Below are 54,436 nucleotides of genomic sequence, written 5' to 3'. Positions count from 1 at the left end.
GGAGGCGGCGGTGCTCGGCGCGCAATGGGTGGCCGACAAGGGCGATGCGGTGCTGGCGGGCGCAGCGCGCGACCTGATCGCCAAGATCACCACCGTCGTACCCGAGCGGCTGCGCCCCTTCGTCAGCCAGCCCAGCGTCGGCGCGCCGCTCAGCCGCGCGAGCCTGCCCGACGGGCTGGATATCGCGCGGGCGCGGGCCTCGATCCGCAACGGCCACAAGATCCGGATCCGCTACCGCAACGAACAGGGCGACGAGAGCGAGCGCGTCATCTGGCCGACCATGATCGGCTATGCCGAGACGGTGCGGCTCATCGCCGCCTGGTGCGAGATGCGCCAGGATTTCCGCCATTTCCGCACCGATCGGATATCCTGCGCGACCTTTCTCGACGAGCGCATTGGCTGCAGGCCCGGCGAACTGCGCAACCGCTGGAAGCGGCACATGGAGGCGCAAGGCATTCAACTGCCGCAAGGCTAAATATCGGCGTAGATCTCCAGCACGTTGCCGTCGGGATCGCGAAAGAACAGCGTGCGGTGGCCCCAGGGCCGGTCGGTCGGCCCGCTTTCGATCGCCACGCCCTTCTCACGCAACGTCTCGGCACATTGGTCAACCTGGCCCGGCGTCACACGGAAGGCGAGCTGTACGGAGAGCGCGCCCGCAGGCGTTGGCGCGTCATGGAACATCACGCCACGCTCGGTGAGCGCCAGGAGGCACGAGCCGACCTGGTAGGCGATCCAGCTCTCGCCCAGGCTAGAATGGACGCGAAAGCCCATCACGTCCTCATAGAAACGGCGCATCTCCTTCATGTCGCGGGCGAAGAGAACGGTGTAGTCGATATTCCTGATGTTTTTCATCGCATTCATTTGCGGAATCCTTTGTCCAGCGCCGCGTTCCGGTGCGGCGTGATTGTGCGATGCGCTGCCTCATTATACTGGTAGCAAGGTGGTACAAGATGAGTGGCGCTGCTGGTAGTGCCGCTACCCCTTCGAGGCACAACGATGCTGGAACGGACCGCCGAGATCGACAGGCGTAAGGAACTTGGCCGCTTCCTGCGCGCCATGCGCGAACGGGTCGAGCCGTCACGGCATGGCATCCGCACCGGCACGCGACGTCGCGCGAATGGGCTGTTGCGCGAGGAAGTCGCGTTGCTCGCAGGGATCAGCGCCACCTGGTATACGTGGCTGGAGCAGGGCCGCGAGGCCAATCCGTCCGCGCAGGTGCTCAATGCGCTCGCCGACGTGCTGGGCCTCGTGCCCGTGGAACGCCAGCACCTGTTCAAGCTCGCAAAGCCGGAATGGCGGCCTGAGGCGACGCCGCTCGACGGCCCCTCGCCCGAGCCGCACATTGTCGGATTGCTCGCCGCGCTCTCGCCCAACCCGGCCTATGCGCTCAACCGCGCCTGGGACTTCATTGCCTGGAACGACGAGGCGGGGGATTTGTTCGGCGGCTTCGATCAGGGGGATCCCGCAAGGCGCAACCTGCTGGCGCGGCTCTTCCTCGATCCCGCCTGGCGCGGGCTGTTCGCCGACTGGGAAGTGGTAGCTCGCTCGGCGATCGCGCAATTCCGCGCCGCGACCGTCGAATACGCGTCTGCTGCCGACATCCGCGCCGTGCTCGATCCACTCAAGGCGCTGAGCCCCGACTTCGCGCGCCAATGGGCCGAGATGCGGGTCGAGGAAGCGCCGATCTGGTCGAAGCGGATGGTCGGTCCGGGCGGCGAAATCGTGATCTATGATTATTTCATGCTGACGCCCGTGGGCGTGGGCAAGGAGATAACGCTGAGCCTTTATCGGAAGCGTGGATAAGGAGCGACTCTCTCCCCGACACTATACGGGGAGAGGATGCCGGCAGGTGAGGGGCAGCGCCGACGCTTGGAAAAACGAGTTCGCCGCCAACAACCACTGATGGCGCTGCCCCTCATTGCCCTGCCGGGCATTTCTCCCCGTACGCAAACGGGGAGAAAGACGCTGCCGCAATCGACCAGCGCCCTCTTTTCATGCAATCTCCTCCGGCGGCGATCATGGGGAGATGATCCGCCGCCGAGGGAGGATTGCCATGACCAAGACGCAGGCGCTGCCGCGCTATGAGGATGCCGTTGCGCAATTCCGCATCGAGGACGAGATCGCGCGTCTCCCGGCGATCCGGCGACCGGCATCAACGCCTATGTCGAATGCTGCGGCCGCTATACCGGCGAAAACCGGCTGGCGCTGCGCGCGATCTCGGCTGCTGGTGAATTGCGCGAATACTCCTTCGACGATCTGGCCGACATGGCGGGCTGCGTTGGCACCCTGCTCAAAAGTCTCGGCGTGCGCCCTGGCGACGTCGTCGCCGGCATGCTGCCGCGCATCCCTGAATTGGTGGCGTTGATCCTCGGCACATGGCGCGTCGGCGCGGTCTACCAGCCTCTGTTCACGGCTTTCGGGCCAAAGGCCGTCGAGCATCGCCTTAGCTACAGCAAGGCAAAGCTGGTAGTGACCAACCCCGCCAACCGCGGCAAGCTCGACGAAGTGGACAATCATCCGCGCATCGCCACAATTCTTGGCCCCGGCGATGCCCTTGCAGCAGGCGACATCGATTTCCGCGCGGCGCTCGCGACCGCCTCCCCCGACTGCGAGCCCGTGATGCGCAAGGGCCCGGACCTGTTCATGATGATGTCGACCTCCGGCACCACCGGGCACCCGAAGGGCGTGCCGGTGCCGCTCAACGCGCTGCTCGCCTTCGGCGCCTATATGCGCGACGCGATCGGACTACGGCCCGACGACATCTTCTGGAACATCGCCGATCCCGGGTGGGCCTATGGGCTCTACTACGCCATCACGGGGCCGTTGCAGCTCGGCATCGCCACCACCTTCTACGAAGGCGCCTTCAACGCCAAATCGACCTACGACATTATCGAGCGCCTGGGCGTCACCAGCCTCGCCGGCTCGCCGACGGCCTATCGCCTGCTGATGGCGGAAGGGCCCGAGGCCGCGGCGCGCGTCAAAGGCAGGCTGCGCGTGGTGAGCAGCGCCGGCGAACCGCTCAACCCGGAAGTGATCCGCTGGTTCGACGCCAACCTCGCCGCGCCGATCCACGACCATTACGGCCAGACCGAGAACGGCATGATGGTCAACAACCATCATGGGCTGGCGCATATCGTGCGCACAGGCTCGGCCGGCTTCGCCATGCCGGGATACCGCATGGTGGTGCTGGATGACGAAGGCAACGAGCTCGGCCCCAACCAGCCGGGCGTGCTCGCGGTCGATATCGCCAGATCGCCGCTGCGCTGGTTCGGCGGCTACCACGAGGCCGAGACGCCGGCGATCGTGGGCGGCTATTACCGCACCGGCGACACGGTGGAATATGAGCCGGACGGCTCGGTCTCCTTCATCGGCCGGGCCGATGACGTCATCACCTCGTCCGGCTACCGCATCGGGCCGTTCGATGTCGAAAGCGCTCTGATCGAGCATCCGGCGGTGAACGAGGCGGCGGTGGTCGGCGTGCCCGATCCGCAGCGCACCGAGATCGTCAAGGCCTTTGTGGTGCTGGCGCCCGCCTTCAAGGGCAGCGAGGCGCTGGCCGAGGAACTCGCCCAGCATGTGAAGAAGCGCCTGTCGGCGCATTCCTATCCGCGCGAGGTCGAGTTCGTCAGCGAACTGCCGAAGACGCCAAGCGGCAAGATCCAGCGGTTCCTGCTGCGGAAGGCCGAGTTGGAGAAGCGCAAAGCGGAATAAAGATTTGCCGCTGCCTTGATTTCCGCCACGCAAAAGCCGCCAAGTCGGGCGATGGCTCGCAAGGGTTCTTGATCGCTTACCTTGGGGTGCAGCATGCGGTTGGTTTTAACGCTTCTCTTTGCACTGGCGGGCAGCACGGCGCTCGCCGCCTCGCCGGGAGACGATTACGTCGCGGCGCGCGACAAGGCGATTGCCGACATCACCGCTCAGGAAAGCGCGAACACCGCAATCGAAACCATCGATGCCCAGAACGAGAAGGCGCTGGCCGACCTGCAGCAGCGTCTCGCCGCCATTCTCGGCCCGCTTGCGGTCAAGGGCTTTCCAACGACGGGCACTATGAACATCGAAAGCCTCAACGCTTCCGACATCGGCTATGGCATGCTGGACGGGCTGCGATACGCCCAGAGCGACGACGGTCCGAGCATCGTCGTCTCGACGCGCGGGCTGACCGAGCGCTGGCTCAAATCCAAATCGGCCGAAACGGAAGCGGATTTCAAGCTGCCCGCCGATATCGGCGCGGCGCTGAAGCTCGACAATTTCTACACCCAGGCCATCGGCAGCGACGCGGCATTCTCCGGCACGCTCGATTTTTCGCTGAAGAAACCCGACGGCGCCGATGCGGTGGTCGCCCGGCTCGGTGGCTGGACCCAGGATGTCGGACCGATCTACGACCAGCACGTCGTCGTGGCGGTCGTGAAGGGCGATCGCGTGCTGATTGCCGAAGCGCCCGCCTCGCCCGCCGTGCCGAAGATCGCGGCGTGCGGTTCGCTGTGGGCAGCCGCCGACGCCGCCGCGCAGAAAACCCAGCAGAGCGATGATGGCGCGGACCAGGACGACTCGACCGCCACCGATGCCGCCAACGCCGCCTGGGAAAAGGGCGACGCCGACTACCGCGCCTGCATGGCCCAGCGCCTGCCTGGTGATCCGTCCTTCCCGGCGCTGCTCAAGCAGGCGCAGGATCTTGCCGACGGCATGGCGGGGCAATAGCCGGCAGAGCGATCTCCGGAATTACGCAGCGATTTCTCAGCTTCCGTTCGCCCGCATGTTGCGCCGAGCAACACGCCGGGCGGTGGCGCGCCCCGCTTCCGCGATGATCCCATTGGCCTGAGGCGGGGCATCCTTGCGCGACCTTGCGTCGGTCACCCGATGCAGCCGCTCGTAAGGCAGCAATTCCCGGATGCGGGCATTGAGCGCTTCGACCTCGGCGTGCAGATCCTCGCATTCCTGCTTCTGGATATCGAGCTGGATCTGCTCGGACGCCTGCTGCAGCGAAAGCTGTGAGAGATTGGTGCTGACCGCGGACAGGTTCTTCTTGTCGGTTTCGCTCTCGTCCTTGAGAACGGCGAGCCTTTCCTCCGCAATCTGGCGTTCGGTGACGGCATCGTTCAACTGCGCCCTGAGCCTGGCGATCTCGGCCGTGGCTTCGTCGTTGTCGGCGGAGACGTGATCCAGGCGCGATTGCAGTTCCTGGATCTCAGCACGCAAACCGCGCATTTCCGCCTGACCGCGCGCCAGTTCGGCGGCACTGTCGCTTTCAGCGATCCGCGCCATCTCGGCGGTTTCGGCAAGCTTGGCTTGCGTTGCCTCCAGCGTTTTCTGCAGTCGGGTTTCCTCTTTTTCGTGGTTGCCGAGTTGGGCCATCAGCTCGGCGATGTGGGCGGTTTCGCCGGCGTGGGTTGCCGCGAATTCGTCGAACCTGTGCCGGGCCTCCGCCTCGCGCTTTTGCGCCTGCTCCAGATCGACCGAGAGGCCGACCTGCTTCTCGCGCAGCAGCTTGTTCTCGGCGCCGCGTCGGTCGAGCTCCACTGTTTTGGCCGCCAGAGCCTTGGCGATCTCGCCGAACTCCGTCTCGCGCCTGGTGCTCTCGTTGCCCATCTCCACCAGCTCCAGGCGCACGGCCGCAAGCGCTGAGCGCAGTTGCTCCCGGTCCTGAACGAGACTCGCCTCGCGCTGCTGCCACGCCTCGGCCGCGCCGTCGCGTTCGCGCTGCCTGCGGGCGGCGTCAAGCAGTTGTTCTGAAAGCGTTTTGTGTTCCGTGGTGAGGGCTAGGTTTGCCAGTTCCAGCTCGTTGGAGCGCAACACGTCGCGATGGAACACGTTGAGGACTTCGCGCGTCATATGGTGCGCGGTGGCAATCTCCGCCAGCTTCGCCTCGATCTCCTGCAGATGCCCCTGCCCGTCCCGGAAAAGCCCGGCGACGGCCTCCAGCGCGGCCAGCCGCGTCTGGGTATGCGGTGTCAGCCGCGATGTCGCTGTGCCGGACGGCTCTTCGGCAGGCGGATTCTCGTCGCTTGCCACCAGTTCCTGGCCGGCAACGGCATCGTCCTCCGAGGGCTGCTGTTCATCATCTTTAAGAACGTCCTCGAATGCTTCCGCCAGATCCGATTGGAGTTCCTGAAATTCCTTATCGACGTCCTCGGCCCGCTTGATCAGAGACTTGAAATTCATCACGGCACATTCCTTACGATCGACGACACACCTTTTACGCTCGCCCCAAGCGTACTTAACGAATTGCTAATCTATCCCTTTACCTTCGGTTCGGGAAGCCTGGGCAAAGGAAACCAGAATTAAGGTTATCGCCGGTCCCAACCTTATGCGGTTCCGCCCTAGGTGATCCCTTCTCCGCTCTTAACATATGTTAGTTTTCTCTCAGGGCAGGTGCTGAAAGCATGCTCAGCAAAAGGGAAAGACAGCGAGCTGCTTGTCATCATTCACATGAGCGATGCGAAGACTTTCAAAGCCACAAACGAGCACTAAAAACAGAGTCCCCCTGCCGACCCGATCGCAGAGCGTTCGATGGAGTCGGCTTTCCACATACCTCTCGCCGCCTCTTGTTGCCTTCCCCTCGCATCCCGATATTGTCCTGCCGAAGCCGGTCCCGCCCGGGCCGCGGCACAATTGAACAATCGTGGGATGAATCCCTGAAACGCTTCTGGCGCGTCAGGCAGAGTGGAGATTTGGGAAAGGCGAGATGACGGATCAGAATACGGAAACCAGGACATTCGAGGCGGACGTCTCGCGGCTGCTGCACATGATGGTGCATTCGGTCTATTCGGACCGCGATGTGTTCCTGCGCGAGCTGATCTCCAACGCGGCCGATGCCTGCGAGAAGCTGCGCTTCGAGGCGGTAAGCCGGCCCGAGCTGCTGGGTGACGATGCCAAGCCGCGCATCACGATCGCTGCCGATCCGGACAACAGAGAGCTTGTCGTCGAGGACAATGGCATCGGCATGAGCCGCGACGAGATGGCCGAGGCGCTGGGCACCATCGCGCGCTCCGGCACGCGCGCCTTCCTGGAGCGCGTAGAGGCCGGCAAGGCGGCGGAAGACACGCAGCTCATCGGCCAGTTCGGCGTCGGCTTCTATTCCGCCTTCATGGTCGCCGACCGGGTCGACGTCATCAGCCGCCAGGCCGGCAGCGAGGAGGCCTTCCGCTGGTCGTCCGACGGCAAGGGCACCTACGAGATAGCGCCGGCGCCGCTCGAGGCAGCACCCAAGCGCGGCACGCGCGTGGTGCTGCATCTGATGGAGGACGCCTCCTCCTACACCACGCCCTACCGGCTCGAGGGCCTGGCGAAGTCGCAGTCGGGCCATGTGCCCGTGCCGATCACGCTTGTCGAGAAACCCGGCGCCGAGCCGCGCGACATCGCCGACGGCACGGCGCTTTGGGTGCGCACGAAGAGCGAGATCAAGCCGGAGGAATACACCGATTTCTACCGCAGCATCGCCGGCCAGTACGACGAACCGGCCTCGACCATCCATTTCCGCGCCGAGGGCCGGCAGGAATACAGCGTTCTCGCCTTCGTGCCGGGATCGCGGCCGTTCGACCTGTTCGACCAGGACCGCAAGGGCCGCATGAAGCTTTATGTGCGGCGCGTCTTCATCACCGACGACGCCGACGTGCTGCCGCGCTACCTGCGCTTCGTGCGCGGCCTGGTCGATTCCGCCGACCTGCCGCTCAACGTGTCGCGCGAGATGATCCAGGAAAGCCCCCTGCTCGCCGCGATCCGCAAGGGCGTGACCAACCGCGTTCTCGGCGATCTCCTAAAGCTCGCCGACAACGATGCCGAAGCCTACGCCAAAATCTGGGAAAATTTCGGCGTCGTGCTGAAGGAAGGGCTTTACGAGGACTACGAGCGGCGCGAGCAGCTGCTGAAGCTTGCCCGCTTCCGTTCGACGACTTCAGGCGAAGGCTGGCGCAGCCTTGCCGACTATGTTGGAGCGATGAAGGAAGGCCAGAAGGCGATCTTCTTCATGGCCGGCGACGACCGCGCCCGGCTGGAGGCCTCGCCGCAGTTGGAAGGCTTTCGCGCACGCGGTATCGAGGTGCTGTTGCTCACCGACCCGGTCGACAGTTTCTGGGTAACGATGGCGCCGGAGTTCGACGGCAAGCCGTTCAAGTCGGTGACGCAGGGCGCGGCCGAGCTTGCCGATGTTGCGCTGCCCGAGGATGCAGCAAAGCCGGACACCGAGACGCCATCCGACATCGCGACGTTCCTTGCCTTCGTGAAGACCACGCTCGGCGACGAGGTCTCGGACGTGAAGGCCTCCGACCGGCTGACCGAAAGCGCCGTCTGCCTGGTCGCGCCGGAGCATGGCCCGGACCGCCAGTTCGAACGTCTGCTCAACGCCGCCGGCCGGCTCGACAAGGCCGCCAAGCCGATCCTCGAGATCAACCCGCGCCATGAGCGCGTGGCGGCGCTGGCAAAGCTCGGCGACGAAGAAAAAGCGTTCAAGGAAGACGCAGCGCACCTGCTCTACGACGAGGCGCGCGTGCTCGACGGCGACAAGCCGGCCGACGCCAAGGCCTTCTCGGCGCGCCTGGCGCGGCTGATCGATCGCGGGTTGGCGAGAGGGTGAGCCCCGGCGCCGCGCTTGCGCGGCCTGCCGGCGTCCAGTCGGAACTGGGCGCTGGCACATTTTCGGCAGCCCGCTTAGCTTTATCGTATTTCTACGGCATGAGCGGCAGGTGTTCCTATGAAGCGCATTGTTCTGGTCAGGCATTCGGAAGAGCCGGGCGACGATCATGTCCAGACGACGCTTGAGGCGAACGGCCATGCGATCACGACCGCGATGCCGTTCAAAGGCGATCCGATCGACCTCGGGTCCGTCGATGGAGCGGTGATCTATGGCGGTCCGTTCAATGTCTTCGACACCGACATACATCCGTTCCTAAACGACGAAGCCGCGCTGATCGAGCATTGCCTGGACAACGACCTGCCGCTGCTCGGCATCTGCCAGGGCGCGCAGCAGATCGCCTGGCATCTCGGCGCCGATGTCGGGCCGGTGGAAAGCGGCATCCGGGAGTTCGGCTATTTCGAGATCACGCCGACGGCCGAAGCCGGCGATTTCCTCGACCGGCCGCTCTTCCTGCCGCAGAACCATTTTCATACTTTCGCCGTGCCGTCCGGCGCCGTGCATCTCGCCTCGAGCGACACGTTCCCCAACCAGGCGTTCCGGATCGGCGACAAGACCTATGCGCTGCAATTCCATGCCGAGCAGGGTCCGGCCGGCTTTCAGCGCTGGCAGGAACGGCAAGGCGCGCCCTACGGAACGCTCGGCGCGCAGAACCGGGACGAACAGGACAGGTTGATGGCGGCCCACCACACAGCGCAGCTTGCCTGGTTCAGCGGCTTTGTGACCAAGCTGTTCGGTTGAGGCGCTTTTGGTGGGAATCCACGCATGGCCATAGACGGCGTCTGCGATCCGCGTTTTGCCGGAGTGCGCGATGCGTTCGCCTGGGGTTTCGCTCAAGGCCTCGAGCATGGCGGCGGCGTCTCGGTCGTGGTCCACGGCAGGACTGTCGTCGATCTCTGGGGCGGTCATGCGGATGCCGCGCGCACCCGCTCGTGGCGGCGTGACACTCTGGTCAACGTCTGGTCCTCGACCAAGGGCGTCGTGGCGCTGGCGATCGCGATGCTGGTGGAGCGCGGCAAGCTGGATTATGCCGCACCGGTGGCGCGCTATTGGCCGGAATTCGCGGCGGGCGGCAAGGAGTACATCACGCTCGACCAGGTGATGTCGCACCAGTCCGGGCTGAACGGTCTCGCCGTGCCGATGGATGAGGCTGGCCTGCTCGCCTGGGCGCCCTATGCCGACGCGCTTGCCGCCATGTCGCCGCTATGGGAGCCCGGCAGCCGCTGTGCCTACCATGCCCTGACCTACGGCCATCTTGCCGGCGAGGTGCTGCGGCGCGTCGACAGGCGCAGCATCGGCCGCTTCATCGCGGAAGAGATCGCAGTCCCGCTTGGGGCCGATTTCCATGTCGGCCTGCCGCAAGCCCAGGATTCCCGTGCCGCCGAGATGATCGAGGGCCCGAAGACGTCCGATTGGGTCGACTTCGTGCGCGCCTCTCCCTTTCCCCACGCATGCGACAACCCAACGCCCCGCGCATTGGCGCCCAACGACCGCGCCTGGCGCGCCGCCGAGGTGCCGGGCGGCAACGGCCAGTCAACGGCTCATGCGCTGGCGCGTATCTACGGCATGATGGCGGCGGGCGGGAGCTTCGAGGGCAAGCCCCTGATCGGCCGAGCGGCGATCGAAGAAGCCGCACGGCCGCGCTTTCGCGGCATGGACGACAGCTTCGCGCTGCCGGCTGCCTTCGCCGCCGGCTATCAGATTGAGGATCCAGTCTATGCCCGCCGCGCATCGCCGCAGACATTCGGCCATACCGGCTGGGGCGGTGCCATCGGCTTTGCCGACCCCGGCGCCGGCGTTGGGTTCGGCTATGTCACCAACCGCATGGTGGGTTTCGACGATGTGGACCCGCGCCGCAAGGCCCTGATCGACGCCGTCTACGACGCGCTCTGACGCCAGATGAAGCGCTGTCGGCCGAGGGCCGGCCCTGCCTACCCTCTCAGCCCCGGTGCTTCCTGGCCGGTGCGCGCGACATATTCGGTATAGCCGCCGCCATAGGTGTGGATGCCGTCTGGCGTCAGTTCCAGCACACGGTTGGAGAGTGCCGCCAGGAAATGGCGGTCGTGCGAGACGAAGAGCATGGTGCCTTCATATTGCGACAGCGCCTCGATCAGCATCTGCTTGGTGGTGATGTCGAGATGGTTGGTCGGCTCGTCGAGCACCAGCAGGTTGGGCGGGTCGAACAGCATCAGCGCCATCACCAGCCGCGCCTTCTCGCCGCCCGACAGCACCCGGCACTTCTTCTCGATCTCGTCGCCCGAGAAGCCGAAGCAGCCGGCAAGCGCGCGCAGCGGCGCCTGACCGGCCTGCGGAAACGAGTCCTCCAGCGTCTGGAAGACGGTGCGCTCGCCATCGAGCAGTTCCATGGCATGCTGGGCGAAATAGCCCATCTTGACGCTCGGGCCGCGCGCGACGGAGCCCTCGTCCGGCTCGGAGGCGCCGGCGACCAGCTTCAGAAGCGTCGACTTGCCGGCGCCGTTGACGCCCATCACGCACCAGCGCTCGCGGCGGCGGATCTGGAAGTCGAGGCCCGAATAGATATTGCGGCTGCCATAGGCCTTGTGGATGCCCTTCAGCGTCGCCACGTCCTCGCCGCAGCGCGGCGCCGGCTGGAACTCGAAGGCCACCGTCTGGCGCCGCTTCGGCGGTTCGACGCGGTCGATCTTGTCGAGCTTCTTCACCCGGCTCTGCACCTGGGCGGCATGGGAAGCGCGCGCCTTGAAACGCTCGATGAAGGCGATTTCCTTGGCCAGCATCGCCTGCTGGCGCTCGAACTGCGCTTGCAACTGCTTGTCGGCCAGCGCGCGCTGCTCCTGATAGAATTCGTAATTGCCTGAATAGGAGGTCAGCGCGCCGGCGTCGATCTCGATGATCTTGTTGACGATGCGGTTCATGAACTCGCGGTCGTGCGAGGTCATCAGCAGCGCGCCGTCGTAATCCTTCAGGAATTTCTCCAGCCAGATCAGGCTTTCGAGGTCGAGATGGTTCGACGGCTCGTCGAGCAGCATCACGTCGGGTCGCATCAACAGGATGCGAGCCAGCGCGACGCGCATCTTCCAGCCGCCGGAGAGTTTCGAAACGTCGCCGTCCATCATCTCCTGGCTGAAGCCGAGGCCGTCGAGCACCTCGCGGGCGCGGCCGTCCAGCGCATAGCCGTCGAGTTCCTCGAAGCGGTGCTGCAGTTCGCCGTAGCGCTCGATGATCTCATCCATCTCGTCGGCGCGGTCGGGATCGCCCATGGCATGCTCGAGCTCGCGCATCTCGGCGGCCACCGCGCTGACCGGCCCTGCGCCCTCCATGACCTCTGCCACGGCGCTCAAACCGCCCATGTCGCCGACATCCTGGCTGAAATAACCGATGGTGACGCCGCGATCGACCGAGACCTGGCCCTCGTCCGGCTGCTCCTGGCCGATGATCATGCGGAACAAAGTCGTCTTGCCAGCGCCATTCGGGCCGACCAGTCCGACCTTCTCGCCCTTCTGCAAGGCGGCCGAGGCTTCGATGAAGACGATCTGTCGGCCGTTCTGCTTGCCGATATTTTCAAGACGGATCATGGGCTCGTAGGGAGTAGGGAGTAGGGAGTAGGGAGTAGGGAGTAGGGAGTAGGGAGTAGGGAGTAGGGAGTAGGGCCAATAGTCGAATGCGCGGGATAAAGGAACCCCTCATCGCTTCTCGGCCTCGACGTAATCTATTGCCTACTGCCTACTGCCTACTGCCTACTGCCTACTGCCTACTGCCTACTGCCTACTGCCTACTCACCTCGCGTCGTGGAAGATGATCCCGACCGTATGCCGCCGCCCTGACCGCAAGCGGCTCACGCCATGGCGCAGGTTGACGCGATAGTACCCCTTCGTGCCTTGCACCGGCCGGTTGTGAACCGCAAAGATCACCGCATCGCCGCGCTTCAGCGGCACCACCTCGGCGCGGCTTTGCGTGCGCGGGCGCTGCTCGATGAGCACGAATTCGCCGCCGGTGAAATCCTCACCCGGCTCGGACAACAGGACCGCCACCTGCAGCGGAAAGGCGAGCGCGCCGTAGAGGTCCTGATGCAGGCAGTTGAAGTCGCCGGGGCCGTATTGCAGCAGAAGCGGCGTCGGCCTCACCTGGCCTTCGTCGTGGCAGCGCTTCAGGAAGGCAGCGTGTTCGGCCGGATAACGCAGCGCCAGGCCCATCTTCTCGTTCCAGTCATTGGCGACCGTGGCAAGTCGCGGATAAAGGGCCGAGCGCAGTCCCTCGATCAGGTCAGGCAGCGGATAGCGGAAATAGCGATATTCGCCCTTGCCGAAGCCGTGGCGGGCCATCACCACATGGCTGCGGAAATGCTCCTCATGCGGATAGAGCGCAGCGATATCGGCGCATTCCTCGGGCGAGAGCAGGTCCGGCATGACGGCGCAGCCATTGACGTTGAGCTCGGTGACCAGGACGCGCCAATCCTGCGCGGCGACGCGGGCTTCGGTTGAGCGGCCGGCGCGTTTGGTGTTCAGGGAATGGATGGTCATGGGTTGGCTCCATCGCTTGCTTGCCCGAAGATGGGGCGAGCGACGGGGCCAAACCACCCGATTCATGGCAAAGTGGCGAGGCGATCGAGCTGCCAATCTCCGTCCTTGCGGGGGAGATCAGCAGCTTCACTGCTGGCGATACGTCTCCAGCTCCGGATCGAGATCCACCTTGACCGCATTGGTGAACACGCAGGTCGCCACCGTGATGCCGGCGAAGGCGGTGAGGTTGATGAGCAGCGTCTCGTCGTAGCGCGCCTTGAGCGCGGCGCCCAGGTCTCGTCCGGGACGGCATTGGCGTCGGCGGCAACCGCCTTGCCGAAACCGATCAGCAGCGCCTCGTCGGCGGTTGCCTCAATCGCCTCGGGATCGAGGCCGTTCTCGATCAGCGCGCGGCGGAAGAAGGTCACCGGGATCTCGGCGCGCATCGTTTCGGCGATCGCCTTCGAAAACAGCCAGATGGCGCGGTCGTCGAGCGTGGGGCGCAGAAGATCGCGCAGCGTGAACCATTCGGCGTAGATGCGATGCGCGGCCGGCGAATGAAGCAGGATGCGCTTCATGTTTGTCATGCGGCCGCGCAGCGCGAGCTCGCGGTCGTGCTCGGCGCGGATCTCGGCGGAAGCGGTGGCGTAGTCGATCGGCGAAAGATGCGCCATCGGCCTCACCCGAGCTTCGCGTGAAGTGCCGGCGCGCCGCGCAGCGTGTTTGAGACGGTGCAGATATCCTCGGCATCCGCCAGGATCCGTTCTTTCGTCGCGGCGTCGAGGTCGCCGGCGATCGTCAGGCGAATATTGAAGGTTTCCAGCCGCGACGGCTCGTCCTTCGCCTTGTCGCCGGTCACATCCGCCCTCACCTCGCCCAGCCGGTCGGCGACCCCTAGGCGGGTGGCGGCGATGCGGGCGCTGAGCACCATGCAGGCGGCTAAAGAGGCATAGAGCAGATCGAGCGGGCTGAAGCCCTGGGCGCTCACCTGCGTGACCACATCGACGGTGCCGCCGGTCGGTGTCGTGACCAGCGGCAGGCCGACCGGTGGCAGGACGGCGAGCGCGCCGGCGTTTCGGGTTCTGACTTTCAGGTCTGCCATCGCGTGGTCTCCAATTCGGAGACATTGATAGCGGACGGGAATTCACTGAGGCAATCGCCGAGGCAGGCCGTGGGCGATTGGCGTTTCCTCGCCCTCATGAAATGGGGGAGAGGTGGCTCGGCGAAGCCGAGACGGAAAGGGGGAGCGCCCTACGAAGGCTCCCTCTCCGTCCGCTTCGCGGACACCAGTTCTGAAACGCTACTTCGTCAGGTCGAGCGCCGCCGTCAGATCCCCCATCGGCGGCTGGTCGTTGTTGCGCAGCGCCTTGTCGCGGGCGACGAGGCCCGGCAGCACCGGCAGGTCGTAGCGGGCGGTGATGAAACGCAGGATCGAGGTGGTGTCGTATTGGGTGTGGTCGACCGTGCCCATCTTCGCATAGGGCGAGATGATGAAGGCCGGGATGCGGTTGCCCGGGCCCCAGCGGTCGGCCTTGGGCGGCGCGACGTGATCCCAGAAGCCGCCATTCTCGTCATAGGTGATGACGACCAGCATATGGGCCCATTGCGGGCTCTTCTCCAGATGCGAAACGAGGTCGGCCAAGTGCTGGTCGCCCGAGGTCACATCGGCATAGCCGGCATGTTCGTTGAGGTTGCCCTGCGGCTTGTAGAAGGTGACGGACGGCAGCTTGCCGTCGTCGATCGCCTTGATGAACTCCACGCCGTCAAGGCCGCCATCCTTGATGTGCTCGGCCCGCGCGGCCGTGCCCGGGGCATAGGCCGCGAAATAGTTGAAGGGCTGGTGGTGGAACTGGAAGTTCGGCACGGGCGTGGCGTTCTTGCCGTCGAGCGCCGCCTGCCAGGCGCCCGCATACCAGGCCCAGGAAATGCCCTTGAGCGAGAGCAGATCGCCGATGGTGATCTCGTGCTGCGGCGGCAGCGTGGTGGGCGCAGCCGGATCGGCAAGTGCTGCGTCGCCGCCCTCGGCCGGCTTGTTGGCGCTCGGCTGGTAAGGCGGCTGCATGGTGTTGACGGCGTAGAAGTCGGGCGTGATGGCGCCGTCATTGGCGAATTTCGGCACGCCGCCCAGCGCCGAGGCGGGCGAGTTGTCGGCCGGCTTCAGCGTCACGCCATCCGGCTCGACAACGGCGATCTGGCCCTTCACCGGGCTGGTGTCGGCATTGGGATAGTGGGGCGCGCAGGCGCAGGCGAGCATGAAGTGGTTGAGGAAGGAGCCGCCGAAGGCGCCCTGGAAGAAATTGTCCGCCAGCACGTATTTTTTGGCGATCGCCCACATTGGCAGGTTGGAGCCGTCATAGTGGCCCATGACCAGCGAGCCGGAATCGGCCCAGGCGACGAACTTGTCGTTCCGACCGCCGTCGATCTGCATCTGCTCCTGGTAGAAGCGGTGCCAGAGGTCGTGCGTGACGACGTTGGTGCCCTCGTTGAAGCCCTTGGGATCGTCGATGGCGAAGGTGGCGTTGGCCAGATGCGCGCTCTGCGCCTCCGTCACCGCCGGCGTGACGCCCTTGCCGGTCAAGCCGCCCCAGGCCGGCGGCAGTTCGGAAAGCGGCTTGCCGTCGCGGTCGAGCTGACGCGCCTGGTCGGGCGAAACGTTGGCCAGGCCGTTGGCGCCGGGGAAGCCGCCGTAGAGGTTATCGAAGCTGCGGTTCTCGGCGTAGATGACGACGACGGTGTCGATCTTGTCGTAGCCGGGAGGAGCCGCGTGGGCAGCAGCGGAGAACGATGCCAGCGCCGTGGAGGCAAGGCAAAGCGAGAGGAAGGACCGGGGGGAGAGAAAGAATCGGGTCATCGGGAAATGCCTCGTGGCTTGGGAATGGCTGGAGGACGGCAATGCAGGAACGCAACTGCATCAATGCCGAGCTACTTCGGAGCCTTGTCACCCATGTGACATTTCCGCAGTGTCCGAACACGGTTTCGTGAGCGAGAAAGCCAGTCATCAATCCGTTGCACTCGATCCTTACGTCGCGAACGAAATCGGGCGAAGGAAATCAGGGATGTCGCCACAGACGATGGGACGGAAAAATCACGCGATCACCCTTCTGGCGGCCTCGATCGTCGGCTTGACCGCGCCTGCGAGCACCGCGGAGCGGTCCGGTGTCCACCCCGGCCCGATGTCGCGCCAGGAAGCCTTCGCCCGCGCCGACGCGCTGACGGCGCTTGGGCGGCAGATGTTCCTTGACCCTTCGCTCTCCGCCTCGGGCAAGCAGGCCTGCTCGTCCTGCCACGATCCCAACCACGCCTTCGGGCCTGCCTCGGCGGCACCCATCGAGATGGGCGGAGCCAAGCTCGACCAGCCCGGCGTTCGCGCCGTGCCGTCGCTGCGCTACCTGCAGGCGGCGCCTGCCTTCACCGAGCATTTCTACGACTCCGAGGACGAAGGCGACGAGAGCGTCGACAATGGCCCGACCGGCGGCCTGACCTGGGACGGCCGCGCCGACCACGGCAAGGACCAGGCGAGGATCCCGCTGCTGTCGCCCTTCGAGATGGGCAACAAGGACGAGGCCGAGGTGGTCGCGGCGCTGCGCAAGGCGCCCTATGCCGGCGCCTTCGAGGCGGCGTTCGGCGCCGATGTGTTCGAGCACCCGCAGGATGCCTTCGACGCCGCGGTCGAAGCGCTCGGCACATTCGAGCAGAGCAGCGCCGATTTCTATCCCTATTCCAGCCGCTACGATGCTTTCCTCGCCGGCAAGGCGCAGCTCTCGGCGCAGGAATTGCGCGGCCGCATGCTGTTCGAGGACGAAGCGAAGGGCAATTGCGCGAGCTGCCACCTCAGCGAGCCCGCCAATGACGGCGAGCCGCCGCAGTTCACCGACTACGGCCTGATCGCGATCGCCGTGCCGCGCAATCCGGCGATCCCCGCCAACGCCGATTCCAATTATGTCGACCTCGGCCTGTGCGGACCGCTGCGCACCGATTTCAAAGGCCGCGCCGAATATTGCGGCCTGTTCAAGACGCCGACCCTGCGCAACGTGGCCTTGCGAAAGAGCTTCTTCCACAACGGCTATTTCCACTCGCTGCGCGAGGCGGTCGCCTTCTACGCCAGCCGCGATACGGATCCCGGGCGCTGGTATCCGAAGAGGGCGGACGGCACGGTCGACAAATTCGACGACCTGCCAAAGGCTTACTGGCCGAACCTCAACACCGACCCACCCTTCAATGGCAAAAAGCCGGGCGACAAGCCGGCGCTGAGCGACGCCGAGATCGACGACATCGTCGCCTTCCTCGGCACGCTGACCGACGCCGACCAGGCTGGGCAATAGGGCGACCGGCAGCCAAGGAGACTGGTGGATCACGGCGTGCTTGCAGCCGGAGCCGTGCTATCCACCGCAAAAGTGTGCCAATGTGAGCCACGTCATAGGAACGCCAAGTCGCGCCTGCTATATTGCCTACCTCTTCACAGATGGAGTCTGCGATGAGGTTCGTCGCGGTGCAGGAGCCGCCCGGCGGCAGTTGGGCAGTGTTCGATGCGGGCAATGGCGCGCCGGCCGAATATGCCGGCCGCGTGCTTATCGGCCTGACATCGCGCGAGGCCCGCTGGTTCGTCGCCGCGGGCAACGACCAGGCGGCTTGGCCACGACCCGGCCGGCCAGGCGCGCACCTGCGGTTGGTCAGCGGAGGCGGCTCGCCGCCGATGCGCGAAAGGCACGGCCAAACAGGCGGTTGAGAAGACGCACTGACGGATTGATTCAAGCCGGCGCGACCTCGGTGTCGCTCCTCATTGTGCCGGCGCGTAGCGGCTCACCACCATGCCGCTGGCATAGGGCTTCGAGCCGAGGAGCTTCAGCTTGGCAAAACCGCCCTTCTCGAAGATGCGGCGGCCGCTGCCCAGAACCGCCGGATTGATGAAGAGCTGGAACTCGTCGACCAAGCCGGCGGCGATCAGCGCGGCCGCAAAGCCCGCGCCGCCGAACACGGCGATGTTGCCGCCCGCGCCTTGCTTCAGCGCGTCGACCTCGCGCGGCAGGTCGCCACTGACGACGCGGGTGCGTTCCCAGCGCGAAGCCTCGAGCTTGTCGCTCGCCACAACCTTCTCAGCCTCGACGATGCATCGCGCGAAGGCATAGAAGCGATCCTTCGGGTATTTTCTCGCCGCGTTGCCCCAATGGGTCAGATACCCCTCCTCAGCCATCTTGCGGCTCAACAGGATGGTGTCGATTGTTTGGAAGACAGCGTTGAAATCCTGCTTGAGTTCTTCGTCCCAGGCATTGTCATCGCCCCATTCCCAGAGCTGCCAGCGACGATCCTCATCGGAGCCGACAAAGCCGTCGACCGACATCTGCATCTGAAGGATGAGCTTTTTCATTTTGGGTCTCCTCGCTAGGAATTTCTGCCGTGAAGGTTCAGGCGGCTCAGCGCGAACGGGCGAAAGCCTGCGCCCAGGCTTCGAAGCTGGTCGGCGTGGCGTTTTCGGCTGAGGGTGCCTCCAGCGCCCAGCGCTCGCCTCTGTTGAAGCTTGCCGCCGTTTCGCCCAGCGCATCGGCAAAACTCGCTGATATGCCGTTGGCGACCATGCCGGCCCGCGCTTCGGCGAACGGCGCTTCATGATAGGCGACATCCTTGCCGATCGCCCGGCCCAGGATCGTGGTGGCCTGTTCGAGCGTGTAGGAACCGCCGCCGTGCAATTCGACGACGCGCCGGGCCAGAAAATGTTCGGCGCTCAACAGGGCGGCGGCGCGCCCGCCAACGTCCTTGGCGGCAATCAACGGCATCGGCAGGTCGCCGCGGAAGGGCGAGGCGAAGACGCCGGACGCCGCCTGCTCGACGAAGCCCATGCCCTTGACGAAATTCTCCATGAAGAAGGAGGCGCGCAGATAGACGAGCTCCTCCAGGCCTAGTGCGGCAAGCCGCTCTTCCATCAGAGCGGCGCCAAGCGAGGTACCCATTCTGAGATGGGCATTGAGGCCGCTGAGCAGCACGACGCGGCGCAGGCCGGCCTTGGCGATGGATGATGCCAGCCGTGCACCGACTTGGTCCTCGAACCTGTGCAGATCGGGCGTGGTGACATCGAAGGGGATCATCACATAGGCTCCGTCGGCGCCCGAGAAGGCGGCGTCGAGCGCCGCCTGGTCATCAAGCGCAACGCCGAGGCTGCGGGCGACGCCGCGTACCGCATGCCCTGCCCTGGTCAGCTTTGCCGAGACCTCGGCGCCGACCTCGCTGGTTGCACCGACGACCACCACCGTGCGGTTCGCTTGCTGGTTCATGACGCTCCTCTGTGCTCAAATGATTTACTTTCGGAACCATTTGACGCAACGCGAGAACGATGTCAATAGTAAAGTGATTTAAAAATGGAACCATACCGATGTCGACCAAGGGAAGATCCGGCTGCCCGATCAACCTGTCGCTCGAACTGCTCGGCGACCGCTGGACGCTGCTCATCATCCGCGACCTGATCTTCGCCGGGAAGAAGCACTTTCGCGAATTCCTGCAGTCCGACGAAGGCATCTCGTCGCGCACGCTGGCCGAGCGGCTGCAGACGCTGCAGGACGAAGGCATCCTCACCCGCAGCGACGACCCGAGCCACGGCCTGAAGGCGATCTATCGGCTGACCGATGCCGGCATCGACCTTTTGCCGGTGCTCGCCACGCTCGGCGCATGGGGCGGCAAATATCGACAGGCAGACGACAAGCTCGCGCAGATAGCGGATGAGCTGGCGGCCGGCGGCCAGCCGGCGCTTGAGCGGATGAAGCAGAAGCTGAGAGCCGAGCATCTGGGGTAGGCGGCTCGACCTGCCTCTGCGCGCTGGCCTTCTCAATGCCGCAGCTGGGCCAACCGCCGGCGTCTGCTATCCGCGAGCCGTTCGATCCTCATTGGACAACAATCCCCCGCGGTCCGTCAGCGAGCCCGCCCACTTCCCAGCGGCCTGACCGGCTCCTCCGCCGGAGGCTCCCCGGGCAGCCCCAATCGCAGCCGCTCCTCCTCGGCGAAGACCTCGGCCTGCGCGTGGACATCGAACACTTGCTGCGTCAGCCTGCCGCCGTCGACGACGCGCACGATCCATTGGTTATTGACGGCTTTTACGCGGACACTGTCTGGCTCGCTTGTTACCATATACAGCTCCTGCTCTTCGCTCGAAGAATTGCCTGTCTCCGACCCAATACGATCTAGCGCGCCTGGAGTTGCCGAAAAGCATGGCTTATTGGTTTTTAATGCAAAGCGGCTCGCCGTTATTCGACCTGTTTGCGAAGCCTCACGAATGAAAACGAGTATGGCGCAGCAATTGCACGTCGCGCAGCGGAATTCGACTTCGCCATGGCGTTCGGTCGGCAGCGGATTTGGAAGGCGTCCGAATGGAACTGCGGATCGCGCAGCCCGTCACTTGGCCGTGCGAGAGTGCGGATCAACTCGCCGCGCGCCGGCGGCCCGGCAGCCTTGGGGGGTGATACTGGGTTCGGCGGCCGGGCCTGACCGGAGTTTGCGAGGCCGCCGGCTGTCGTGAGGATGCGCTTGGGGCCGGCCAAGGACAAGAACGACCTAGGCCCTAGGACCAAAGGGCATAGTCAAGACGGCCGAATTGTCATTGGCCAATTGCGATCGGATTGACCGGAAATAAGGCGCGTCGCAAGCCGGCCGCGTCAAAAGCCGAAGAAATGCCGGCCGACGAGATAGCCGAGGGCCGCGACGACCAGCGGAAACACCGCCGGCGCGGCCTTGCCGAACAGCGAGGTGTTTATCTCCTTGGCAGGAGCACTGGGTTTGGCATTGCCGAGGTTTTTGGTCATGGGATCTAATTACCGGTTGGGGCTAGCTGCCGGCCGAACCATTAAATTAGCAGTTGCTTATTAAGTTTCCGGCAAGCCCGACGCTACAATTCGCAGCAATTTATTCCGATTGCTGCGTACGCTCGGCAAGCGCGAAGGCCTGAAGGTTACGCGACTTGCCGGGGTCCTGGTCGGCGTTGGCGATAATGGCGTGGAAGGCCGCGCGGGCAATATCCCTCTTCTTGGCGTCCGGGTGCAGTTTTCGCACCGCCTTGAGCAGGTCTTTCGGTTTCATATCGGGGGTGACAACGCGCATCAGCGTATCGCCTATGGCCTGCAATTCGCTGGCATCCATAATGATGAACCCTGCTTTAGCGCATCCAGCTTGGCATATAGCGGTGAGAGCGCGTCATTTTTGTGATGCCCCTCGCGGACTCGGAGCCGCCTCTGCAAGAATTTCGTGGCGAAGCGTCAGCCTTGACGCCGGCGAAGGCGCGGGAACCCTGGCGTTGTCGCCGAGTTTAGATCCCGAGACGAATTGCCATGGAAGACAAACCGCCAGCCGAAAACCCGGGAAGGACCCTCGTCACGGTGCTGGCAATCTGCGTTCTCATCTTCGCCCTGTTTTTTATCGGCTTCAAATATTCGGGGCCTGACCAGGGAGCGCTGATCGTGCCGGGCGCAGTACAGCAAGGCAGCAAGTGAATGACTGGCGAGCACCAAGGCCTGACCAGGCTGGTGGAGCGCCTGGCAATCCCCAAGGATTTCGCGCGGCTGCGAAGCCAGTGAGATCGGGCTGACTGTTCCGTGCCGCACCGAGGTCGCCCCGCCCGCCCGGCAGGGTGACTTTTTTTTGGGCGATCGTCGCGAATATGCGGCAAGCCGACTCCCCCCGAACTCCTCGCCGCCTGGCCCAGAAGTTTTTGCAACTGGCTTTTTCAGTATTCTTCAGGCTGTCGCATTTTAACCCTAATCGGCCTCTAGCCGGCCGGAGATGCTGCGGTTCCAGCCTTCACGTTTTCTTGACAGAGGCCGGAAAAACGGGCAGCAAAGCGGGTGAGGAAGAGCATTTTTACCGTGGCGCAGACCATGGAGGCTCTTTTTTCGTATGGACCGTCGCCAAATCGGCGATTGGTGGAGGGATTGGTTAACCATCTTTGTCCATCTTTTGAATCAATCGGCAACAGACGCGTGAAGGTGCAGGGGGCACCAGCGAACTGTGATCGTGACGGGTGCCAGGTCCGCAAACCGGCATGCCGATTGAGAGTGGTCGTATGGCGTTTTTGCGTTTGAAAAGCCGGGGTGACGCTCCTCATCGGGGGGTAACTTCGAAAAAGTCTGGTCATCGTTGGGTCGTGGTGCCTGCTGTCGGCGCCGCTCTCGCCCTATGGTCTGTCGCCACCTTGGCGGGGCTCTATTCGGTGAGCACCTCGCTGACCGCAGCTTCCAATGGATTGCCGCAAGGCCTGCTTTCGCCGCGCAACATCGCGCTTGGCGACCAGCGCCGGCTGATCGCCAACGCCTGGGCGCCGCGCCTTTCCGCCAATGGCGGCTACCAGGCGGGCTCGCTCATTGGCGGCTGCGACGCCGGCTGTTTCAGCCTCGCGACAAGCTTCAGACATAACGGCCAAGCTGCTGAAAAACCGAAGAATGAAGGCCACGACGGCAAGATGGCGCGCCTCAGGCTGCCGGCGCCCGACAGCGTCGCGCAGGAGAAGGTGGTGGTGGTGGCTTCGGCCGCCGGAGCCGCCGACCGTTTCGACGGCGTGGTGAAAAAGGCCGCGCTTTCGCCGCAGAAGCTTGCCGAAGCCTTTGCCCGCGCCGAGAACGCGCCGTTCCTGCTTGCCAGCCTGCCCTCGGCCAGCCGCTTCGGCGGCGCTGAGCCGGATGCCCCGGCGGAAGCCCGCTTCGGTTCGCAGCCGGCCCAAATCGCCGGCGCTTCCGAACTGGCGCTGGCGCTTGCCAACGTGGCGCAGGAGGATACGGCGGACATTCCGACCGCCGTCGCGCTCGAAAACAGCGACGCGCCAAATGTCGCCGACACCCCGGACAACGGCCAGGACGGCGAGTACCAGGTCGCCTCGCTGCCGCCGCAGGACGATTTGCCCGACACCATCGCCGTGCCCGGCCTTCGACCGCGCACCACGCTCGAGCGCGCTACCGAGGCGCCCGAACAGAACGCGGCCAAGCCGCAGAAACCAGAGATCGCGAAGCCGCAGGCGGCCAGGGCCAAGCCGCAGCCGGCCGACACCGCGCAAAGCGCGCCGACAGCGGTCTCGCCCAGGAACGGCGACCAGGCCCTGCCGGGCGTGCCGGGCTCAAAGCCGCTCGTGGCCGATTCCAAGCCCGGCAAGCGCAAGGCGCAGGCGTCAGAGATGCTTGCCTACGCCAAGCCTGACACGCCGGAAAGAGGCGGCCTCGGCAGCGCGTTCCGCAATCTTTTCAACGGTCCCTCCACGGGCAATGGCGTCGCCGTCTACGATATTTCGGCGAGGACCGTCTACATGCCCGACGGCTCGAAGCTGGAGGCGCATTCGGGACTTGGTTCGATGGTCGACCAGCCACGCTTCGTGGACCGCAAGAATGTCGGTCCGACACCGCCCGACACATACAACCTGTCCATCCGTGAATCGCGCTTCCATGGCGTCGAGGCGATCCGGCTGACGCCGGCCAGCGGCAGGAACAAATACGGCCGCAACGGCCTGCTCGCGCATACCTACATGCTGCGCGGCGGCCGCGCCGAGTCCAATGGCTGCGTCGTCTTCAGGGACTACCACCGCTTCCTCGCCGCTTACAAAAAGGGCAAGATCAAGCGTCTTGTCGTCGTCCCGCGGCTCACAAGGTTCCCCACCCAAGTCGCCCAGGAAGGCCGCCAGGGTTAAGCCGAACCTGGCCGGCGCGCTGGTCGCCGGCTGTTATCGATCCCCACTTGTTGATCCGAAGGGCTTGGCGCCAAGACGCGCCCAAGTATTTGCCGTCGCTTAAACCATGGCGAGGATCGCAACCTCATCGGAGGAGCGATAACGACCCTTCCCAGATGGTAGATATGGCGCAGCCCGGGCTTGCGGCAAGCCCCCGGCCATGGCGTATCAACGCTGCTCCGAAAAACCATAACGGAGCACGGAATGCGTATCCTGTTATCGACTTACGGCTCGCGCGGCGACGTCGAACCGCTGGCGGCGCTAGGCGCGGCGTTGCAGGCGCACGGCGTCGAGGCCAAAGTGAGCGCGCCGGGCGACGCGGAGTTTGCGGCCCTCCTGGCCCGCGCCGGCATGCCGATGGCCCCGGCCTTCGCGCCGGTGCGCGAATGGGCGAAGGAAATGATCAACCGGTCGCGATTGGCGTCGCCCGAAGACCGGGCCAGGCTCATTGCCGGCCAGGCGGCCGAGATCGTCGCCAGGCAATATGAGGCGATTAGCGCAGCCGCCGAAGGCTGCGACGCCGTGGTGGCGTTCGGTCTCTTCCCGTCCTGCGCCGCCGCGCGGCTGGTCGCGGAACAACGCGGCATGCGCTACATGCTCGGCACGTTCTGCCCAATCTGGCTGCCGTCGCCGCACAACCGGCCGCATGAATATCCAAGCCATCCGCTGCCGCCCGGCGTGACCGACAACCGGCTGCTGTGGGAGATGGACATCGGGACCAAGAACGCGCTCTTCGGCGAAGCGGTCAACGGCCAGCGCGCATCGCTCGGGCTGCTCCCGGTGGAAAATGTCCGGGACTATGTCTACGGCAATCCCGTCCTGCTCGCCTGCGACCCGACGCTCGGGCCATGGCCGGGCTCGGACCTGATCGACGCCGTCCAGACCGGCGCCTTCATCCTGCCGGACGAGCGGCCCTTCCCTGATGGCCTGGAGGCCTTTCTCGATGCAGGCCCGCCACCTGTCTATGTCGGCTTCGGCTCGATATCGGTCGCCAGGGAAGCCGGCTTCGCTGCCATCGAAGCGATCCGCGCCAGGGGCCTTCGCGCGGTCATCGCGCGTGGCTGGGCCGAGCTCGGCCCCGTCGACGACCGCGACGACTGCTTCGCCGTCAGCGAGGTCAACCAGCAGGCGCTGTTCGGCCGCATCGCCGCCGTCATCCACCATGGCGGCGCCGGCACGACCGTTGCCGCCGCGCGGGCGGGAGCGCCGCAGGCGATCGTGCCGCAGATCGGCGACCAGCCTTACTGGGCGCGGCGGGTGGCCGAACTGGGCATAGGGGCGGCGAATGACGGTCCGGTGCCGAGCGCGGAGTCGTTGGCGGCGGCGTTGGATGTGGCGCTGGCGCCCGAAACTAGCACGCGTGCCGCGGCAGTGGCCGGCAAGATCCGCGCCGACGGCGCCGAGGTGGCGGCAAGGCTGCTGATTGAATTGGCGGGGCAACCTAGCCGGTGAACTCATTGCGTCGTTAGTTCCGCCAGCGCCCTTTGCAGGGGCGTCGGCGAGACCTGGATCGGGCCTGAGAAGGGACTGTCCATGTCGATGATCAAATAGACCGCCGCCGCCGCCAGCGCTCCGGAAACGAGGCATGTGAAGACGACGGTGCCATTGTGCGGTGCCCGGAAGCCGAAGCTGGCGAAAATAAGCGTCAGCCATGCCACGAGCAGCACGATCAGCGGCGCAGGGATGGCGCCCTCGGATTGCTCGGCCAGTATCCAGCGCTGCTCGATCAGCTTCTGGAGTTGCTGCGTCGCAGCCTGTTGCGCGGCGGTCTGCTTGGCATCCGCGGGCGTCAATCCCGCCAGTATGTCTCCGACCTGATAGAGCAGCAGTTCCGACAGCCTGTTCGGGACGACGGTTGTGTCGCTGTCGGCGGTGGAGGTGTCGACGACGCGCTGGACATAGGCAGCGAGCGACTGCCGGGCGCTGTCCGCCTCCGGCCCGTAATGCCGGAGTGTTCGGTCGAGCAGAATAATCTCGGTGGCGAAGGTGTGTACGTTGCCGTTGATGGACTCAAACGTGTTCTTGGCCGAGTTGATCATCAGACCGAGCATAAGCGAGGACATCACCACGAAAAGGTTCGCGGCAAGCCGCACCACCGCGCTGGTGTCGTCCCTAAGGTGGTGAGCGGGGAAGCGCTCGTGCACCATCAAGCTGACCAGCGAGGCCCCGGCCAGGCAAGCAAAGATCGCTGTCCCTACAAGCACTTCGCCCATGGCTGACATTGTAACCGAGGCGCGGCGCTTGCCAATTGGCTGTGCGAGGGTTGAATTAACGTCGAAGCATAAGGACGTATATCGCTGGCCGGTAAGGCGACTTTCATGCCGGGCTCCATGCACAGCGAGGCGAAGGTCGAAAACCGCTTTCAATACCGGGCGAAGGCGCTATCTATGGCGCGGGGCGGCTCCCAATCACACACGAGGCTATCCATGACAATTCGCGCTGTCGTCTGGGGCGAGAACATCCATGAGCGGACCAATGAGGTGGTCGCCGGCATCTATCCGGAAGGCATGCACGCGACCATCGCCAAGGCGCTGAATGCGGACAAGGCGATCTCCGCCTCGACGGCCACGCTGGAGCAGCCCGAGCACGGCCTGCCGGAATCCCGCCTCGCCGAAACGGACGTGCTCGTCTGGTGGGGCCACAAGGACCATGGCGCGGTGACCGACGAGGTGGTCGAGCGCGTCGCAAAACGCGTCTGGGAAGGCATGGGACTGATCGTGCTCCATTCCGGCCATTTCTCGAAGATCTTCAAGCGGCTGATGGGCACGCCCTGCACGCTGAAATGGCGCGAGGCCGGCGAACGCGAGCGGCTTTGGGTGACGAGCCCCAGCCATCCGATCGCCGACGGCGTCGGCGAATTCTTCGAGCTCGAAAACGAGGAAATGTATGGCGAGCAGTTCGCCGTGCCGGAGCCGCTGGAAACCGTCTTCATCTCCTGGTTCCAGGGCGGCGAGGTGTTCCGCTCGGGCCTGACCTACCGGCGCGGCGCCGGCAATGTCTTCTACTTCCGCCCCGGACACGAAACCTATCCGACCTATCACGACGCCACCGTGCAGAAGGTGCTGCGCAATGCGGTGAGATGGGCGCACAACCCGCAAGGGTCGAAGCCCGCAATCCTCGATGCGCCGAATGTGGCGGTGGAGAAGGCGCTGGAGCCGATCGAGGAGCGCGGGCCCAAGCTGCATGCACATGGCGAGGTCGGTTTCCGCTAAAAAGCGCCTTTCCGCTTCGTTTGGGATTGCGCGAAAACAGCGCCCGGGTCACATTCGCACCGTTATTGAATCGAACCAAATCGCTCAAGGGGAAAAAAAATGCGGCTTTTGATACTCGGTACCGGCTGGATGGCGCAGGAACATGCCCGCCGCTTCGGCGCCATCGAGGGCGTGGAATTGGCGGCGGCCGTCGATGTCGACGAAAAGCGCGTCGGCGAGTACGCAGACGGCTTCAAGATTCCGAAGCGCTTCACCTCGCTGGAGGCGGCGCTCGACTGGGGCGATTTCGACGCGGTCGCCAATGTCACGCCGGACCGCATCCACCACCCGACCACCCTGGCGCTGGTCGCCGCCGGCAAGCCGGTGCTGTGCGAGAAGCCGCTGGCCGAGAATTTCGGCAGGGCGAGCGAAATGGCCGACGCCGCGGAAGCCGCCGGCATCGTCAATATGGTCAATCTCACCTATCGCAACGTGGCCGCGCTGCAGAAGGCGCGCCGGATGGTGCAGGCCGGCGAGATCGGCACGGTGCGCCATGTCGAGGCCTCCTATCTGCAGAGCTGGCTGGTCTCGAAATTCTGGGGCGACTGGCGCATCGATCCGAAATGGCTGTGGCGACTGTCGCGCGGCCACGGCTCCAACGGCGTGCTCGGCGATGTCGGCATCCACATCCTCGATTTCGCCAGCTATGGCGCGGCGCTCGACATCGACCATGTGTTCTGCCGGCTGCGCGCCTTCGACAAGGCGCCGGACAACCGCATCGGCGAGTACCAGCTCGACGCCAACGACAGTTTCGCCATGACGCTCGATTTCTCCAATGGCGCCTTCGGCGTGGTGCATGCCAGCCGCTGGGCCACCGGCCATATCAACGAACTGCGCCTGCGCATCCATGGCGACAAAGGCGCCATCGAGGTGGTGCACAATCTCGAGGGCTCGGCTCTGAAGGCGTGTGTCGGCAGCAATGTCGAGAACGCCAAATGGGAGGAGCTCGATGCCGGCACGGTGCCGACCAACTACCAGCGCTTCGTCGAGGCGGTGAGGAGCAGCGTGCAGGCCGAGCCGACCTTCCGCCACGCGGCGGGCCTGCAGAAGGTGCTCGACCTTGCCGTGGTGTCGGATGAGAAACGGGCGGAGTTGAGGGCGAACGCTGATACGCAGTGAGCCCGAAACTGCTGATCTCCCCCCTTGCGGGGGAGATGCCCGGCAGGGCAGAGGGGGGTGCTGTCCCGCCGACCTTTCAGCTGTTTGTAGTTGCTGCGTCTGCGGGTTATTGATGGAAAGTCGCCAGCGTTGGCGTTCCTTCACACCCCCCTCTGTCCTGCCGGACATCTCCCCCGCAAGGGGGGAGATTGGCTGTTGCTACGCTCTGCGATAAATCGCGACCGCCGCCGCCACAAGCGTCGCATTGCCGTCCGCGACACTCCCGTCCGGCAATTCCTTGCCGTCCTCCAGCCCGACCCGGGTCGACAACTTCCGCGCGGCCGCCCTTTCCACGAACGGCCACACCGTCGCGTTCTCGCCATGCAGCAGGATGGAGCGGCAGATGCCGGCGCGTTGCAGCACCTTCTCGATGCCGTCGGCCACCGCAAAGGCCTCGTCCAGTGTCTGCTCGGAAATCTCGATCAGTACGCGCAGCACCCGGCCGCCATGGTCGAGGCCGGCCAGTCGTTCGGCGTCGGCGATCGACGCCAGCCCCGCCTCGATGCCGATGCCGCGCTGGCGCAGGCTTTCCATGACCACGGGTGCGGCCGTTTCGCTGAGATTGACCGAGGCATAGTCGGGCAGTTCGCGCCAGCCGGAGATGGCGACAAGCGTGCGCAGGTCGTCCTGCTCGATCCAGGCGCCGGTGGAGACGCCGATCAGCGTGCCCGGGCAGGCGCGGCGGAGTGCCGCGACCGTCCTGTCCATCGCTTCCGGCGCCAGGCTCTCTCGCCCGTCGGCGCCACGTGCATGGACGTGCAGCTCGGCCGCGCCCGCAGCGATCGACGCGGCGGCGTCGCGCGCCATCGCTTCGGGGTCGAGCGGCAAGGCGGGGTGGAAGTCGGCGGGTCGGGCGCCGTTGATGCAGGCCTGGACGATCATCCTTGCGGCATTCCTGTTTCGGTTGGCTGAAGCCTAGCCCAGGATCGGAGTGGCCGGAACCGGAACGATGCAATCTCCTGACAGGCCGCGCGACCAATATCTCCCTGGCCTGCGACCAGAGGGATAGACATTCATCGCGGGCGATCGCCGAACTTCGACAACCCTTACGCCGGCACGCGCTTCAGCGCCTGCGCCATGCAATGGATGCCGCCGCCGGTCTTGGAGATTTCGCTCATGTCGACGGCCGCGACCTCGAAGCCTTGAGCTTTCAGCTTCTCGATCAACGTCTTGCTGGAGGTCGGCGCGATCACCCTATCCTTGCCGAGCGACATGAAGTTGCAGCCGAGCGCCATCGTGTCCTGGAAGGGCACGTCGATGATCTCGTGGCCCTTGCCCTTCAGCCAGTCGACGATGCCGGGCTCGGTGCAGGCAAGGCAGACGGCGGTGAGCTTTTCGGCGATCGGCACCACCATCAGGTCGATATGGACGTAATATTCGTCGATGAAGGCAAGACGCGTCTCCCAGCCTTCCTTCTCGAACCAGTTCTGCACCTGGCGCGCGCCCTCTTCCTGGGTGCGGGCGCCGCCGCAGCCGATCAGCACCACGCCCTCCTCGATGACGTTGAAGTCGCCGCCCTCGAAGGTGCCGGCCGTCACCATGTCGTAGATCGGGATGCCGAGTTTTTCATAGGTGCGGATGGCGGCGTAGTTCTCGCCGCGCCGCCACCAGTTGGCCATGGCGGTGATGAAGGCGCCGTAAGGCGTCATGACGCTGGAGTCGCGCGAATAGACCTGCATCGGCAGTTCCGGCGTCGGCTCGTGCCAGTGGATGTTGACGCCGAAATGCTCATAGGCCGCGACGAGGTCCTTGTGCTGCGCCTGCGCGATCTGGACGTTGCAGGGGGCCTCGCGCAGATATTTTCTCGACAGCGAACTGGTCGACAGGTGGCGCAGGAAATTGGGCGAGCCGAGCAGGACGTCGGTCAGCACGTCGGTCTCATTGGCGAAGCCCCACGCGGTCAGCGGCTTGGTGCCGCCATTGGGGTTGCGGCGCTGCAGCGAGAACGGCTCGGCGACGATGCGGTCATGGACAGTCATGGAGTTCTCCTCGAGCTGGTGTCGTTGTTGGTCAGTTATGCGGTGGAAGCGGCCGGGATCCACCAGTCGCGCCCGCGCGGCGTGGTGACATATTCCGGCCAGCGGAAGTTGATCGGCGGTTCGTAGTCGCATAGCGGCGCGATCCAGTTCGAGCCGCCGACGCCTCCGCCAGTTCGCTTGACGAATTCGTCCATGGCGGCGTCGCGCGCGGCCTTGTCTTCCAGCAGGCGCAACGCCGTCAGCGCGACCGTCTTGGCGGCGCAGGTCACCATCGGATCGATGGTGGCGGAAATACCGCCCAGCGCGTTCATCACCCACGCTGGATAGGCGTGGCCGTTTGCCGAGCGCAGCGCCGGACGGGCGACATAGAAGCGCGAGGTCGGCGCATGCCAGCTCATGTCGGTATAGTCGTCAGAGGTGGAGTTCGGCTGCGACGGCGGCAGGTCGCGGCGCAGGATCGCTTCCGCGTCCCGCGGCGAAATCAGCCGCTCCAGCTCGTCGATGAACGGGTTCTCGGTCGCCTCGCCGCCGGCGTTGACCTGGACCTCGCGGGCGATGGCCTTCGCCGCCTCGTCCCAGCGCGGCGCGCCGACGGTCGAGAGTGACTGATAGGTGATGTCGGCCATGGCGTGGTTGGCCAGTCCTGGGCGCGACTTCGATACCCAGTGGCGCTCGTAGCGGCAGCCGCTCATCTTGGCCGCCGCTTCCGCGTTGCGGTCGAGCATGGCGGTCACCTGCTCGGCCATGGCAATGGTCGGCACGCGGATCATGTACTGGATCTCGGCTAGGCCTGCCGGCAGATTGTCGGCCGTGGCCTGCCCTGCCGTCAGGATCGCCTCGCTGATCGACCAGCCGCCCTGATGCGTCAGCATGGAATCGCGCAGCGCCTTGGAGGCCATGTACATCATCATCAGCGCATCGTTGGCGCCGGGCGCCCGGACCGCCGAATGCGCCTGCGGGATCGGTGCGCCGTCGCTGGCGCGAACCCAATTTTCCGGTTGGTCGCAGACGAAGCGATAGATCATCGAATAGGCGGCGCCGCAATGCGTGTCCCAGCGCGCGGTGTTGCAGAGCGGCAGTATGTAGAAGGGATGGAAGGAGATCATGCCGGCGAGGCCGTCATAATAGCCTTTTGCCGCATGGATCGGCTTCGAGCCCCTCACCTTCTCGGCCGGCTCGCCGGTGAAACGCAGCGTGCCCTTGATGCCATGCTCCAGCATCGCCGCCTTGGTAGCCAGAAGCCCGCCGAGGCTGCCGATGCCGAGGCCCGAATGTGGATCGGTGTGGCCGCCGGCCTCGACGCCGAGGCCCGGCCTCGCGCGTTTGACCGTCGCGGCATCCTGGCAGTTGCCGGGCACGGCATCATACTCGCCATACATGCCGATCACCGGACCGTCGCCATTCGTCCAATGGGCGCAGAAGGCCGTCGGCATGCCGCCCGAGCCTTCCTCGACCGAAAAGCCTTCGCGCTTCAGCCGATCGACATACCAGGCGGCCGATTGATACTCGCGCCAGGCGGTCTCGCCGAAATCGAAGATGGTGCGCGTCCATGCCGACAGCAGCGGCTGGATGCTGTCGATGCAGGCGAGCGCGGTTTCTTGCGCCGAAGTCGTCACCGGTTTGTCCATGGCTCAAAGAAAGCAGTGAAGCGGCTCATCAAAAAGTGATATGTTTTCCCGGCTCGTGCAAATTCGGTTCACCTGAGGCCTCTTGCGAATACCTTCCACGCAGGCGCTGCGCGCCCTCGACAGCTTCGCCCGTCACGGCAGCGTTTGGCGCGCCGCCGACGAGCTTCACCTCACCCGAAGTGCTGTCTCGCATCAGTTGCGACTGCTCGAGCGCGATCTCGGCTTCGATCTCTTGCAGCGCATCGGCAAGGGCGTGGCGCTGACGCCGCGCGGTCAGCGCTATGCTGCCGATGTCCGGAAGGCGCTGACCGTGCTCGGCGACGCGGGAACGCAAAACAGCGGCGCCGGCGTCGGCGGCTCCTTCGGCATCTCGTGTCCGCCGGGCTTCGCCTCGATGTTCCTGTGCACGCATATCGGCGAATTCCAGCAGATGTATCCGGACGTGGCGCTCTCCGTGCTGACGCCGCGGCGGCTCGACGAAGTCTCCAACCCGGAGGCCGACGCCTTCATCGCCTTCGGCGTCGGCAACTGGCCGAACCGGGCGGTGGAACTGCTTTGCGAAGTCCACTTCACGCCGCTGTGCAGCCCAACCCTGCTCAACAAGATCGGCGGCTTTTCCAAACCCGCCGACGTGCTGCGCGCCAATCTCCTGCATCTTTCCGACACTGAGGACTGGGCACGCTGGCTGGCGCTGTCCAAGGTGGAAAATCCCGATACCGAAGGCGGCATCTTCTTTTCCGACATGAACCTCGTCTTCTCGGCGGCGGTCGCCGGCCAGGGGATCGCCATGGGCGACGAACTGACTGGACGCCGGGCGTTGAGCGAGGGCCGGCTGGTCAAGCCGTTCGAGGCGTCGGTCCCCTCGCCCCGTTCGTATTACCTGGTGTTCGAGCATGCGAAGGCCGGGCATCCGGTGCTGAATGCGTTCAGCGACTGGCTAAGGGCGAAGTTGTTGGAGAACAGGCTTTAGATTGAGCGGGGCGATGGAGAGCCAATCTCCCCGTGGGGGAGATTGGCAGTTCCAGCGCCACTCCCCCTCAGACGTGAATCGAATTTGCCGATCAGGCGAAAACTATTCGGTTGCGGTGAGCCGCAGCCATGCCTACGATTTCATTGGGAACTGAGGAAAGAGCCAGGATGCAGCAACCCGGCCGGGCCGCGGAGATCAAGGCGAACGGGATCGGCAAGAGCTTCGGCTCGTTCCGAGCGCTGGACAATCTGTCGCTGGATATCGGCCGCGGCGAGTTCCTGACGCTGCTTGGACCTTCAGGTTCCGGCAAGACCACCTTCCTGATGATCCTCGCCGGCTTCGTGCAGCCGAGCGAAGGCAAGCTTTTCAGCGACGGCGTGGACATAACCAACCGGCCGGCCGAACAGCGCGCCGCCGGCATGGTCTTCCAGGGCTACGCTTTGTTCCCGCATATGAGCGTGGAGCAGAACATCGCCTTCCCGCTCAAGGTGCGCAAGAAATCCGCCTCGGAAATCAAGCAACGTGTCGGCGAGATGGTCGAGCGTGTCGGCCTCAAGGGCCATGAGAAGAAACTGCCGGCCCAGCTTTCCGGCGGCCAGCAGCAGCGCGTGGCGCTGGCCCGCGCGCTGGTGTTCGAGCCGGGCGTGCTGCTCCTCGACGAGCCGTTCTCGGCGCTCGACAAGAGCCTGCGCGGCCAGATGCAGGCCGAGATGAAGCGGCTGCACCAGGAAACCGGCACCACCTTCGTCTTCGTCACCCACGACCAGAGCGAGGCACTGGCGCTGTCGTCGCGCGTCGCCATCTTCAACCACGGCAAGCTCTTGCAGGTCGGCAGGCCGGACGAGGTCTACGACCGGCCGGCCAACCGCTTCGTCGCCGAGTTCCTGGGCGAGATCAACATGCTGCCGGTGAAGGGCGTGCGCCCCGCCGGCAGTGGCGCGACCGGGCTCTGCGAGGACCGCGCCGTCAACATGCGCTGCAAGGCCGAGACGATAAAGGGCGACGCCATCCTCGCCATCCGACCCGAGGACATGTCGATCGCGCCGGAAGCATCGGTCAACGAGAACGGCATCGCGGCGACCGCTGTCGCCTCGACTTATCTCGGTGCCGCGACCAAGCTAGACCTCACCACGCGCCAAGGCGCCAAGGTCACCGTCTCGGTGCCGAACGAGGTCGCGGCCGCGGCCTTGAGCAAAGGCAATTCCGTCTGGCTGACCTGGCCGGCGGAAAAAGGTTTCCTCCTTCCGGATGGAGGACAATAGAGCGCGCCGCCGCGGCCTGAAATCGCCGCATCGGCTTCCGGTTCAAATCAACGACAACAAGGGGAACTGACATGAACGACGATATGAACAACAAGACTCGGAAACAGGCAATCGAATCCCTCGCCGAGCGGACCAAGCGCGGCGAGATCTCGCGCCGGCAATTCGCGCAGCTCGCGGGCCTCGCGCTCGCCGGTACGCCGATGCTTTTGCGCTCGACCGGTGCTTTCGCCGACACCAAAGGGCTGGTGCTGGTGAACTGGGGCGGCGACGCCATCACGGCTTACGACGCAGCCTATGGCCAGGCCTTCACCAAGGACACCGGCATCCCGGTCAAGATGGACGGCTCCGGCCCGACCGAGGGCGCGATCGCCGCGCAGTACAAGAGCGGCGCGCCGACCTGGGACCTGGTCGACGTCGATCCGTTCTCGGCCATCACGCTCGGCGGCCAGGGCATGCTCGAGCCGATCGACTACAAGGTCGTCGACAAGAACAAGATGCGGCCGGGCTTCGGCTGGGAATATGCGGCGTCGACCTACTTCTTCTCCTATGTGATCGCCTATGACTCGCAGAAGTTCGGCTCCAACGCGCCGACCGGCATGGCCGACTTCTTCGACGTAAAGAAGTTCCCCGGCAAGCGCTCGCTCTACAAATGGGGCGTGTCGAGCTGGGAAGCGGCCCTTCTGGCCGACGGCATCGCGCCGGCCTCGCTCTATCCGCTCGACCTGAAGCGCGCGCATGACAAGATCGCCGCCTTCAAGGAAAACGTCGTCTCCTACTGGGGTGGCGGCGCCGAAAGCCAGAGCGTTCTGCTCAACGGCGAGGCCTCGATGGCGATCGTGTGGTCGACCCGCGCCTCGCTGATCGAGCAGGATTCGGGCGGCCAGATCAAGTTCATCTGGGACCAGGGCCTGATTTCGCCCGGCGCGCTCGCGGTGCTGAAGAACAACCCCGGCGGCAAGGACGCGGCGATGAAGTTCATCGCCAGCGCGCAGGATCCGCAAAAGCAGCTCGTCATGTTCGACAAGCTCGGCCAAGGCCCGGCGAACCCGGCGGCCGACGCGCTGATTCCGGCCGACAAGAAGCGCATTAACCCCGTCGATCCGGAAAACATGAAGAAGCAGATTCCGCTCGACATGGAGTGGTACGCCAAGAATTACGGCGCCGCACTCGACGAATACACCAAGATCATCTCGGCCTGATCGGGCCGAGATTTTCCAACCGATGAGAGGCACCCTCTCCGACAGGATGGGCGCGGCGCTGCTGATGGCGCCGCTGCTCCTGTTCCTTATCCTTGCCTATGCCTGGCCGTTCCTCGGCGTGGTGAAGTGGAGTTTTACGCTTCCAACGCCAGGGCTGGAGCAATACCACGCCCTGCTTACCGATGACCTCGTGCAGTCGGTGTTCATCCGCACGCTGCGCATCGCGGCGATCGTCACCGTCGTCTCGGTCGCCGCCGCCTATGCGATCACCGTTGTCTGGGTGCGCGGCAGCCCGACGCAGCGCGTGCTTGCCGAATTCTGCATCCTGGTGCCGTTCTGGATCTCGGTGCTGACGCGCGCCTTCGGCTGGGTGGCGCTGCTCTCCAACCGCGGCCTGATCAACACCTGGCTGCAATCGATCGGCTTCATCTCGGAGCCGCTGACCCTGGTGCGCAACGAGTTCGGCGTCATCGTCGGCATGTCGCATTTCCTGATCCCCTTCGCGGTGTTCCCGCTGGCGTCCGCCATGCGCAGCCTGGACGAACGCGTGCTGCTCGCGGCGCGCGGCCTGGGCTCCAGCCGCATGCGCACTTTCTGGACGGTGTTCGTGCCGATGACGCGCTCCGGCATCATCGGCTCGGCGCTGATCACCTTCGTCTTTTCGCTGGGCTTCTTCGTCACGCCGGCAATCCTCGGCGGCGGCCGCAGCGTGATGATCGCGGAGCTGATCTATCTGCGCATCTTCCAGAGCCCGGACTGGGGGCTTGGCGCGGCGATCAGCGTCGTTCTGGTGGTGTTCGTCGGCGCGCTGATGGCGCTTCTGTTCCGCTACGTCAAACCGAAGCAACTGGTGTAGCGCGATGCCGACTTATCGCCCCGGCCCCGTCTCGCTCATCCTCGCCGTGCTGGTGGCGCTGTTCCTGCTTATGCCGCTGCTTGCCGTCATCCCGGTGTCGCTGACGCCGAGCCGCATGCTGACCATGCCGACCGGTGAATTGTCGCTGCGCCATTACCGCTCGCTGATCGAGGATCCGCGCTGGCTGGAATCGATCCTGCTCTCGCTCAGGATCGGCGTCGTCAGCAGCATCCTTTCCACCGCGCTTGCCCTCACCTTCAGCCTCGGCGTGTGGATGTTCCAGCCGCGCTTCACCGCCGCCCTTGTCGGCTTCGTGCTGTTGCCGATGGTGGTGCCGCCGGTGGTCTCGGCCGTGACGCTCTATTTCCTGCTCACCTCGGTCTCCGGCCTCACCTCCTTCTTCGGCTACGATACCTGGCTGGGTGTGGCCATGGCGCATTCGGTGATGACGGTGCCTTTCGCCACGGTGCTAATCCTGGTGTCGCTCAGCCAGCTCGACCGCCGTATCGACCTTGCCGCACGCGGCCTTGGCGCCAGCGTTTGGGAACGCGCGACGCGCGTCATCATGCCCAACATCAAGTTCGGCATCGTCACCGCGGCGCTGCTCTCCTTCGTGCTCTCCTGGGAGGAGATCGGCGTGACGCTGTTCATCACCTCGGTGAACGCCATCACCCTGCCGCGGCTGATGTGGATGGGCCTGCGCGACAACATCGATCCGGCGATCGCGGCGCTTTCGGTGATCCTGATCATCATCACCGTACTGGTGCTCGCCGTGCGCAGCGTCGTCACAAGGCAGCGAACCGCACGCTAAACGGCCCGATCAGACAAACCTGACCGAGACACGGCCGAACCTGCCCAAATCGCCGGTGACTTCATCGCCGGGCTCGACTTCTATCGGCTTGACGCAGGTGCCGGTTATCACCACCTGCCCCGGCTCGAGCGCTATGCCCAGGCCCGACAATTCGTTGACGATCCATTGAAGGGCAATCCGGGGGTCACCCAGCACGGCCGCCCCCGATCCGTCATGGCGCGACTTCCCGGCGACGAACCCGACCACCGGGTGCTTTGCCAGATCCACATCGCGCCAATCGTCCTCCACGGCCTCGCCGATGACGAACAGATTGGCGCAGGCATTGTCCGCGATGAGCTGCGCCGCGCCGACCGCGCAGAAATCGTCGTATCGCGAGTCCGGTATTTCGATCGCCGGGTGCAGGGTCGCCACGGCATCCATCACCTCGGCGATCTCATAGGGCTCGGCGCGCGGCTGCATCTCGCGGCCGAAGCGAAAGGCGAATTCGATCTCGGCCACGCGCATCCTGCTCGTCGCCAGCGAAACGGCTCCGCCGACATCGACCGCCTTCTCGGCCAGCAGGCGCCCCGCCATCGGACCGTCGACGTTGATATGCCTTTGCCCGGCCAAGCTGGTGGCGGCTATTTTCCAGCCGAAAAGCGGAGCCGCCGAGCGGTCCATCACATGGGATTGGACGGCATAGCCTTCCGAGCGCGTTTGCGGCCGCACCGTCTCGGGTATCGCATCGAGACGGGTGCCATTGTCCCAGTGGGCCACCAACAGGCGCGAAGCGGCCTTGGCTTTTTGCGTATCGAACATCGACAGCACCGAAGATCAAAAAATGCCACGCCGCCCGGCGCTTCGCGGATCAGGAGCCCGGCTGGGACCATTGCGCAATGTGAACCAGGCGAGACGATAGGCGACGGGGTATCGAGAGTCCACATTGCCAGTCGGGAGCTTCCCGACGACACCAAGCCGGTGATCGCCCTTGGTGAGCGCGGCAAGGCACGGGACCGCAAAACGAAAGAGGCCCGCCGGGAGCGGCGGGCCTCTTACGGAGCCGAAGTGGAAGCTCGGCGCCGTCATGATCCGGGGGTGTGGATCGACTCGAAATATAGCCAACAGCGCCCGGCCCGGCGACTTACAAATCTGTAATCTTCGGCCCGGCAGGATCAGGCGACACCAACAAAAAGAGGCACGTTATCATAGTCTTGCGAGCGTCCGCGATCGCGCCGTCACGGCGCCTTCAATCAAAAGTGATGGAGCGGAAACCGGCTGACTACCGATTCCGCGGCAACATTCTGGTCAGCACCGTGTCCCGGCGAATGAAGTGGTGATAAAGCGCAGCCATGGCGTGCAAGCCGGCCATGATCAATATGCCGTTCGCGCAGAGCGAATGAAGCTCGCGAATAGTGCGTGCGGTCGCCCTGTCCGGGGCGAAGGGTGCGGGAATCGTAAACAGGCCGAAGAAGCTCAACGCGTCGCCCCGGAACCAGGTCAACAGAATCCCGAGGACGGGGATGGCGATGAGCAGGGCATAGAGAATGAAATGCCCGATCTTCGCCGCTGCCTGCTCGGCAGCGGGCATTTCCGACGGAAGGCCAGGCGCGCCCCTAAGGCCGCGCAGCACCACCCGCCAGAACACGAGCGCGGCCAGGAGAAGGCCAAACGAAATGTGCAACCGCCAGAAGAATGCGACCGCAGGATCCCCGCGGGAATAAAAAGCGTCACCATAGGTCAGGGCGTAGAGCAGGACGACGAGCGCGAATAGTGTCCAGTGAAGGAACTTCTGGGTGGACGTGTAGGTCATGGCGAGGGCCATTCCGAAGGGCTCCTTTTGACAGGTCTTCCCGTTTCGGACGCTTTCCCGGCAGACTTGTGGCCGCTAAATTAAGAATTCGTAAGACTACAACAAACCGGCAAAACGCAAACCAGCGCTTTGCCTGTCGCATTGCCGTCTATTCTCGTCCACGCCATCGAGGCGCCGCACCGGACGAAGGCCCCCCGGCCTCGTCCGTGCGTGCAGGCAGTTCAGGCGGCCTGCGGCCGCCGCATCCTCTCGACAAAGGCCTGCCTTGCCGGTCCGGCAAGCGGCTTGTCCATGGCCAGCAGGCCATCGAGCAGCGCCAGGAGTTCGCGCGCTGCCGAAGACTTGCAGGAGTAATAGACCATCTGACGATCGCGGCGGGTTTCGACCAGGCCAAACCTGCGCAGTTTGGCCAGGTGTTGCGACAGCGCCGATTGGCTGAGTTCGACCTTGTCAGCGAGCACGCCGACAGAGAGTTCGCCCTCGGCCAGGTAGTTCATGATGAGCAGACGCTTCTCGTTGCCCATCACCGCGAGAAAGGCTGCCGCGCTTTCTGCGTTGGCGGTAAGTTTCTTGGTGACCATCGATTTCCCCGTGGTTCATGCTCTTCCGAAGGCCATGGGGGCGATGGCTTCAGAGTTCCAGAGCGTTGGTGAGCATGCCCCGATTTGGACACGGGGCCTGCCCTGCTTCTTTTCAACCAGAACCCCTTCGTAACCCGGTTGCCACCACGTCGGGGTTGTTGGTATCGGACAGAACGCGAGGTGCTTTTCTGGGCGCAAGTCAATGCAGACTCGGAAAAATTCCACGCTGCTAATGCGTATCAGCGAAGCGCTCATTCGGCAAGAATATAACGAGGCCGGCAAAGCAATGGCCAACCGCGGGCATGCAAGCACCGCAGCCGGCGTAACCGGTCGAAGAGACCTCGGCCACGATGTTGCCGCGACTCACTCCCAATCTCGAAGCGTGCTAATATTAGCCGGGCAAAGGGGACCGGGCTGTAGGAGGAAGCCATGTCCGTCGTACGCAACACATTCACCCCCGACGAGACGGCCATGCTCGGCCGTGTCTACGAAAACGGCAATGTCGAGGGCGAGACCGCCGAGCAGAAGGAAGCACGCGCCTCGCGCATCCTCGCCAATTACATGGCGGGCATCACCGACGAAGCGGAACTGATGGAGCTTTCGCGAAGGCCGCTTGGACGGTGAGCAGCGCGTGCCGCACCGGTGAGACGGCTTCACGTTAAGTTGACGTTTCGCGGGGCAACTCTACGGTAAAATATATCGTTCTCCGACATTTTTCGGGAGGTTGGCGATGATCCAAGGATGGTTTTCGAGGCCGGTCGAAGTCGCCGTCGGCGTCTCCGGCTCGATCCGCCACATATCCAACGCCGAGCAGGCTGTCGAACTGCTGACCGGCCAATGGCGCGATGCCGGCAGCGCGCCGCACGGCGCGGCGCTGCGCGCATGCCGCCGGGCGATCCGCGGCGACGTCGCGGCGGACAATGCCAGGGAGGCCTTTGTTGTCGCCGCGCGCGAGGCGCATGTGCTGGTGGAATAGAGCGACCGGCGTTCCACAAGCCCGCCTATCGATAGTAAAGCCACAAGAGCACCAGCACCGCGAACACCGCCGGAGAAAGCAGGATTCCGGCCCGAAAGATGCACATGGCCAGCTGAAGCGGAGTGAACATGCCTGGCGGCGTCGGGCCTATCGATCGCGCGACTTGACGGAAAACCGACGCGCCGTTCCAAACGCGCGCAAACGATCAGTTTCAGCGCGGGCACGGCTCAGCCGCATTTCCTCGTAGAGTCCGAAAGCGGTCGCCATCAAGGTGGCGACGGTCATGGTGGATGCGAGCACGGCGATAAGCATGAGAGGTCTTCCCGCGTTTTCATCAGCCTGCCGGATTCATTAGCGCCGTCCGCGAGGGCACGTCAGTGACTTTGGTCACGCGATTTTTCAGCCGGCCGGATCGCGAATCCGCCGGCCCATGGCCCGTCCGGACGCTGCCAATCGTCGGTTTGAAATTCTTCGGAACCTAATGCGCGGTGGTTGGTTAACGCGCGGGTCGGCAATCGCCCTCGGCCTGCATCGACGCCATCCGGCGTCGCTTGCTTGCCCAAAATACGATCATAAGAACGGAGGAAGTGATGAACGATGTCTGGTTTTCCGAACCGGTCGTGATCGATTTCCAGCCAAACGGCCAGCGCAAGGTATCAAGCTGTTTCGAAGCGATGGAATGCCTCGACCAACGCTGGCCGGGACAGGCGCGCGACGGCGCCTGGCGCTCGGCAAGCCGCGTCTGCCGCGATGCGCTCGACGGTCTGCGCAGCCCGGTGGAAGCCCGCAAGACACTGCGCAAGGCGGCCAAGGTCGCCGGCCTGCTGGCGTAGCCTCGATTTCCCATGGCGTCCCACCGGGGACGCCGCCAAGCCCGTCGTGGTTTCCCATTGCCGCGGCGGGCTTTTGTTTTCCATGAGGGCGAAGCGACGGCCGACGCATACCCCGGAACACGTTCAAGCACGCATCCCGTTGGGCACATGAAAACGCCGGCCGCTGGGCTTCGGGGGCCTGACGGGTTCAGGCCCTTCCATTTCGGCGAGTCGGATGCCGGGCCGCAACGCAAGCGCCGGCGCGTGGCAACCGGGTGGTTACTATCCACAGCGGCGGAGGGCGAAACCAGGCTTGCACGGCCCGATCAAGCGAATCCGCCAAGCACTTCCGGAAACTGGACCGCCATCGCTCCTTCATCCGCCTGCCGGGCGTAGATCCGATGCATCTTCGTGCCGTCATACCTGGCCCGGCGGCGTTGCACGTCCTTGCCGAAAAGGCCAGCAACAGCATCGAAGCGCCGGAAGAAGCGCTTCATCACCCCGCGCTCGAATGGTATGCGCTGCTCGAACGGCTTTTGCCAGGGCGTGTCCTTTGCCAGGTCGCGCCAGATGCCCAGGGCTTCGAGTTCGACGCCGACCTGATTGCCCCACGGCTTGCCGCCCGCGAAATGCCTGGCCCAGGCCTGCGAGAAGCGGAATTCTCTCGTTCCGAGCGATTGCAGATTCCAGTTTGGGTGCATCGTCTGCCATTTGCCCTCGAAGGCGACGTTCAGAGCATTTTGGTCATTCATCTTGCCATCAATGGCGGTCTTTCGCGTCCGCTCCAGCAGGGCATTCTCCCGGACAGCGTTCATGTCGAAGACGACGACACCGGAATTGAAATACGGCGCGCCGGGCGCCAGCTTGAGCTTTTGCCGGTATGAAGGCCTGAAATACATGTAGTCGTCATGCGCGGCGAGCAGCGGGGCGCGCAGCCGCTGCCCGGTCAGGTCATTGATGCCTCTGTTGAAGAGGACATCGCAATCCGTGTATGCGATGCGATCGTATGGCTCGAAAACCGGAAACTGGTCGGCGAAAAGCCGAACGTAAGCGGCAATGCTGTATGTTCCAAAGCGAAAGCCGAAATTCGTCATGAAATCCGTGACATCGACCAGCTCGACCTTGCCTTTCAGCAGATGGCGGGCGACTTCAAGGTCCGGTTCGCTCGCGCCGGTGTAGAGCAGAAAGCCGTCGACCGGTGTCGAGACATCAATTATCCGGCGCGCCGCCAGGCAGGCATATGGAAAGTAGTTGGCGTCCGTGGCCAGGAAGAAACACGATTTGGTCATTCGCCACCGCAACCCTTATTTCGCCGCGGTGCCTGCCACAAAATGCTTCTCGACGAAAGCCTCGATCGGGCCGGTGAGCGAGGCCGCCTCGCTCTCGATCTTGTCATCGTCCCAGCGCCACCATTGGATCGCCAGAAGCTTCGATATGGTCTCCTCCGCGAATCGATACCTGATCAGGGTGGCCGGAGACCCGCCGACGATCGCGTAGGGCGGCACTTTTTTGGTGACGACGGCTCCGGCGCCGACAATCGCGCCATCGCCGATCTCCACTCCCGGCAGTATCATCGCACCGTTGCCGATCCAGACATCGTTGCCGACGGTGATGCCGGCCGGCTTGCCGCCATTCACGATCGGCTCGGGCTGCTTCAGCAATCGGCTGTAGATCGGGAATGACGTTGCGCTGTCGGTCGGATGCTGGCCAGAGCAAATGAAAAGCACTCGACCGGCAACTGAGCAGAAGGCGCCAACTTGCAGCGGAGCATCCTTCAAGGGGAACAGAACCTTTCGCCACGTCACGCCGTAAGTATGGCGGCCAACCGTTACATGCTCCGGCAACTTGGAGCGTGCGTCCTTGAACCATCTGGAAATCGACGACATTCGCAGACCTCAGCCACAGCAATCGAGCGACATAGCCGCAGATGAGCCGAACCAACAAGCCGGTGGCTCCCGGGGCAGCGTAATTTGGGCCGGAATTGCAAGATCGGCCAGTTCTCCTGGCGACATCATTGCACTGTTGTAGTTCCGTCCACCCGGGAGAAGGGAACCAGCATCGATCACGCCTGCGCCGGTCAGCAATTACAGTCCCCTTGATTTTCATGCCGCTTCGAAGCAAAGGGATGCGGTGGCAGGCCGACTTCTACCATTTCTGTAGCTCGGCCGCCTGTTGAGAGGCAGCGTGGCGTTCAAGACAATAGTTGACGGAATAAGCAGAAATCCCGCCGTCATCTGGGTGAAAATCGTCAGGAACCAGTTTGTCTACAAGGCCTTCGAATATCGGGGGCGTGCGTCCGGGCGCCGTCTGGCGAAAGAATTGCAGGGTGCCGGAGTGTCGCGCGTCTGCATCACGATCGCATTCAACACGCCCTGGGTGATCGACGCTTTGACCAAAGCGTGGGAGATGCACCCGCCTGGGATGACACTGGTCGTCGTCGACAACTCGACCAAGATCGCGGCGAGAGAAGCGATCGCGCGCATCTGCGAAATGCGCGGGGTGCCTTACCTTGCCCTGCCTATGCGGGTCGAAAAGCACCTGTCGCGATCGCACGGAACCGCCATCACATGTGCCTTCCACAACATCGTGCGCCATCTGAAGCCGGAGCTTTTCGGCTTCATCGATCACGACTGCTTCCCGGTCGCGCCATTTGACATACCGTCCAAGCTGGCTGGCAAAACGGTGTATGGACGCAGGGCATACGGCAACGAAAACCATGTCTACAAGGCCAAGCCGGAGGATCGGCACTGGAATCTGTGGGCCGGCTACTGCTTCTACCGGTTCTCCGCCGTGGCCGCCTACAAGCTGAATTTCGAACCCCGCATAAACCTCGGCCTCGACACCGGCGCCGCCAACTGGGCAATCCTCTATTCGAAACTCGCCGAGGCAGATGTCGCCGTGGCAACCGTGGAACAGCGGCCGATGACCATGGCCGGCGCGGTCGGGCATCACGAGTTCATCGACGGCGCCTTCTTTCACCTCGCCGGCGTGTCATACCCCGAAAGACCGGGTTACCATCACCGGACGGTGGAGCATCGGGAAATGCTTCGGGATTATGTGTGGAACACTTATCTCGGCGGCCCGGCCGGGCAGACGGTGAGTGATTTCTGACGAGGTTTTCGCGACCGAGCCGTTGGCGAAGGTTGGATCCAGAATCAGCCAAGTCCCGTAAGCCGTTGAATAAACTGGCGATCCCGGCAGGATTCGAACCTGCGACCATCGGCTTAGAAGGCCGGTGCTCTATCCAGCTGAGCTACGGGACCGTCGGCCGGCCGGGCCGGCTGATGCGCGCTACGCCAAGACGAGGCAAGACTCGGGAAGTCAGTGCGTCCAGGGCGTCCTGCGGTCATAGCGGAAATTGTCCGAATAAGAAATCTGCCGGCGCTTGGCTTCCTTCGGCTCTTCGACGCGATAGGCGATCTTTTCCTTCTCGGCATAAGCCATGGCCTCTTCCTTCGTGTCGAAGGTGAGCTTCACCTGGCTCAGCATGTCACCCGAGGTGGTGTAGCCCATCAGCGGATCGATCTTCTTGCGCTGGGCGGGATCGAATTCCAGCACCCAATGTCCGGTCTTGGCCTTGCCGGACTGCATCGCGGTTTTGGCTGGACTGAAAATGCGCGCGGACATGACCACCTCTTTGCCGCCCGAAGACCGGGCACCTCGTTCAGCGCCTCCGGGGATCCTACGGAAGCCCCGATTTCACGCCAATCCGTCATTACTGTGCAATCGGCGCGGCGGCAAGGCCGCAAGCGCCCCTGCGTTCCCACGGCGCTGGGAACCTCGCCGCGCCGGCGACATTATCGAAAGGTCGGGCGGCGGGCCGGAGCCAGCCTTCCCGTGAACCATCCATCAGAAGCGGACGTTCGCCATGACCAATGCAACCGAACACCCCGTCCTGCAGCTCGCCGTGCTTGTCGGCAGCCTGCGCGCCCAATCCTTCAGCCGCAAGATCGCCAAGGCGCTCGCCGCCCGCGCGCCGGATTCGGTGCGCTGCCGGTTCATCGAGATCGGCAACCTGCCGCTCTACAACGAGGATTTGGACGGCGACAGCCCGCCGGCGGCGTGGTCGGCCTTCCGCGCGGCGATACGCGAATGCGACGCGGTGCTGTTCGTCACCCCGGAATACAACCGCTCGATCCCGGGCTGTCTGAAGAATGCGCTCGATGTCGGCTCGCGGCCGCCGGGCAAGAGCGTGTTCAAGGGCCTGCCCGCGGGGGTCGTCAGCGTCAGCCCGAGCAAGATCGGCGCCTTCGGCTCCAACCATGCGCTGAGACAAACCTTCGTCTTCCTCGACATGCCGGTGATGCAGCAGCCGGAGGCCTATATAGGCAATGTCTCGGAGCTGTTGGACGACAAAGGCGCGGTGACCAACGCCGACACCGCCACCTTCCTCGAGAATTTCATGGCCAGCCTGGAGACCTGGATCAGGACGGTGCATCCTGGCGGCTCGTCCTTCGATGCCTTCATGAAACAGCGCGAGAAGATTGCCGGGGACTATGTCAATGGCGACGCCTCCTCGCTGAAAGCGATCGTCACCCGTGTCGGGCCGGCGACGTTCTTCTCGCCGCGCGGCGACCATCTCGAAGGGGCCGAAGCGGTTGCCGGCCGTTACGAGCGCGATGCTGCGAGCTTCCACAAAGGCGGCAACACCGACCTCGAGGTGCTGCAGGCGTCGGCAAGCGGCGATCTGGCCTTCTGGAGTGGCTTGCAGCATGCCAAGGCGCGCATGGGCAGAAACGGCGAGGCGACCGAGATGACCTTGCGGGTCACGGAAGTGTTCCGGCTGGAGGACGGCGCGTTCAAGCTGGTGCATCGCCACGCCGACCCGGTTCATTAGCCGGCGCTTGCAAAAATCCGCGACACAATGCCGGAGGTTTTTGCAACATAGGCCTATTCCTTTTGGCCCGTGGGCGGCATATGTCAGATACATGGTCGTGCCAGTTGAAGGCATGATGACGGCGATAAAGACACGTATGGGCGCGGAAGCGAAAGTCTTGCCGTCGGGGGCCGGCGAGCCAGCGATACTGGAAGGCGCGATTGTCATCGGCGCGGGCGCCGCGGGGCTTGCTGCCGCGCATGCGCTGGCCAAGGCCGGCGTGACGATGCAGATCCTGGAACGCGAGCAACGGCTGGCCGAGCCCTGGCATCGCCGCCACGACAACCTGCACCTCAACACGCATCGCGATCTTTCTTCGCTGCCGGGCGTTTCCTATCCCGCGGGAACGCCGGCCTTCCCGCACCGCAGCGCCGTCATCCGCCATCTCAACGATTTCGCCGAGACGCACAGGCTGCCGATCGCCTTCGGCGTCAAGGTCGACGGGATCGAATTTCGCGGCGACCACTGGCTGCTGCGGACAAGCGCGGGCTTGAAGGCGGCGCGATATGTGGTGGTCGCCACCGGGCGCGACCGGCAACCCTTCATCCCGGCCTGGAAGGGCATGGCGGATTTTTCAGGATCGATCATCCACTCGGCCGATTTCGGCAAGGCGAGCGACTATGCCGGCAAGAAGGTGCTGGTGGTCGGCGCCGGCAATTCCGGCTTCGACGCGCTCAACCATCTTTCCCGCGTCGAGACGGGCCAGATGTGGCTTTCGGCGCGCAACGGACCTTCGCTGCTGCCCAAGCGCATCGGCAAGATCGCGGTGCATCGCATCTCGCCGGTGATGGCAAGCCTGCCGACACGGCTCGCGGACGCGGCCATGGCGGCAACGCAGCGCCTGGTGTTCGGGGATCTGACAAAATACGGCCTGCCCCCTGCCCCGTCGGGCGGCGCCAGCCGGCTCGGCTCCGACTATACGGCGATCGCCGCCGACGACGGCGCGGTCGATGCCATCAAGGCCGGGCGCATCATCGTCGTGCCGCAGCTGCGCGAATTCAGGCGCGACGGCGCCGTGCTGGACGATGGACAGACGATCGCGCCCGACATCGTCATTGCCGCCACCGGCTACCGCACCGGGCTGGAGACGATGCTGGGCCGGCTCGGCGTGCTCGACGCCAAGGGCGGGCCGCTGTTCAACGGCGCCGCGAACGACCCAAAGCTGCCCGGACTCTGGTTCACCGGGATGCGGCCGAGCATTCGCGGCTGCTTTGCCAATGCAAGGATCCAGGGCGCTGCGATCGCCAGGAAGATCGCCAGCCAGAAACGCTGAGCCGCATCGTCAGTTCCGACCTCGGTTTTTGTGTTGCCTTCCGGGCGTACGCCCCCTATACGCCGCGGGACGTCGGAGTGTAGCGCAGCCTGGTAGCGCACCTGATTTGGGATCAGGGGGTCGCAGGTTCAAATCCTGCCACTCCGACCATTGCTTCCTTCCTAGACCAAATCGGTCTCGCCGTCCCTGCATTACAGCCGGAAGGACAGAGACAATTGGGACGCCAACACCAACATCATCGTCGTTGCGGATGTTTCCAGGGCAGCTGACATGGGTGCTCCGCGACCTATGATCCTCCCCTCTTCAACGACGCGCGTCAGTGCGGCCTCGCCATGGGTGGCGGCAGCTTGCTGCTCGGCGCGGGACAGGCTCACGGGCAAGCGGCCATTCAACGGCGCGGGCGAATCGGCGGTAAACCCGCCGGGCGAGAACCCCAACACCTCGAGCCCGGCGGGCCTACAACCCGATCTGGAACGCGACCGGGACCGGGATCAGCCGGCACTGTCCGCGTTGCAAGAGCGATGCCGGAAAGACTGTTCCGGAATGGGACGGCTACGCCGCGTGCTCCCACGGGTTGATCACGGAAACGCCTGCCGTGGCTCGAATAATCCCTCGCCTCCAACTTTGTCGCCGGTCTAGACTTCGAACCAGGGGATTTTCGATGCCCGTTCTCGAGGCTCTGCTGTCGCTGATCGGCCCGGCCTATCTGGCCTATTACGGCTTTACGGTTGCGGTGATGGTGGTCTGGGCAATTCTGTGCGCTGCCCTGTGGGTTTGGAACAACCGGCCCAGCAAGAGGAATGGCGGCGTAGCCCGGTCGCGGTCCGCCGGCCTGATGTTCTTCATCCTAGTCGCCGCCTGTTATGTGGCGGCGCACACGGGAGTCTATCTTTTGGCCCGGCATCTGGCCAGACTATGGGCGTGACAGGCCTCAGATATCGAACTCGCCCTGCCCCTCGTCCATGGCGCTGACGGTCTCGGCGGCCAAGACGCGGGTGATCGGCGTCTTGCGTTCGAGGGCGGCGCGATCGAGGCGCTCGACAACGCGCATCGCGGTGCCGAGCGAACGCTCGATGCGGCGCACCAGGTATTGCACCACATGCGGCTCGACTTCGACCTGGCGGTCGGCGAACAGCTTTGTGATGACGCCGGCAAGCAAAAGGTCGTCGGGCTCGTGGATCTCGACCGTCGCCGCCGCCTTCAGCCGCGAGATGAGATCGGGCAGCGCGACGCGCCAGGCCGAGGGGAACCGCCGCGCCGTCAAAAGCAGCGTCGAACCCGCGCCGCGCACGGCGTTGATCAGGTGGAACAGGCCCTGCTCGTCGATCGGCCACTTGTCGATATCGTCGGTTAGCGCCGGCCTGGTGCCGAGACCGGCAATGTGCTCGTCGATCCGGCCGGGATCGATGGCGACGGCGTGCGTCCGATCCTGCCAGATCCGGGCGAGATGCGTCTTGCCGGAACCGGGCGGCCCTGCCAGCACGACCACCGGCGACGGCCAGTCCGGCCAGCGGTCGATCAGCGATGCCGCCTGCGCATTGGTGCCCGAGACGACGAGTTCGTCGCGCGAATAGCCGGTGCCGTGGCCGAGATCGAGCGGCAGCTGGCGCGGCATATCGGCTGGCTGAGCAGCCATTTCAGCCCCGCTTCGAGCGATGGCCACCGCCGCGGTCGGCTGGCAATGGCGGCACGGGCCGGGCGGCATGACCCTTGTAAAGCGGCGATTCGAGATAGCGGCCGATGGCGAAGCGCACCAGCACGGCAATCGCCGCCGAGGCCGGGACGGCGATCAAAAGGCCGACGAAGCCGAACAGCGCGCCGAAGGCAAACAGCGCGAACATCAGCCAGACCGGATGCAGACCGACGCTTTTGCCGACCAGCCTCGGCTGTAGGATGTTGCCCTCGATGAACTGGCCGACGAAGAACACGCAGGCCACCGCCACGATCATTGTCCAGTCCGGCCAGAACTGGACGAAGGCGACGCCGACGGCGAGCACCAGCCCGGTCAAGGAGCCGACATAGGGGATGAAGGAGATCAGCCCGGCGAAAAAGCCGATCAGGATGGCGAAGTTCAGCCCGGTCAGCGTCAGACCCGTGGCATACATCGCGCCGAGCACCAGGCAGAGCGTGCCTTGACCGCGCACGAAGCCGGCGGTGGCGGTGTTGATGTCGCGGGCGAGCGCGCGCACCGTCTCGACATAGTCGCGCGGCACCCAGCTGTCGACCACCGCCACCATGCGGTCCCAGTCGAGCAGCATGTAGAAGGCGACGACCGGAGTGACGACGAACAGGCTGACGACGGATACCAGCGCCACGCCCGAACTCCAGATCGAGGTGAAGACGGTGGTGAGCAGCCCGAAGCCGGTGGTGAGCAGCGAGTTCAGCCCGTCGCGCAGGCCGGCGGCGTTGACGCCAAAGCGCTGCTCCAGCCATTTCGGGTCGAAGCTGGTGATCAGCGACTGCAGGCGGGTGAGATATTCCGGCAGCTTGCGGGCGAAATCGGCCATCTGGGTGGCCAGCACCGGCACCAGGATAACGAAGGCCAGCACCACGACGACGATGAAGGCAATCAGGATCACCACCGTCGCCATCAGGCGCGAGAGGCCGAGCCGCTGCAGCCAGTCGGCGACCGGGTCGAGGAAATAGGCGAGCACCATGCCGGCGACGAAAGGCAGGAGGATGCCCGAGAAGACATAGAGGAACAGCGCCAGCAGGACAGCCGTGGCCAGCCAGAAGAAGGCCTGGCGGCGAAGCCCGCCCGAGCCGTCGTCGGCCGCGATCACCGCGGCGTCATTGTCAGGCGCCCGTGTTGGAGCCGCCCGACTTGCCGATGCCCGACTTGATGTCGCCGGTCTGGGAGTTGCTCGTCCGGGAGCCTTCGCCATAGCCGCTCATATGCCTTAGCCAAGCCACGAGATAGGCTGCGGCCGAAGCCACGGTCAAGACCCCGGTCAGCAATATGAGCGCGGTCCGCAGCGGGCCGAGATGCACCGAGAAGGCCAACTCGCCCAGCACAAGCGCCGCCAGCACGATCTGCGCCGCGGTGTTGGCCTTCGACACGAAGAGCGGCTTCATCTCGACCGGATGGCTCATGACGCTGGACAAGAGCACGGCGCAGACGATCAACCCGTCGCGCGAGACCATGGTCATCACCAGCCAGAGCGGCAGTTCGCCGGCAAAACCCATGACGACGAAGACCGAAACCAGCAGAAGCTTGTCGGCGATCGGATCGAGATAGGCGCCGAGGCTGGACGACTGGTTCCAGCGGCGCGCGATGAAGCCATCGACGCCATCGGAGATGCCGGCGACGAGGAACCCGGCGAAGGCCCAACCCCAAAGCGACTGCAGCATGGCCAGCACCACCGCGGGCACGAGCAGCAGCCGCATGATCGTGATCATGTTGGGAAGGGTCACGTGATGTTCCGTCGTGGTCCTTTGTTGGGGAATAGATGAGGGAGATGGCGGGTGGGCGCAAGTAGCGGGCGGCGAAGCTGCCAATCCCCGTTTGCGCGGGAGATTGGCAGCCTCCGCTTTCCACGCTTTTATCGGCAGGAACGACCGTCATCCTTGCTCCCCGAAACCATTCATGCGAAGAGCCCGCAATGACAAACAGGGACGAGCCGACCATGAGCAAGGGCGACCAGGCCAAGCGCAAGAACGGGCTCACCTATGCCGAGGCTGGCGTCGATATCGATGCCGGGAACCTGATGGTCGAGAAGATCAAGCCGCTGGTGCGCACGACGCGCCGGCCGGGCGCCGACGGTGAGATCGGCGGCTTCGGCGGGCTGTTCGACCTGAAGGCCGCCGGCTTCACCGACCCGGTGCTGGTCGCGGCCAATGACGGCGTCGGCACCAAGCTCAAGATCGCCATCGACGCCGGCAAGCACGATACGATCGGCATCGACCTCGTCGCCATGTGCGTCAACGACATCGTCGTGCAGGGCGCCGAGCCGCTGTTCTTCCTCGACTATTTCGCCACAGGCAAGCTCGACCCGGACCAGGGCGCTTCGATCGTCGGCGGCATCGCGCAAGGCTGCCGGCAGGCCGGCTGCGCGCTGATCGGCGGCGAGACGGCGGAAATGCCCGGCATGTATCACGACAAGGACTATGACCTCGCCGGCTTTGCCGTGGGTGCTGCCGAACGCGGCCAGTTGCTGCCGACCGACGACATCGTCGAGGGCGACATGCTGCTCGGCCTTGCCTCGTCCGGACTGCACTCCAACGGCTTTTCGCTGGTGCGCCGCATCGTTGCCACGAGCGGCCTTGGCTGGAGCGATCCGGCGCCGTTCAACGAGGAACTGAGCCTCGCGGAAGCGCTGCTCGAGCCGACGCGCATCTATGTGAAGTCAATCCTGAAGGCGATCCGCAACACGCATGGCATCAAGGCGCTGGCCCACATCACCGGCGGCGGTTTCCCGGAAAACATTCCGCGCGTGCTGCCCAAGGATTTCTCCGCCGAGCTCGATCTCGAGGCAATCGACGTGCCGCCGGTGTTCTCGTGGCTGGCCAAGACCGGCGGCGTGGCGCCGGAAGAAATGATGCGCACCTTCAACTGCGGCATCGGCATGGTCCTCGCCGTCGCTTCCGGCCAGGCGGCGCAAGTGGCGGCAGTGCTGCAGGAAGCCGGCGAAACGGTGACGCCGATCGGCCGCATCGTGCCGCGCCGAGACGCTGGCGTCATCTATCGGGGCTCGATCGGCCTATGAGCAGGAAACGCACGGTCGTCCTGATCTCGGGACGCGGCTCCAACATGACGGCGCTGATCGCCGCGGCCGCCGATCCAAGCTATCCGGCGGAAATCGTCGGCGTCATTTCCGACCGCGCCAACGCGGCCGGCCTCGGCATCGCCCGGTCGCGCGGCATCGCCACCAAGGTCATCCAGCGCGCCGACCATCCGAGCAAGGATGCCTATGACGCCGCGATCGATGCCGCGCTCACCGGCTTCGGCGCCGACATCGTCGCCCTGGCCGGCTATATGCGCATCCTCGGCCGCGGCCTCGTCGAGAAATGGCAGGGACGCATGGTCAACATCCACCCTGCCCTGCTGCCGGCCTTCAAGGGTTTGGACACGCATGCGCGCGCGATCCGCGCCGGCGTTCGCATCCATGGCTGCTCGGTGCATTTCGTCACCCCCGAGATGGACGACGGCCCGATCATCGCCCAGGCCGCCGTGCCGGTGATGGTCGGCGACAATGAGGACACGCTGGCCGCGCGGGTGCTGAAGGTCGAGCACCGGCTCTACCCGCTGGCGCTGGGGCTCGTTGCGGAAGGCAAAGCGCGCATGGAAAAGGGCCACACCGTGCTTGCCCATTTCGCCGACGATGCCGAAAATGCCACCTCGGTGGTGATGGCGCCGGATCCGCTGCGCGAGGAGAGAGACCTTGAACAGCTGGCGCGGATCACGCCGTAGAGGCGTCAATGCCCGTGAGACAGCTGCTTATCCTGCGCCATGCCAAGTCGAGCTGGGACGATCCCTCCCTCGCCGATTTCGATCGGCCGCTCGGGCCACGCGGGCTGAAGACGGCGCCGCTGATGGGGCGGGAGCTTGCCCGGCGCGGCTGGCTGCCGGACCTGGCGCTGGTCTCGCCGGCGCTGCGCACCCGCGACACCTGGCGGCTGGTCGCGGCCGAACTGCCCAAGCATGTGCCGGCACAATTTGCCGAGGAACTCTACGAGGCAGCAGTCGGCGCCATCCTGGCGCGTGTGCGGCAGGCCAAGGCGGAGAGCCTGCTGGTGATCGGCCACAATCCCGGCCTGCAGCATTTTGCGCTGCGGCTGGCCGGCGCCGGATCGGATGAGGCTGTCTTCAAGAAGATCGAAGCGAAGTTCCCGACGGCGGCGCTCGCGCGGTTCACGCTGGACGAGGATTGGGTGGACGTCGACTTTCGCGGCGCGCGGCTAACGCATTGTGTTCGGCCGAAGGATTTGGCCTAGAGCGAACCGCCGATCCCCTCGCACTGCGATTGGCGCTGCTCGCCGCGTAAAACAAAAGGCGGCGGAGCAAGTCCGCCGCCTTTGACAGTTCAAAGCGTCAAAAATCAGTTGCCCCAGATGCCCTGGCCCGGGTCGGACCAAGCCTTGGAGCCAGCCGAATCTGTCGTCATCGAGGTGTCGACATCGGCCTGCTTGGCAACCTCACGCTTGCCGACCGAGGCCGTGTAGGCCCTGTCGACGCCGGCGGTCGGCCGGTTGGCGTCATTGGGGTCGTAGTGATCGCTGCTGGCGAAGGCGGAGCCCATCGCGAGAAGCATTGCGGCAGTGGTGAGAGCGATCCTGGTCATTTCGGTTTTCCTTGTTCGTTCGGTTTCATCGGGGCGGAGGCCTTGGGAGGATGACCCCGCTGCCGACAAGACCCGCAGCGGCCGGGATTTATTCCCGGCCCGCTCGCTTTCTTTAGCGGCCCCGGCAGCGTCGGCCCAAACTTCGCCAGGAAAAAGACAAACGATTACAAATGCTTGTGATACAAATACTTGTGAAGCGATTTCACAATGCCGGTAGCCGGCTGTAGAAAAACAGAGCGGCGGGACAAGCCCGCCGCCTGGAATTTCGCGGGCCGGATCAGTGGTTGCCGAACAGGTCGTGGTTGGCGCCTTGGCTGACCGGCTTCTGGGCATCCACGTCCGATTTGTTGATCGACGTCGTCACGGTCCGGTCGATGGTGACGACCGGCTGGTTGACGTTGGCGGAGCCGTAATGATCGGAGTTGGCGAAAGCGACGCCTGTGGCTGCGAGGATGGCGGCTGCGGTAAGTGCGATCTTGGTCATTTCAAATACTCCTGTTTCTGAGGTTGCGCTGTTATCGATCGGGAGCGATTGACGATCCGATGACCTGGTGGATCGGCACAGCACGCGCCGGACATCGCCCGGATGCTGCCCGCTCGTTCCACTCGTCTGAATTTCCCTGGATCGGCCCCGTCTATCGGCCCTTGTTCCCAGTTCGGTGGCACCGGGCACCTCGTTACAGGCATCACCGCTTCGTGATGAATGCTTGAACAAACGCTGGAGACGACCGACCGAACAGATAGCCGTCCGCACAAAAACAGAGCGGCGGGACAAGCCCGCCGCTTTGAGGTCTGTCGAGGACAGAACCGTTTAGTGGTTGCCGAACAGGTCGTGGTTGGCGCCCTGGGTCACCGGCTTCTGGGCATCGGCGTCCGACTTGTTGGTGGAAGCGGTGATCGAGGTGTCGACCGAAGCGGCAGGCTGGTTGGCATTGGCCGAACCGTA

Annotated in this window: 57 protein-coding genes, 2 tRNA genes and 2 pseudogenes (1 of these 61 cut by a window edge); 31 read left to right on the top strand and 30 right to left on the bottom strand. The window is 64.5% G+C overall.

The features are described from left to right. Positions 1–475, top strand: the 3' portion of a protein-coding gene (locus FJ418_RS28405; protein ID WP_140871360.1) for a YafY family protein. 230 nt of this gene lie to the left of the window's left edge; the window shows 475 of its 705 coding nt (coding positions 231–705); its start codon lies off the left edge, out of view; its stop codon occupies positions 473–475. Here the strand turns inward: FJ418_RS28405 and FJ418_RS28400 are convergent. After that, positions 472–861, bottom strand: coding sequence for a VOC family protein (locus tag FJ418_RS28400; protein WP_140871358.1), 390 nt, complete (start codon positions 859–861; stop codon positions 472–474). The two genes, FJ418_RS28405 and FJ418_RS28400, sit on opposite strands and share 4 nt — an antisense overlap. Before the next feature lie 135 nt (positions 862–996). On the opposite strand from FJ418_RS28400, the gene FJ418_RS28395 reads away from it, so the two are divergent. The 3 genes and pseudogenes from FJ418_RS28395 (at position 997) to FJ418_RS28385 (ending at position 4,698) form a co-directional block, all read left to right on the top strand. Beyond that, positions 997–1,803, top strand: coding sequence for a helix-turn-helix transcriptional regulator (locus tag FJ418_RS28395; protein ID WP_140871355.1), 807 nt, complete (start codon positions 997–999; stop codon positions 1,801–1,803). 250 nt (positions 1,804–2,053) lie between these two features. Beyond that, positions 2,054–3,711: pseudogene (locus FJ418_RS28390) on the top strand (acyl-CoA synthetase). 93 nt (positions 3,712–3,804) lie between these two features. Then, positions 3,805–4,698, top strand: coding sequence for a hypothetical protein (locus tag FJ418_RS28385; protein ID WP_140871353.1), 894 nt, complete (start codon positions 3,805–3,807; stop codon positions 4,696–4,698). Between the two features lie 36 nt (positions 4,699–4,734). Here the strand turns inward: FJ418_RS28385 and FJ418_RS28380 are convergent, their stop codons facing one another. Further along, positions 4,735–6,159, bottom strand: coding sequence for a hypothetical protein (locus FJ418_RS28380; protein WP_181167123.1), 1,425 nt, complete (start codon positions 6,157–6,159; stop codon positions 4,735–4,737). Positions 6,160–6,682: 523 nt separating this feature from the next. Here FJ418_RS28380 and htpG point away from each other — a divergent pair. The 3 genes from htpG to FJ418_RS28365 all read left to right on the top strand — a co-directional run bounded on the left by htpG (position 6,683) and on the right by FJ418_RS28365 (position 10,519). Further along, on the top strand, positions 6,683–8,569 hold the full coding sequence (gene htpG, locus FJ418_RS28375; RefSeq protein WP_140871347.1) for a molecular chaperone HtpG: 1,887 nt from the start codon (positions 6,683–6,685) through the stop codon (positions 8,567–8,569). 117 nt (positions 8,570–8,686) lie between these two features. Continuing rightward, the gene (locus FJ418_RS28370) at positions 8,687–9,367 is read left to right on the top strand and encodes a glutamine amidotransferase (RefSeq protein WP_140871344.1); all 681 of its coding nucleotides are present in this window, start codon (positions 8,687–8,689) and stop codon (positions 9,365–9,367) included. Positions 9,368–9,391: 24 nt separating this feature from the next. Next, the gene (locus tag FJ418_RS28365) at positions 9,392–10,519 is read left to right on the top strand and encodes a serine hydrolase domain-containing protein (RefSeq protein WP_140871341.1); all 1,128 of its coding nucleotides are present in this window, start codon (positions 9,392–9,394) and stop codon (positions 10,517–10,519) included. A gap of 38 nt (positions 10,520–10,557) precedes the next feature. Here FJ418_RS28365 and FJ418_RS28360 read toward each other — a convergent pair whose 3' ends face one another. The 5 genes and pseudogenes from FJ418_RS28360 to FJ418_RS28340 form a co-directional block, all read right to left on the bottom strand. After that, positions 10,558–12,180, bottom strand: coding sequence for an ABC-F family ATP-binding cassette domain-containing protein (locus tag FJ418_RS28360; protein WP_140871338.1), 1,623 nt, complete (start codon positions 12,178–12,180; stop codon positions 10,558–10,560). A gap of 201 nt (positions 12,181–12,381) precedes the next feature. Next, positions 12,382–13,125, bottom strand: a complete 744-nt coding sequence (locus FJ418_RS28355) for a 2OG-Fe(II) oxygenase (protein ID WP_140871335.1) — start codon at positions 13,123–13,125, stop codon at positions 12,382–12,384. 126 nt (positions 13,126–13,251) lie between these two features. Next, a pseudogene (locus FJ418_RS28350) lies at positions 13,252–13,778 on the bottom strand (hypothetical protein). A gap of 5 nt (positions 13,779–13,783) precedes the next feature. Further along, positions 13,784–14,206, bottom strand: a complete 423-nt coding sequence (locus FJ418_RS28345) for an OsmC family protein (RefSeq protein ID WP_140871333.1) — start codon at positions 14,204–14,206, stop codon at positions 13,784–13,786. Between the two features lie 198 nt (positions 14,207–14,404). Continuing rightward, entirely contained in the window at positions 14,405–15,955 is a 1,551-nt protein-coding gene (locus tag FJ418_RS28340; RefSeq protein ID WP_140871330.1) for an acid phosphatase, read from the bottom strand. Positions 15,956–16,160: 205 nt separating this feature from the next. Here FJ418_RS28340 and FJ418_RS28335 point away from each other — a divergent pair, with 205 nt between their 5' ends. Together FJ418_RS28335 and FJ418_RS28330 are read left to right on the top strand one after the other, a co-directional pair. Next, positions 16,161–17,426: a cytochrome c peroxidase gene (locus FJ418_RS28335; RefSeq protein ID WP_140871327.1), complete on the top strand. Its 1,266-nt coding sequence runs from the start codon at positions 16,161–16,163 to the stop codon at positions 17,424–17,426. A gap of 152 nt (positions 17,427–17,578) precedes the next feature. Further along, positions 17,579–17,830, top strand: coding sequence for a hypothetical protein (locus FJ418_RS28330; protein ID WP_140644984.1), 252 nt, complete (start codon positions 17,579–17,581; stop codon positions 17,828–17,830). A gap of 51 nt (positions 17,831–17,881) precedes the next feature. Here FJ418_RS28330 and FJ418_RS28325 read toward each other — a convergent pair whose 3' ends face one another. Further along, complete coding sequence (locus tag FJ418_RS28325; protein WP_140703368.1) at positions 17,882–18,469, bottom strand: dihydrofolate reductase family protein; 588 nt, start codon at positions 18,467–18,469, stop codon at positions 17,882–17,884. 46 nt (positions 18,470–18,515) lie between these two features. Next, a complete protein-coding gene (locus FJ418_RS28320; protein ID WP_140871325.1) occupies positions 18,516–19,370 on the bottom strand; it encodes an NmrA family NAD(P)-binding protein in 855 nt (284 codons plus the stop codon). 98 nt (positions 19,371–19,468) lie between these two features. Between FJ418_RS28320 and FJ418_RS28315 the strand changes: the two genes are divergently transcribed. Then, on the top strand, positions 19,469–19,885 hold the full coding sequence (locus tag FJ418_RS28315) for a helix-turn-helix domain-containing protein (RefSeq protein ID WP_140644987.1): 417 nt from the start codon (positions 19,469–19,471) through the stop codon (positions 19,883–19,885). Between the two features lie 116 nt (positions 19,886–20,001). Here FJ418_RS28315 and FJ418_RS28310 read toward each other — a convergent pair whose 3' ends face one another. From FJ418_RS28310 to FJ418_RS28305, 3 genes are all read right to left on the bottom strand, one after another. After that, on the bottom strand, positions 20,002–20,217 hold the full coding sequence (locus tag FJ418_RS28310; protein ID WP_140703363.1) for a hypothetical protein: 216 nt from the start codon (positions 20,215–20,217) through the stop codon (positions 20,002–20,004). Positions 20,218–20,741: 524 nt separating this feature from the next. Continuing rightward, positions 20,742–20,888: a hypothetical protein gene (locus tag FJ418_RS32105; protein ID WP_181167122.1), complete on the bottom strand. Its 147-nt coding sequence runs from the start codon at positions 20,886–20,888 to the stop codon at positions 20,742–20,744. Positions 20,889–20,988: 100 nt separating this feature from the next. Beyond that, on the bottom strand, positions 20,989–21,222 hold the full coding sequence (locus FJ418_RS28305; protein ID WP_095767121.1) for a hypothetical protein: 234 nt from the start codon (positions 21,220–21,222) through the stop codon (positions 20,989–20,991). A gap of 188 nt (positions 21,223–21,410) precedes the next feature. Between FJ418_RS28305 and FJ418_RS32100 the strand changes: the two genes are divergently transcribed. The 3 genes from FJ418_RS32100 to FJ418_RS28295 all read left to right on the top strand — a co-directional run bounded on the left by FJ418_RS32100 (position 21,411) and on the right by FJ418_RS28295 (position 25,240). Then, positions 21,411–21,572 carry a hypothetical protein gene (locus FJ418_RS32100; protein ID WP_181167121.1) on the top strand — a complete coding sequence of 54 codons (162 nt, stop codon included), beginning with the start codon at positions 21,411–21,413 and terminating at the stop codon, positions 21,570–21,572. Positions 21,573–22,225: 653 nt separating this feature from the next. Further along, positions 22,226–23,749 carry a tlde1 domain-containing protein gene (locus tag FJ418_RS28300; RefSeq protein WP_246683244.1) on the top strand — a complete coding sequence of 508 codons (1,524 nt, stop codon included), beginning with the start codon at positions 22,226–22,228 and terminating at the stop codon, positions 23,747–23,749. 243 nt (positions 23,750–23,992) lie between these two features. Further along, complete coding sequence (locus FJ418_RS28295) at positions 23,993–25,240, top strand: glycosyltransferase (protein ID WP_140871319.1); 1,248 nt, start codon at positions 23,993–23,995, stop codon at positions 25,238–25,240. 2 nt (positions 25,241–25,242) lie between these two features. On the opposite strand, the gene FJ418_RS28290 is transcribed toward FJ418_RS28295, so the two are convergent. Continuing rightward, a complete protein-coding gene (locus FJ418_RS28290; protein WP_246677168.1) occupies positions 25,243–26,001 on the bottom strand; it encodes a DUF4239 domain-containing protein in 759 nt (252 codons plus the stop codon). A 213-nt stretch (positions 26,002–26,214) separates the two neighbouring features. Here FJ418_RS28290 and FJ418_RS28285 point away from each other — a divergent pair, with 213 nt between their 5' ends. Then, on the top strand, positions 26,215–27,000 hold the full coding sequence (locus FJ418_RS28285) for a ThuA domain-containing protein (protein WP_140871317.1): 786 nt from the start codon (positions 26,215–26,217) through the stop codon (positions 26,998–27,000). 99 nt (positions 27,001–27,099) lie between these two features. Next, positions 27,100–28,158, top strand: a complete 1,059-nt coding sequence (locus FJ418_RS28280; protein WP_140871314.1) for a Gfo/Idh/MocA family oxidoreductase — start codon at positions 27,100–27,102, stop codon at positions 28,156–28,158. Between the two features lie 198 nt (positions 28,159–28,356). Here the strand turns inward: FJ418_RS28280 and FJ418_RS28275 are convergent, their stop codons facing one another. The 3 genes from FJ418_RS28275 to FJ418_RS28265 all read right to left on the bottom strand — a co-directional run bounded on the left by FJ418_RS28275 (position 28,357) and on the right by FJ418_RS28265 (position 31,804). Then, positions 28,357–29,079, bottom strand: a complete 723-nt coding sequence (locus FJ418_RS28275) for a 3-keto-5-aminohexanoate cleavage protein (RefSeq protein ID WP_140871312.1) — start codon at positions 29,077–29,079, stop codon at positions 28,357–28,359. Between the two features lie 164 nt (positions 29,080–29,243). Next, positions 29,244–30,176, bottom strand: a complete 933-nt coding sequence (locus tag FJ418_RS28270; protein WP_140871309.1) for a dimethylarginine dimethylaminohydrolase family protein — start codon at positions 30,174–30,176, stop codon at positions 29,244–29,246. Between the two features lie 35 nt (positions 30,177–30,211). Next, positions 30,212–31,804 carry an amidohydrolase gene (locus tag FJ418_RS28265; RefSeq protein ID WP_181167120.1) on the bottom strand — a complete coding sequence of 531 codons (1,593 nt, stop codon included), beginning with the start codon at positions 31,802–31,804 and terminating at the stop codon, positions 30,212–30,214. 82 nt (positions 31,805–31,886) lie between these two features. Here FJ418_RS28265 and FJ418_RS28260 point away from each other — a divergent pair, with 82 nt between their 5' ends. The 5 genes from FJ418_RS28260 to FJ418_RS28240 all read left to right on the top strand — a co-directional run bounded on the left by FJ418_RS28260 (position 31,887) and on the right by FJ418_RS28240 (position 36,902). Further along, entirely contained in the window at positions 31,887–32,774 is an 888-nt protein-coding gene (locus tag FJ418_RS28260) for a LysR substrate-binding domain-containing protein (RefSeq protein WP_140871303.1), read from the top strand. A 167-nt stretch (positions 32,775–32,941) separates the two neighbouring features. Then, positions 32,942–34,036 carry an ABC transporter ATP-binding protein gene (locus tag FJ418_RS28255; protein WP_140871301.1) on the top strand — a complete coding sequence of 365 codons (1,095 nt, stop codon included), beginning with the start codon at positions 32,942–32,944 and terminating at the stop codon, positions 34,034–34,036. Positions 34,037–34,119: 83 nt separating this feature from the next. Continuing rightward, positions 34,120–35,235: an ABC transporter substrate-binding protein gene (locus FJ418_RS28250; protein WP_140871379.1), complete on the top strand. Its 1,116-nt coding sequence runs from the start codon at positions 34,120–34,122 to the stop codon at positions 35,233–35,235. 22 nt (positions 35,236–35,257) lie between these two features. After that, positions 35,258–36,091 (top strand): ABC transporter permease, encoded by an 834-nt coding sequence (locus FJ418_RS28245; protein ID WP_140854793.1) that lies wholly within the window; start codon positions 35,258–35,260, stop codon positions 36,089–36,091. 4 nt (positions 36,092–36,095) lie between these two features. Next, positions 36,096–36,902 (top strand): ABC transporter permease, encoded by an 807-nt coding sequence (locus FJ418_RS28240; RefSeq protein ID WP_140651913.1) that lies wholly within the window; start codon positions 36,096–36,098, stop codon positions 36,900–36,902. 9 nt (positions 36,903–36,911) lie between these two features. On the opposite strand, the gene FJ418_RS28235 is transcribed toward FJ418_RS28240, so the two are convergent. The 3 genes from FJ418_RS28235 to FJ418_RS28225 form a co-directional block, all read right to left on the bottom strand. After that, a complete protein-coding gene (locus tag FJ418_RS28235; RefSeq protein ID WP_140785148.1) occupies positions 36,912–37,700 on the bottom strand; it encodes a fumarylacetoacetate hydrolase family protein in 789 nt (262 codons plus the stop codon). Between the two features lie 460 nt (positions 37,701–38,160). Then, on the bottom strand, positions 38,161–38,703 hold the full coding sequence (locus FJ418_RS28230) for a cytochrome b (protein ID WP_140785147.1): 543 nt from the start codon (positions 38,701–38,703) through the stop codon (positions 38,161–38,163). 209 nt (positions 38,704–38,912) lie between these two features. Then, positions 38,913–39,272, bottom strand: a complete 360-nt coding sequence (locus tag FJ418_RS28225) for a metalloregulator ArsR/SmtB family transcription factor (RefSeq protein WP_040988334.1) — start codon at positions 39,270–39,272, stop codon at positions 38,913–38,915. Positions 39,273–39,701: 429 nt separating this feature from the next. On the opposite strand from FJ418_RS28225, the gene FJ418_RS28220 reads away from it, so the two are divergent. Next, entirely contained in the window at positions 39,702–39,896 is a 195-nt protein-coding gene (locus FJ418_RS28220) for a hypothetical protein (protein WP_140645003.1), read from the top strand. A 106-nt stretch (positions 39,897–40,002) separates the two neighbouring features. Continuing rightward, positions 40,003–40,248, top strand: a complete 246-nt coding sequence (locus FJ418_RS28215; RefSeq protein WP_140645004.1) for a DUF982 domain-containing protein — start codon at positions 40,003–40,005, stop codon at positions 40,246–40,248. Between the two features lie 147 nt (positions 40,249–40,395). Here the strand turns inward: FJ418_RS28215 and FJ418_RS32095 are convergent, their stop codons facing one another. Next, positions 40,396–40,560 carry a hypothetical protein gene (locus tag FJ418_RS32095; RefSeq protein ID WP_181167119.1) on the bottom strand — a complete coding sequence of 55 codons (165 nt, stop codon included), beginning with the start codon at positions 40,558–40,560 and terminating at the stop codon, positions 40,396–40,398. 278 nt (positions 40,561–40,838) lie between these two features. Here FJ418_RS32095 and FJ418_RS28210 point away from each other — a divergent pair, with 278 nt between their 5' ends. Further along, complete coding sequence (locus FJ418_RS28210) at positions 40,839–41,081, top strand: DUF982 domain-containing protein (RefSeq protein WP_095816412.1); 243 nt, start codon at positions 40,839–40,841, stop codon at positions 41,079–41,081. 305 nt (positions 41,082–41,386) lie between these two features. Here FJ418_RS28210 and FJ418_RS28205 read toward each other — a convergent pair whose 3' ends face one another. Both FJ418_RS28205 and FJ418_RS32640 read right to left on the bottom strand, forming a co-directional pair. Next, positions 41,387–42,349, bottom strand: a complete 963-nt coding sequence (locus FJ418_RS28205) for a glycosyltransferase (protein ID WP_140871298.1) — start codon at positions 42,347–42,349, stop codon at positions 41,387–41,389. Positions 42,350–42,364: 15 nt separating this feature from the next. Beyond that, entirely contained in the window at positions 42,365–42,721 is a 357-nt protein-coding gene (locus FJ418_RS32640; RefSeq protein ID WP_281407589.1) for a CatB-related O-acetyltransferase, read from the bottom strand. A gap of 523 nt (positions 42,722–43,244) precedes the next feature. Between FJ418_RS32640 and FJ418_RS28195 the strand changes: the two genes are divergently transcribed. Continuing rightward, positions 43,245–44,171, top strand: a complete 927-nt coding sequence (locus tag FJ418_RS28195) for a hypothetical protein (RefSeq protein ID WP_140871293.1) — start codon at positions 43,245–43,247, stop codon at positions 44,169–44,171. 75 nt (positions 44,172–44,246) lie between these two features. On the opposite strand, the gene FJ418_RS28190 is transcribed toward FJ418_RS28195, so the two are convergent. Both FJ418_RS28190 and FJ418_RS28185 read right to left on the bottom strand, forming a co-directional pair. After that, positions 44,247–44,323: transfer RNA gene (locus FJ418_RS28190), tRNA-Arg, on the bottom strand. A 58-nt stretch (positions 44,324–44,381) separates the two neighbouring features. Then, complete coding sequence (locus tag FJ418_RS28185) at positions 44,382–44,687, bottom strand: ETC complex I subunit (protein ID WP_140645008.1); 306 nt, start codon at positions 44,685–44,687, stop codon at positions 44,382–44,384. Between the two features lie 241 nt (positions 44,688–44,928). Here FJ418_RS28185 and FJ418_RS32635 point away from each other — a divergent pair, with 241 nt between their 5' ends. The 4 genes from FJ418_RS32635 to FJ418_RS28165 all read left to right on the top strand — a co-directional run bounded on the left by FJ418_RS32635 (position 44,929) and on the right by FJ418_RS28165 (position 48,134). Further along, on the top strand, positions 44,929–45,897 hold the full coding sequence (locus tag FJ418_RS32635; protein WP_140871290.1) for an NAD(P)H-dependent oxidoreductase: 969 nt from the start codon (positions 44,929–44,931) through the stop codon (positions 45,895–45,897). A 136-nt stretch (positions 45,898–46,033) separates the two neighbouring features. Beyond that, entirely contained in the window at positions 46,034–47,209 is a 1,176-nt protein-coding gene (locus FJ418_RS28175) for an NAD(P)/FAD-dependent oxidoreductase (protein WP_140871376.1), read from the top strand. Between the two features lie 73 nt (positions 47,210–47,282). Then, positions 47,283–47,359 (top strand) — tRNA-Pro (locus FJ418_RS28170). A 511-nt stretch (positions 47,360–47,870) separates the two neighbouring features. Next, a complete protein-coding gene (locus FJ418_RS28165; protein WP_140871287.1) occupies positions 47,871–48,134 on the top strand; it encodes a hypothetical protein in 264 nt (87 codons plus the stop codon). A 6-nt stretch (positions 48,135–48,140) separates the two neighbouring features. Here FJ418_RS28165 and hdaA read toward each other — a convergent pair whose 3' ends face one another. The 3 genes from hdaA to FJ418_RS28150 are packed head-to-tail and all read right to left on the bottom strand — an operon-like array spanning position 48,141 to position 50,623. Continuing rightward, a complete protein-coding gene (gene hdaA, locus FJ418_RS28160; protein ID WP_140871284.1) occupies positions 48,141–48,845 on the bottom strand; it encodes a DnaA regulatory inactivator HdaA in 705 nt (234 codons plus the stop codon). A 1-nt stretch (position 48,846) separates the two neighbouring features. Further along, entirely contained in the window at positions 48,847–49,992 is a 1,146-nt protein-coding gene (locus FJ418_RS28155) for an AI-2E family transporter (protein WP_140651892.1), read from the bottom strand. 13 nt (positions 49,993–50,005) lie between these two features. Further along, positions 50,006–50,623, bottom strand: a complete 618-nt coding sequence (locus tag FJ418_RS28150; RefSeq protein WP_140871281.1) for a CDP-alcohol phosphatidyltransferase family protein — start codon at positions 50,621–50,623, stop codon at positions 50,006–50,008. A gap of 212 nt (positions 50,624–50,835) precedes the next feature. On the opposite strand from FJ418_RS28150, the gene purM reads away from it, so the two are divergent. Genes purM through FJ418_RS28135 form a run of 3 tightly spaced genes read left to right on the top strand, consistent with a single transcriptional unit; the run spans position 50,836 to position 53,143 of the window. Further along, a complete protein-coding gene (gene purM, locus FJ418_RS28145; RefSeq protein WP_140648079.1) occupies positions 50,836–51,915 on the top strand; it encodes a phosphoribosylformylglycinamidine cyclo-ligase in 1,080 nt (359 codons plus the stop codon). Continuing rightward, complete coding sequence (purN, locus tag FJ418_RS28140; protein WP_140871278.1) at positions 51,912–52,619, top strand: phosphoribosylglycinamide formyltransferase; 708 nt, start codon at positions 51,912–51,914, stop codon at positions 52,617–52,619. Before purM ends, purN begins: the two co-directional genes overlap by 4 nt. 8 nt (positions 52,620–52,627) lie before the next feature. Further along, entirely contained in the window at positions 52,628–53,143 is a 516-nt protein-coding gene (locus FJ418_RS28135; RefSeq protein ID WP_140785139.1) for a histidine phosphatase family protein, read from the top strand. A 104-nt stretch (positions 53,144–53,247) separates the two neighbouring features. On the opposite strand, the gene FJ418_RS28130 is transcribed toward FJ418_RS28135, so the two are convergent. The 3 genes from FJ418_RS28130 to FJ418_RS32630 form a co-directional block, all read right to left on the bottom strand. Beyond that, positions 53,248–53,490, bottom strand: a complete 243-nt coding sequence (locus FJ418_RS28130) for a DUF680 domain-containing protein (RefSeq protein WP_140871275.1) — start codon at positions 53,488–53,490, stop codon at positions 53,248–53,250. Between the two features lie 277 nt (positions 53,491–53,767). Then, a complete protein-coding gene (locus FJ418_RS28125) occupies positions 53,768–53,974 on the bottom strand; it encodes a DUF680 domain-containing protein (protein ID WP_140871272.1) in 207 nt (68 codons plus the stop codon). A gap of 327 nt (positions 53,975–54,301) precedes the next feature. Beyond that, positions 54,302–54,436 (bottom strand): DUF680 domain-containing protein (locus tag FJ418_RS32630; protein ID WP_140871269.1); only part of this gene is annotated, 135 nt, incomplete at its 5' end.

It is taken from the genome of Mesorhizobium sp. B2-8-3 (assembly GCF_006440815.1).
In the GTDB taxonomy this organism is placed as follows: domain Bacteria; phylum Pseudomonadota; class Alphaproteobacteria; order Rhizobiales; family Rhizobiaceae; genus Mesorhizobium.
This window is presented reverse-complemented; position numbering and strand designations above follow the sequence as displayed.

Excerpts from the sequence above, each read along its gene's own strand:
- FJ418_RS28165 (WP_140871287.1), top strand. The coding sequence starts at position 47,871 with ATGCCCGTTCTCGAGGCTCTGCTGTCGCTGATCGGCCCGGCCTATCTG.
- FJ418_RS28245 (WP_140854793.1), top strand. The coding sequence starts at position 35,258 with ATGAGAGGCACCCTCTCCGACAGGATGGGCGCGGCGCTGCTGATGGCG.
- FJ418_RS28400 (WP_140871358.1), bottom strand. The coding sequence starts at position 861 with ATGAATGCGATGAAAAACATCAGGAATATCGACTACACCGTTCTCTTC.
- FJ418_RS28175 (WP_140871376.1), top strand. The coding sequence starts at position 46,034 with ATGGGCGCGGAAGCGAAAGTCTTGCCGTCGGGGGCCGGCGAGCCAGCG.
- FJ418_RS28385 (WP_140871353.1), top strand. The coding sequence starts at position 3,805 with ATGCGGTTGGTTTTAACGCTTCTCTTTGCACTGGCGGGCAGCACGGCG.
- FJ418_RS28130 (WP_140871275.1), bottom strand. The coding sequence starts at position 53,490 with ATGACCAGGATCGCTCTCACCACTGCCGCAATGCTTCTCGCGATGGGC.
- FJ418_RS28370 (WP_140871344.1), top strand. The coding sequence starts at position 8,687 with ATGAAGCGCATTGTTCTGGTCAGGCATTCGGAAGAGCCGGGCGACGAT.
- FJ418_RS32635 (WP_140871290.1), top strand. The coding sequence starts at position 44,929 with ATGACCAATGCAACCGAACACCCCGTCCTGCAGCTCGCCGTGCTTGTC.
- FJ418_RS28205 (WP_140871298.1), bottom strand. The coding sequence starts at position 42,349 with ATGACCAAATCGTGTTTCTTCCTGGCCACGGACGCCAACTACTTTCCA.
- FJ418_RS28310 (WP_140703363.1), bottom strand. The coding sequence starts at position 20,217 with ATGGTAACAAGCGAGCCAGACAGTGTCCGCGTAAAAGCCGTCAATAAC.
- FJ418_RS28250 (WP_140871379.1), top strand. The coding sequence starts at position 34,120 with ATGAACAACAAGACTCGGAAACAGGCAATCGAATCCCTCGCCGAGCGG.
- FJ418_RS28340 (WP_140871330.1), bottom strand. The coding sequence starts at position 15,955 with ATGACCCGATTCTTTCTCTCCCCCCGGTCCTTCCTCTCGCTTTGCCTT.
- FJ418_RS28365 (WP_140871341.1), top strand. The coding sequence starts at position 9,392 with ATGGCCATAGACGGCGTCTGCGATCCGCGTTTTGCCGGAGTGCGCGAT.
- purM (WP_140648079.1), top strand. The coding sequence starts at position 50,836 with ATGAGCAAGGGCGACCAGGCCAAGCGCAAGAACGGGCTCACCTATGCC.
- FJ418_RS28210 (WP_095816412.1), top strand. The coding sequence starts at position 40,839 with ATGAACGATGTCTGGTTTTCCGAACCGGTCGTGATCGATTTCCAGCCA.
- FJ418_RS28315 (WP_140644987.1), top strand. The coding sequence starts at position 19,469 with ATGTCGACCAAGGGAAGATCCGGCTGCCCGATCAACCTGTCGCTCGAA.
- FJ418_RS28230 (WP_140785147.1), bottom strand. The coding sequence starts at position 38,703 with ATGGCCCTCGCCATGACCTACACGTCCACCCAGAAGTTCCTTCACTGG.
- htpG (WP_140871347.1), top strand. The coding sequence starts at position 6,683 with ATGACGGATCAGAATACGGAAACCAGGACATTCGAGGCGGACGTCTCG.
- FJ418_RS28280 (WP_140871314.1), top strand. The coding sequence starts at position 27,100 with ATGCGGCTTTTGATACTCGGTACCGGCTGGATGGCGCAGGAACATGCC.
- FJ418_RS32105 (WP_181167122.1), bottom strand. The coding sequence starts at position 20,888 with ATGACCAAAAACCTCGGCAATGCCAAACCCAGTGCTCCTGCCAAGGAG.
- FJ418_RS28270 (WP_140871309.1), bottom strand. The coding sequence starts at position 30,176 with ATGACTGTCCATGACCGCATCGTCGCCGAGCCGTTCTCGCTGCAGCGC.
- FJ418_RS28285 (WP_140871317.1), top strand. The coding sequence starts at position 26,215 with ATGACAATTCGCGCTGTCGTCTGGGGCGAGAACATCCATGAGCGGACC.
- FJ418_RS28220 (WP_140645003.1), top strand. The coding sequence starts at position 39,702 with ATGTCCGTCGTACGCAACACATTCACCCCCGACGAGACGGCCATGCTC.
- FJ418_RS28335 (WP_140871327.1), top strand. The coding sequence starts at position 16,161 with ATGTCGCCACAGACGATGGGACGGAAAAATCACGCGATCACCCTTCTG.
- purN (WP_140871278.1), top strand. The coding sequence starts at position 51,912 with ATGAGCAGGAAACGCACGGTCGTCCTGATCTCGGGACGCGGCTCCAAC.
- FJ418_RS28305 (WP_095767121.1), bottom strand. The coding sequence starts at position 21,222 with ATGGATGCCAGCGAATTGCAGGCCATAGGCGATACGCTGATGCGCGTT.
- FJ418_RS28240 (WP_140651913.1), top strand. The coding sequence starts at position 36,096 with ATGCCGACTTATCGCCCCGGCCCCGTCTCGCTCATCCTCGCCGTGCTG.
- FJ418_RS28325 (WP_140703368.1), bottom strand. The coding sequence starts at position 18,469 with ATGAAAAAGCTCATCCTTCAGATGCAGATGTCGGTCGACGGCTTTGTC.
- FJ418_RS28255 (WP_140871301.1), top strand. The coding sequence starts at position 32,942 with ATGCAGCAACCCGGCCGGGCCGCGGAGATCAAGGCGAACGGGATCGGC.
- FJ418_RS28235 (WP_140785148.1), bottom strand. The coding sequence starts at position 37,700 with ATGTTCGATACGCAAAAAGCCAAGGCCGCTTCGCGCCTGTTGGTGGCC.
- FJ418_RS28380 (WP_181167123.1), bottom strand. The coding sequence starts at position 6,159 with ATGAATTTCAAGTCTCTGATCAAGCGGGCCGAGGACGTCGATAAGGAA.
- FJ418_RS28215 (WP_140645004.1), top strand. The coding sequence starts at position 40,003 with ATGATCCAAGGATGGTTTTCGAGGCCGGTCGAAGTCGCCGTCGGCGTC.
- FJ418_RS28275 (WP_140871312.1), bottom strand. The coding sequence starts at position 29,079 with ATGATCGTCCAGGCCTGCATCAACGGCGCCCGACCCGCCGACTTCCAC.
- FJ418_RS28290 (WP_246677168.1), bottom strand. The coding sequence starts at position 26,001 with ATGGGCGAAGTGCTTGTAGGGACAGCGATCTTTGCTTGCCTGGCCGGG.
- FJ418_RS28185 (WP_140645008.1), bottom strand. The coding sequence starts at position 44,687 with ATGTCCGCGCGCATTTTCAGTCCAGCCAAAACCGCGATGCAGTCCGGC.
- FJ418_RS28265 (WP_181167120.1), bottom strand. The coding sequence starts at position 31,804 with ATGGACAAACCGGTGACGACTTCGGCGCAAGAAACCGCGCTCGCCTGC.
- FJ418_RS28135 (WP_140785139.1), top strand. The coding sequence starts at position 52,628 with ATGCCCGTGAGACAGCTGCTTATCCTGCGCCATGCCAAGTCGAGCTGG.
- FJ418_RS28345 (WP_140871333.1), bottom strand. The coding sequence starts at position 14,206 with ATGGCAGACCTGAAAGTCAGAACCCGAAACGCCGGCGCGCTCGCCGTC.
- hdaA (WP_140871284.1), bottom strand. The coding sequence starts at position 48,845 with ATGGCTGCTCAGCCAGCCGATATGCCGCGCCAGCTGCCGCTCGATCTC.
- FJ418_RS28225 (WP_040988334.1), bottom strand. The coding sequence starts at position 39,272 with ATGGTCACCAAGAAACTTACCGCCAACGCAGAAAGCGCGGCAGCCTTT.
- FJ418_RS28395 (WP_140871355.1), top strand. The coding sequence starts at position 997 with ATGCTGGAACGGACCGCCGAGATCGACAGGCGTAAGGAACTTGGCCGC.
- FJ418_RS28320 (WP_140871325.1), bottom strand. The coding sequence starts at position 19,370 with ATGAACCAGCAAGCGAACCGCACGGTGGTGGTCGTCGGTGCAACCAGC.
- FJ418_RS28355 (WP_140871335.1), bottom strand. The coding sequence starts at position 13,125 with ATGACCATCCATTCCCTGAACACCAAACGCGCCGGCCGCTCAACCGAA.
- FJ418_RS32100 (WP_181167121.1), top strand. The coding sequence starts at position 21,411 with ATGGAAGACAAACCGCCAGCCGAAAACCCGGGAAGGACCCTCGTCACG.
- FJ418_RS32095 (WP_181167119.1), bottom strand. The coding sequence starts at position 40,560 with ATGCTTATCGCCGTGCTCGCATCCACCATGACCGTCGCCACCTTGATG.
- FJ418_RS28125 (WP_140871272.1), bottom strand. The coding sequence starts at position 53,974 with ATGACCAAGATCGCACTTACCGCAGCCGCCATCCTCGCAGCCACAGGC.
- FJ418_RS28360 (WP_140871338.1), bottom strand. The coding sequence starts at position 12,180 with ATGATCCGTCTTGAAAATATCGGCAAGCAGAACGGCCGACAGATCGTC.
- FJ418_RS28295 (WP_140871319.1), top strand. The coding sequence starts at position 23,993 with ATGCGTATCCTGTTATCGACTTACGGCTCGCGCGGCGACGTCGAACCG.
- FJ418_RS28330 (WP_140644984.1), top strand. The coding sequence starts at position 17,579 with ATGAGGTTCGTCGCGGTGCAGGAGCCGCCCGGCGGCAGTTGGGCAGTG.